The organism is Novosphingobium sp. (assembly GCF_036820275.1).
GTDB lineage: Bacteria > Pseudomonadota > Alphaproteobacteria > Sphingomonadales > Sphingomonadaceae > Novosphingobium.
In genome coordinates this window covers 1-57,671 of the sequence record NZ_DAISLT010000026.1, presented here as the reverse complement: position 1 = coordinate 57,671, position 57,671 = coordinate 1, and the positions used below count along the sequence as shown (strand labels likewise).

Genomic DNA, 57,671 nt, shown 5'->3' with positions numbered 1-57,671 from the left:
TCGTTGGGGTGCTTGCCGCCGCGCAGCTGGCGAAATTCTCCACGATCGCACCGCTGCTGCGCGCCCGCTTCGCACTGACCCTGCCTGAAACCGGCCTGCTGATCTCGTTGCTCGAAGTGGGCGGCGCGACGCTGGGGTTCGTGGCGGGGCTGACATTGGGCTGGATCAGTTTCCGCCGGTCGCTGATCGGCGGCATGGCGATATTGGCCGCGATGAGTCTGCTGGAAGCCGTGACGACCGATCCCACCCTGCTGTTCGTCGCACGGGCGGCAGAAGGTATCGGCTATCTGCTCGTCGTCATTGCCGCGCCCACCGCGATCGCCGCCGTCGCCGACGATCGCAGCCGTCCCCGCGCGCTGGCCTTGTGGAGCACCTTCGTTCCCGTTGGCATCGCGATCGGCAGCGCCGTGACCGGAAGCGGCGCGGCATTTCTGGGTCTCGGAGGCATCCTGATGCTCTGGGCCGTCCTGCTGTCCCTGGCCATCGCGCCCGCCTCGCGTCTCCATCTCGGCCATGGCGGCACGCGGCAGATCGTCCTGCCCGCCCCAGCCGCCTGGATCTCGACTTTCGCCTTCGGAATTTACACCTTGTTCCTCTGTGCGCTGACCATGCTCCTGCCCAGCTTCCTGACCGAAATCCACGGCGCGACGCTGGGCGAGGCCGGACTTGTCGCATCGCTGGCCTCGCTCTCCGCCCTGCCCGCTTCGGGGCTGGCCGTCCTCCTGATCCGAAACGGCAGCCTTGAAGCCCGGCGGCTCCTCCTCATCGCCGCTCCCGCACTGGCGGTGACCGCTTTGCTGGTCCCGCCTGCCTTCGCCGCCTCGACCGGGCTTGCCGCAACGAGCGCGGTCGTGGTTGCCGCCGTACTCGTCAGCGGCCTCGTCCCGCCGCTGATGTTCGCCCGGCTGCCGGTCCTCGCCGGTGCGGCAAGTCCACACGATCCGCGCATCGCGACAGCCAACGGCCTGCTGACCCAGTTCGGTGCCGGAGGCGCGCTGCTCGGCCCGCCGCTGGGCGGCCTGATTGTCGAAGGCTGGGGTTGGACGGCACTCGGCGGCGCAATCGCCTTGCTGGCACTGCTGATGCTCGCATTGCTCGGCTTCGCGGAAGGGGCAGCGAAAAGTTGGCCACCGAAATAGGCCGTGCACATATTGTTTCGGTTTGGCATCGGAACTGCCGGTCACCCGCTCTATTCGGCCATGCCACTGTAGATAAATCAAGAAAAACTGGCACAAAAGTATTGCACCGTGAGGATTACGGTGTTTGTTATCTGTTCGGGTAGGCACTCAAAAACAGGCGGGTAACACATCGATATGCCACAAGAAGCGCTTCTGGAACTCACCACCGATATCGTTACGGCTCATGTCGGCAACAATGCCGTCTCGACGGAACAGCTCCCGCAACTGATCGCTTCGGTATATGCCTCGCTCGCAGGCCTGGGCGAGGCGCCGGAGGTCATCGAAGAGCAGATTTCACCTGCCGTTTCGATCCGTTCTTCGGTCAAGCCGGATGCCATTACTTGCCTGGAATGCGGCACCAAGCTGAAATCGCTGAAACGCCATCTTCTGACCACGCATGGCCTTACTCCGGAAGACTATCGCGCACGCTGGAACCTGAAGCCGGACTATCCGATGGTCTGCAGCGACTATGCCGCCAAGCGCCAGGCCCTTGCCATGGAAATCGGTCTCGGCAAGAAGGGCGGCCGCAAGCCGAAGGCCGCGCCTCAAGCAGAAGTCGCAGCCGAGAAGCCCAAGCCAAAGGGGCGCCGCAAGCTCGGCATCGCGGCCAACTGATTTCATCGCTAACGGCAAGTCATCGCCAGTAAAAAGGGGCGTTTCCGCACTTAGCGGAAACGCCCCTTTTTACGCCTGCCGGATTTCTCAGAACAGACCGTCGTCGAAGTCGTCATCATCGAAGTCGAACGGGTCGGAACTCGGCGCGGCTTCGGCGCCGGGCTGGAATGCGCGATGCACTTCGCGTTCGCGCGCCATCGTATAGCGCGCCGCGACCGATCCCAGCAAAGCGCCGAAGGCAGCTTCGCCCGCTTCCGGAATTTCCTCAGCCTCGCGGCCGAGGCCGGAAAGCCGTTCGGCAATCGCCGCCAGCGGACCGCCCACATCGTCCTCGCAGTCGATCGCGCCGGTGGTCTCTTCCAGGATCGCAGTTACGGAAACCGCGCCTTCGTCGAGGTCCGACAGGCCGGAACGCATGCGTTCGCCGCCCTCGCGGATGCAGCCCAGCGATTCCGTCAGCGCCGCGCCGGCATCGGCGGGAGCGTCCTCCTCCGAACCGCGAATGACGGCGGCGGCGGCGGTCAGCCCGTCGAATGACTGGGCAATGCCCGAAGCGATCGTTGCCAGAGTGGCTGCGAAACCGCGAATTTCGGACGCGACCACGGCCAGCCCGCGCCCTTCGGGACCCATGCGATAACAGCGCAGGTCGGTGTTCCAGGCCATTTGCTGCACGTCGCTGGTGATGCGGTGAACCGTCGCCAGTCGCTGCGTCAGATTTTCGGCGGTCGTCGAAGCAAGCCCGCTCAGGCGGTTCGAGCGTGCATCGGCCTCCCGCAAGCGTTCGGTGACGCTCGCCACGTCAGCCACGCTCCGCTCCAGCCGGTGGAGGAACACGCCGTCCCCCTCCCCGTCCCCGCCTTCCCGCAATTCGAGCAGGCTGGCCGCACTCGGGCCGATGCCGCGCAAGCTGCCCGTGAGCAACCGCGATTCCCGCTGGAACGTCTCCAGGGTGTCCGCCGCCTGCGCCGAAATCAGCGCCACGGCATGGTCTGCGATTACCGCCGCGACATCCGCCGAAAGGTCGCCGGGAGCGGCAATGAAGGCCTCGATATCGACCAGTCCGTCGGCCAGATGCTCCAGGCGCTGCCGCGTACTGTCGCCGACCTGGAGCGCGCCGAGCGCGGTGCCGACTTGTGCGCGGATATGGCGAGCGACTTCGGCGATCCGCAAGGCGCGCTCGGCCAGATCGATCTGGTGCCGCTGCAAGGCCACCGCATCGTCAGACAGCTTGCGCGGGATATGCGGGATCACCAGAGCGCATTCCCCGGCGAGTTGGCGCTCAACCTCGAACATGGCGGGCACGGCTTCGGCCAGCCAGGCGATCTCGCGCGAGAGGCCCTCCATTTCGGTTTCGCCGAGGTCCAGCTTGACGAACATAGTATCGGCAAAGCCGGAGAAGTCGCCCGACCCGGCCGCCGCCACCTTGATGTTGAGGCCGCAGATCCGCAGGAAGCTGAGCGTGCGGTTGACTTGGTCGATCTGGTGCGAAAGCGCCCCACTGGCCTGCTCGATCGAGACGAGCGCGGCTTTGCGCGTCGCCTGGATCTCGGGCAACTGCATCAGCCGGTCGGCCGTGCCGCGCATATTGCCCACGGCGGCATCGGCGGCGTCGCGCTCGAAGGCGTTGGTCACGTTCTCGAGCGCCCCGATCAGGCCCTCGACGATCTCGTAGGCCCGCGCCAGCGCCGTGCCCGCCGCCACGAAGCGCGCGTCGAGACCCGCCGCGATGGCGGCGATGGCCTCGCTCAGTTCCGCGAGCGAAGGTCCGGTGGCGGATGCCAGCACAGGTTCGGGGGCATAGGCGATATCGGTCATCGGAAATCTCTGTTCTGGGCCATGTTCTGGCATCGTCATTATCGGTTGGTCGCCGCCAGCAGTTCACGGGCGATGGAACCGAGCGGGATCACCCGGTCCGCCGCGCCGCGGGCGATGGCTTCCCTGGGCATGCCGAAGACGATCGAGGTCGCCTCGTCCTGCGCGAAAGTGCGGGCACCGGCCTGCTTCATTTCCAGCAGGCCCCGCGCGCCGTCGTCGCCCATACCGGTCATGATGACGCCCACTGCGTTCGAGCCCGCCGAACGCGCGGCCGAGCGGAACAGCACGTCCACCGAAGGACGATGGCGCGAGACCAACGGACCATCCTTGACCGAAACGTGATAGCGCGCGCCCTGGCGTTCGAGCATCAGGTGCTTGCCGCCCGGCGCGATCAGCACATGGCCGCGCAGCACCGGATCACCGTCGACGGCTTCCTTCACGTCGACTTCGCAGAGGCCGTTCAGGCGCTTGGCGAAGGCGCGGGTGAAGTTCTCGGGCATGTGCTGCACCACGACGACGCCCGGCGCATTGGCGGGCAGCGCTTCCAGCACTTCGCGCAAGGCTTCGGTGCCGCCGGTCGAGGCACCGAGGCAGACCACCATCTCGGTGGTGCGGCTCATTGCCCGTCCGCTCGGCGGCGGCAGCACGGCATCGGCGGTGAGCTTCTTGGCCGGACCTTCCGGCTTTGCCTCGCGCACCGCGGGCCGTCCGCGCACGCGGGCGCGGGAAGCGCCCTTCACCACGTCGCGGATCTGGAGATTGTGCTCGGCGAGATGGTCGGCCACGCCGATGCGCGGCTTCAGGATCACGTCCACCGCGCCCGCTTCCATCGCCTGGAGCAGCGTTTCGGAGCCTTCCTCGGTCAGCGAGGAGCACATGACCACCGGCACCGGGCACTGCGACATCAGCTTGCGCAGGAAAGTAATGCCGTCCATGCGCGGCATCTCGACGTCGAGGGTGATGACATCGGGCACTTCCTCCTGGATGCGGCGCGCCGCGCTGAACGGATCGGACGCGGAGCCGATCACCTCGATCTCCGGGTCTTCCTGGAGGATCGCGGTCATCGTCTGGCGCACGCTGGCGGAATCGTCGATCACGAGGACGCGGATCTTCTTGTTCGCGAGCATCGCCTCAGCCCTTCCGGAACACGGTGTTGGCCACTTGCGTCAGCGGCAGGTCGTGTCCGGTGATCGATTCCGAATGGCCGAGGAACAGGTGGCCGCCCGGCTTGAGGCAATCGACGAGCCGCGAAACCACCTGCTTCTGGGTCGGCTTGTCGAAATAGATCAGCACGTTGCGGCAGAAGACCAGATGCATCGGCTCGCCCACCGGATAGCGATCGTCCATCAGGTTGAGCCGGGCGAAGCCGATCGCGCTGCGCAGCGCCGGCACCATGCGCACGTCGCGCCGCGCCGCATCGCGCGGGAACATCACGTATTTGCGCTGGAGAGCATCGGGCACCGGATCGACCAGCTCGCGTGGATAGATGCCGGTGCGCGCGGTTTCGAGCACGTCCGTATCGAGGTCGGTGGCGAGGATGCCGTAAGCCGGGCCGCCCTGCGTCTCGGCATGATCGTCCAGCACCATGGCCAGGGTATAGGGTTCCGGCCCGGTCGAGCAGGCCGCACTCCAGGCACGGATCGTGCGGACGCCGCGCGCGGTCATCTCCGGCAGGATCACCTTGCTCAGGTAATCGAAATGACCCGGCTCGCGGAAGAAATCGGTCTTGTTGGTAGTGACCGCATTGATCAGCGACAGCCCCTCCTCCGCGAGATTTTCCGTGGCGAAGATATAGTCGCAGTAGTCGTCGAGGGTCTGCGCGCCGGTCGCGCGCTGGCGGCGGCGCAGGCGGCCTTCGAGCATGGTCTTCTTGCTCTCGGGCATCTTGATGCCGGAATATTCGTAGATGTAGGCCGCCAGCCGCGCGAAGTTGCGCTTGCTCATCGGGTCGCTGGCATGCGGGTTCCCGGCGGGCGAACTGCGAGTGGCTAAGGCGGCTGCGGTCATCTGTGCGGCTCCGGAATCAAGGGGTTCGTCAGGCAGCGGCGGCGGAGAGGCGCGAGGCTTCCTCCGCCGAGAAGATGCGCGCCATGTCCACCAGCACGGTGAAGCCTTCTTCGCGCTTCACCACGCCGCCGATATATTCGGAAGGCCAGCGCACCCCGACGTCGGGCGCGCCGCCGATCTGGTCGCCGCGGAAGCTGGTGACCTCGATCACGCGGTCCACCACCAGCCCGAGCGTGAGCACGCGGTCTTCCAGCGGAATGTCCACCACCAGGATGCGCGTCGCCGGGGTCGGCTCCGCCGGCGGCAATCCAAGCCGCAGGCGGAAGTCGATCGTCGTCACGCCCTCGCCGCGCATGTCGGTAAGGCCGAGCAGGTAGTCCGGGCCGCCCGGAATGCGGAAGGCTTCGCGGTGGTCGAGGATCTCGCGGACCAGCGCCACCGGCACCGCGAAGATCTCCGCCCCCAGACCGAACGTGACCGCCTGGATTTCCTGCTCCCGGCTCATGCCGCGTGCATCCCGAATGCGTCGTCGTGGTCGTCCGGACCGCCCATGGCGAGGTCCAGCGCGAAGCCGTTGGTCTTGCCCTGACCGTTGGCGGCGGAAGGACGCTTCACCGGTGCCTTGCCAGCTGCCTTGATCGGGGTCTTGATCGGGGCCGGCTTGCGCACATTGGCGGCAGCGCGGGGTGCCCGGCCGGCATCCTCGACGCGGAAGTAGGCGATCGAGGCCTGAAGCTCCTCGGCCTGCGCCGCCAGTTCCTCGGAGGTCGAGGAGATCTGCTCGGAAGCCCCGGCGTTCTGCTGCGTCACCTGGTCGAGTTGCTGGATCGCCTGGTTGATCTGGCCCGCACCGATGTCCTGCTCGCGGCAGGCGGCGCTGATTTCCGAGATCAACTCGGCGGTGCGGCGAATGTCGGGCACCAGCTTGGAGAGCATCTCGCCCGCCTCGGTCGCCGCGTCCACGGTGTTGGACGAAACCGCACTGATCTCGGCTGCCGCGCCCTGGCTGCGCTCGGCCAGCTTGCGCACTTCCGAAGCGACCACCGCGAAGCCCCGGCCATGCTCACCGGCGCGCGCGGCCTCGACGGCGGCGTTGAGCGCGAGCAGGTCGGTCTGGCGGGCGATTTCCTGGACGATGCCGATCTTCTCGGCGATCGTGCGCATGGCGCCCACGGCACGGTCCACCGCCACGCCGCTGGCTTCCGCGTCCTGCGCGGACTGGCGGGCGATCTTTTCGGTCTGCACCGCGTTCTCGGCGTTCTGCTTGATGTTGGCCGACATCTCTTCCATCGAGGCCGAAGCCTGCTCGGCGGCAGCGGCCTGCTCGGTCGCACCCTGCGAGACCTGCTCGGAGGTCGAGGAGAGTTCCTGGCTGCCGCTGGCGACATTGTTGGCGGCCACGGTGGCATCGCCGACCACGCCGCGCAGGCGCTCGATCATCCGGACCAGCGCATGGCCCAGCGTATCCTGCTCGGACAACGGCTTGTGGGTGACGGTCAGGTCGCCGTCGGCGATCTTGTCGGCCAGGGCCGCGCTGAGGCGCAAGTTGGCGGTCATCCGGTTGACGGTATCGACGAGGTCCTTGATCTCGTCGTTCGAGGTCACTTCCACGTCGTTGTCGAGGTCGCCGATGGCCACCGCGTTGATCGCATTGCCCACCCGGCCGAGACCGCGCGAGACGATCAGCGAGATCCACACCGCACCGGCCAGCGCGCCGATGATGGCGACGGCGGCGACGGTCAGCAGCGTGGCCCGCGCCGAGGAATAGAGCGCGTTGGTCTCGTCATCGACCTGCCCCATGTCCTCGCGGGCGCGCTCAACCAGAGCATCGGTCTGCTTGCTGACCCGGTCGAGCACTTCGCGGGCACTGCCAAGCGCGAGCACGGCCGCCTCGTCGTTCTGATTGGCGCGCGCCATGCCGCGAATGCGGGCATCCAGCGGCTTGAAGCTCTCGAACGAAGTCCGCATCTCGCGCCAGGTCTGCTTGGTTTCAGGCACTGCACTCGCTTCGCCCTCACCCAGCAGTCGTTCGAATTCGGACAGCGACTGCGTTGCCTTGTCGTCGAACTCCTTCACTTGCGCGGGATCGTTGGTCATCGTCATGCTGCGCTCGTTGCGCGCCAGCGTGCCGAACACGACCTGGACCTGCTGCGCACGGTCGAGGCGGGCGGCGGGGCCGTTGATGAGATCAGTGATCGCGGTGTTGAGCGTGCTCAACCGCGTCAGGCTGACGCCGACGACGACCGCAAGCAGGATCAGGATAATGGCGAAGGTGACGCCCAGCTTCATTTTTATTGTTGCGCGCATGGCAATGGGAACCCTGAAAAAGGGATGGGGGGAAAGTCGGTAATCGGGATCGAATGGTGCGGGCGGAAGCCTCAGGCCGCGTGGGTGCTGAACGCGTCATCCTCGCTGTCGGGACCGCCGGTCGAAAGATCGAGCGCGAAGCCGCGGGCGCGCGCCTGCTGGTCGGCGACCGAAAGCGCACGCGGATTGCGCGCCGGGGCCGGAGCCGCCTTGCGCGGTGCCGGAACCGGCTTGCGGATCGGCGCGGGCGCCACGGCGCGGCGGCTGCCGCTTTCCGAGGTGCGGAAGTAGGCGATCGAAGCCTGAAGTTCCTCCGCCTGCGCAGCGAGTTCTTCCGACGTCGTCGAGATCTGCTCCGAGGCTCCGGCGTTCTGCTGGGTCACCTGGTCGAGTTGCTGGATCGCCTCATTGATCTGCGAAGCGCCGATATCCTGTTCGCGGCAGGCCACGCTGATCTCGGAGACCAGTTCGGCGGTGCGGCGGATGTCGGGCACCAGCTTGGAGAGCATCTCGCCCGCCTGGGCGGCGGCCTGCACGGTCTCGGTCGAGACCGCGCCGATCTCGGCGGCGGCGTGCTGGCTGCGTTCGGCCAGCTTGCGCACTTCCGAGGCGACGACCGCGAAACCGCGACCATGTTCCCCGGCACGCGCCGCCTCGACGGCCGCGTTCAGCGCGAGCAGGTCGGTCTGGCGAGCGATCTCCTGGACGATGCCGATCTTCTCCGCGATCGTGCGCATCGCGCCGACCGCGCGCTCGACGGCGACGCCGCTCGATTCCGCATCCTTCGAGGACTGGCGGGCGATCTTCTCGGTCTGCGCCGCGTTGTCGGCGTTCTGCTTGATGTTGGCGGCCATCTCTTCCATCGAGGCCGAAGCCTGTTCGGCGGCGGCGGCCTGCTCGGTCGCGCCTTGCGAGACCTGCTCCGAATTGGCCGAAAGCTCCTGGCTGCCCGCCGAGACGTTCTCGGCCGCCACGCCCGCATCGCCGACCACGCCGCGCAGGCGCTCGATCATCGTGTTCACATGGCCGAGCAGGTCGCCGATCTCGTCGTTGGAGGTCACCTCGACCGTGCGAGTCAGGTCGCCCTCGGCCACCTGCCGCATGGCGTCCCCGGCCGCCTTCAGGCCGCGCGCGATCAGCAGCGCGAGATAGGCGGCGGCGATCAGGGTAATGAGCACGGCCGCCACGCCCATGCCGATCATCAGCGACCGCGCCGATCCGTAAGTCACTTCGGTATCGTCATCGGCCTGGGTCATCTTGCGCTGCTGGGCCTGGACCAGGGTCTCGACGGTCTTGGTCACGGCCTGGGCGCGTTCGCGGGATTCTCCCATCGTCAGCGTGGCGGCGGCGGCCTTGTCGCGGCCGCTGAGTTCGCTGACCTGCTGGTTCACCGGCTTGAACGCATTCCACTGCTCGCGCAGTTGCGCCCAGGTTGCGCGGGTGTCGTCCGAGGCAACCGCATTGGCCTGCTCGACGTCCTGCTCGACCCGGTCGCGCCAGGTGGTGATGCGCGTTTCCAGCTCGCGGCGCTCCACCGGGTCCTCGGTGAGGACAAGGTTCTTTTCCGAGCGGACCATCATGCTCACGCCGCTGTCGATCGCGCGGGCGCGGTCGAGTTGCTTGGCGGGGCCCGTCACGATCTCGCCGATGGCGTCATTGAGCGTGGTGAGGCGGGAAATGCCGACCAGAATGGTCGCGGTGAGGATGATCAGCAGGAGCCCGAAGGTCCCCCAGAGCTTCAGCTTGATGGTTGCGCGCATGGTGGCCCCCCGGCTCAGTGCAGTGTGGATGGCTGGCCGGCAGCGGAATCGCTTCCCCCGGTCAGCGAACGAAAGATCGCGGCAAGGTCGGGCAGGACGACGACGCCGTCCTGCCTGCGGACCAGTTCGCGGACGAAATCGCGGCGCCAGCGCATGCCGACGGCAGGCGGCTCCTCGCTGGCGTCACGTTGGAGCGTGGCCACTTCGTGGACCTTGTCGGTGCGGATGCCGATCTGGAAGGTTTCGCCTTCCGCTTCGGTCTCGATCACGACGATGCGGCTGTCGACGGTCGCTTCGGCCGCCGGCATGGCGAAGGCCAGGCGGAGGTCGGCGATCGGGATGATCTTGCCGCGAAAGTTGACGACGCTGCCCAGCAGCGGTGCCGCGCCGGGCACACGGGTTTCGGGCAGCAGGTCCAGAATCTCGCGGACCAGCGTGGCCTCCAGCGCGAAAGTCTCCTCGCCGAGGTTGAAAGTCAGCACTTCGAGACGGCCTTCGCCGTCCCACTGCGTGGAAGTCGGTTCGGGCATAAGCTTATCCGGCGGCGCGCAGCCGCTCCTCCTGGTTCTGGCCGAGCAGGACGAGCTGCGCGACATCGAGGATCAGGGCGACGCCGCCGTCACCCAGGATCGTGGCGCCCGCAAAGGTCGCAACGTCGCGGTGCAGCGGAGACATCGACTTGATGACCGTCTGGTGGCTGCCGATGATCTGGTCCACCACCAGCCCGACGCGTTCGCTGCCGGTGGCGATGACGACGATCTTCTGGTGCGGATCGGGCCGCGTGCCGGTGTCGAAGATCTCACGCAGGCGCAGGAACGGCACCAGCCGGTCGCGCAAGGTGATGAAGCTGCGTCCGCGCGAACGCAGGTCTTCCTCAAGGCTGAGTTCGAGGCATTCCTCCACCGCGCCGAGCGGGATCACGTAGCGCCCCTCGCCCACGCGCACGAGCAGCCCGTCGATGATCGCCAGGGTCAGCGGAATGCGCAGCACCACGGTGGAGCCTTCGCCCGGCGCCGAGGTGATGTCGATGGCCCCGCGCAGGCTCTCGATCGTGCGCTTCACCACGTCCATGCCGACGCCGCGGCCGGACAGGTTGGTGACCTGCGCCGCCGTGGAGAAGCCCGGATGGAAGATCATCTGGAGCAGATCGTGGTCGGAAATCGACTGGCCGGGCTGGATCAGCCCCTGCGATTCCGCCTTGGCGCGCACGCGGGCACGGTCGATGCCGCGCCCGTCGTCGCGGATGGTGATGAGCACCTCGCCGCCCGCCTGATGGGCCGAGAGATGGACCTGCCCCGCTGCGGGCTTGCCGGCTGCCAGCCGGTCCTCGGGCGTTTCCAGCCCATGGTCGCAGGCATTGCGGATCAGGTGGACCATGGGATCGGCCAGACGCTCGATCATGGTCTTGTCGACTTCGGTGGTCTCGCCCTCGGTGGAGAGTTCGATGGTCTTGCCGGTCTCGCGCGCCAGATCGTGGACCAGACGGCGGAAACGGCTGAACAGGCTGGCGACGGGCACCATGCGCAGCACCATCATGGTGTCGCGCAGCTCGCCCGCAAGCCGCTCGATTTCCTCGGAGATCGAGCGCAGCGCCAGTTCGTTGCCGACCGCGGCGCCATGGCCGCTCGCAAGCTGAGAGAGGCGGCTCTGGACGATCACCAGTTCGCCCACGCGGTCCATCAGTTCGTCGAGACGTTCCGCAGGCACGCGCACGCTTTCCCCGGCGGGCTTGGCAGGCGTGCGGCTAGCAGGACCGTCCTGCGCCGCCGTCGGCACATCGACTGCGGGCGCAGCCGCTGCTTCGACGGGCACTTCCGCCGGTACGTCGATGCCCGCCCCGACCTCCAGTGGTTCGACGGTCAGTTCCATGTCGTCCATCACGAAGATGAACACGTCGTCGATGTCGTCGCGCGAGATGTCGCCGCGCAGTTCGACGTCCCAGCCGATGTGGCATTCGGTCGGCACCAGTTCCGCCAGCGGCGGAATGGTGTCGGTGCGCGCGACGATCCGGCATTCGCCGAGATCGCGCAGCTCGTCGAGCAGCATCAGCGGGTTGGTGCCGTTGGCCATGGCCTCGGCGGGCAGGCGGAAGAACAGGCGCCAGCCCTTCGGCGCAGCGGCAACAGCAGGGGCGGGAACGGCGGGAACAGACTCGCTGCCCGAAGCACCGTCGATGGCGGCCTGAAGCTGCGTGAGGATCGCCGCACCCGCGCTTTCCAGGCCCGCTCCATCACCCTCGATCAGCGCGCGCATGTGGTCGCGGGCCGAGAGGATCACCGCCACCAGTTCCTGCGTCGCCGGGGCCAGCCCCTTGCGCACGCGGTCGAAGGCGGTTTCGCAGTGGTGGGTGAACTCGGCCAGCGCATTGAAGCCGAACATCGCGCCCGAGCCCTTGAGCGTGTGCAGCCCCCGGAACACTTCGTCGATCAGGCCGCGATCGTCGAGCCGATGGCCGAGATCGAGCAGGCCCTGCTCGATCTGGTCGAGCAGGTCGCCCGCCTCGACGCGGAACGCCGCGATCGGGTCCTGCGTGCTCACCGGCCCAGGACCTTGCGCGAGACCTTGATGAGCTGTTCGGGCACGAAGGGCTTGACCAGCCAGCCGGTCGCTCCGGCGGCCTTGGCCTGCTGCTTCATCGCGTCATCGCTCTCGGTGGTGAGGAAGATGATCGGAATGCCCGCCTGCTCCGGCGCCTTGCGCAGTTCGCGGATCATCGTCAGCCCGTCCATGTTGGGCATATTGAGATCGGTGATGATCAGGTCGAACCGCTTGCCGCCTGCCGCGGCCAGCCCCTCGACGCCGTCGCCCGCTTCGGTGACGTCATAGCCCGCGCCGGTCAGCGCGATGCGGATCGCCATGCGCAGGCTGGGGGAATCGTCGACGGTAAGGATAGAGGCAGTCATTGCGGCAGTTCTCCGTGGAACCAGAATTCGAGATCCTGAGGGGTGAGGTCCGTGAGGAAGCCCGCGCGTTCGAGCAGCCGGACGACCGCGCCCCCGGCAGGATGCGTCAGGCGCAAGTCGCGCCCCGCCCGCGTCCACTGATCGCGGGCAGCGTAGAGGATCTCCACAAAGGCAAGATCGACTTCGTTCAGCGCAGACAAGTCAAGATCTAGATCCCTCTCCGTATCGTACTCGGCGGAGAGAATACCAGCGAATTGGCGAGCGGAACGCACCGTCACCGAATCCGGTACTACCAAGGACTGGCGCATTACTTCCTCTGGAATTTCGCCGACGGAAGAAATCGCGTCGGCGCGAACGGGGGGATGTTCTGATTCTAGAGGAATTCCGGGAGACACGGACTTTCAAACCGTATTTTTTCGCCCCGTGCCGCGTGTTCGCCCCTACCGCCGGGAGGACGTCCGGCACCTGCCCGCAGTCGTTTCGGCTTCGAGCAGGGCTTTCAGGATCGCTTCGGAACGGCGCTGGCCATAGCCTTTACCATAAGCCGAAGAGGTAACGGCAATGACGAGACGGCAGGCGGGAACGACGTAGATCTTGTTGCCCCCGTTCCCCGAGGCGAAGGAAACGTCGATGGCGGCTCCATCGACGCGATGGGTCTTGCCGTACCAGAAGTATCCGTAGGTGTCGGCGTAGGCATCGTCGGCAGCGATTGTCACGTGGGGCGCGGTCATGTCCGCTATCCACCGCGCGCTGACCACCTGCCGGCCCCGATAGCGCCCGCGATTGCGCACCGTCTCGCCCAGCACGGCAAGGTCACGGACAGTGAGCCGGAGATTGCCCTGCCCCTTGGTCATGCCCGCGGCATCGGCGTCCCAGTGCCACCGCGCGATCCCCAGCGGCGCGAACAGATGCTGTCCCGCGAATTCCGCCATCGTCGATCCCGTCGCGCCGGCGACGGCCAGTCCCGCGACATAGGCGGTAACCGAATTGTAGCGATAGCGCGTGCCCGGCGAGTCCGCCCGAGGCACGCCGCGCACGAAGGCCGCAGGATCGGGCGCGGCGTCCATCCGGTCCTCATTGCCGGGGGAGGCGGGGTCCTCGTCGAAGGCGGCGAGGCCCGAGCGCATCGTCAGCACGTCGCGCAGCGGCACCGGGCCGATCGCACTGCCTGCCGAGGCAGGCCAGTAGCGCGACACCGGATCGCCGAGCGAGTGGATCGCGCCCCGATCGACCGCGATCCCCGTGACGAGCGCCGTCACGCTCTTTCCGGCGGAGCGGATGTCGTGCAGTTCATCGGGCACAGCGCCGTTGTAGTAGCGTTCCGCGATCCGCCTGCCCCCGCGCAGCACGACCACGCCGCGCAAGTCGGGATGATCGTCGCGGTCCCAGCGTTCCAGGACCGCCGCCACCTCATCAGGCGTCGCTGCCCCGGCAGGCGTCACGGACGCGCAGACCGCGACCGCAGCTATCAGAACGATGCCACCGCTGCCGTGCATTCGCCTTGCTCCCCCTCGACCGACTCGCGGACCGGGAGGATAGCATCCCTTCGATGGTTTGGGATGGCGGAGAAGGCAGCCCCTCCCCGCCATCGCAGATCCGCGTCAGGCCTTGATGAAGGCCAGGATCTCCGGATTGAGCACGTCCGCATGGATCGTCAGCATGCCGTGCGGATAGCCGGGGTAGGTCTTGAGCACGCCGCGCTTCAGCAGCTTGATTGACAGCAGCGCCGCGTCGGCGATCGGCACGACCTGATCCGCCTCGCCGTGCATGACGAGGGTGGGGACTTCGATCGCCTTCAGGTCTTCGGTGAAGTCGGTTTCGGAGAACACCGCGATGCAGTCGTAATGGGCCTTGGCGCCGCCTGCCATGCCCTGGCGCCACCAGTTATGGACGGTCGCCTCGATGACCTTGGCGTCGGGAAGGTTGAAGCCGTAGAAGGGTCCGCTCGCGACATCGCTGTAGAACTGCGCGCGGTTGGCGGCGAGAGCGGCGCGGAAACCGTCGAACACGGCAAGCGGTGTGCCGCCCGGATTCTCGTCCGACTGGACCATGATCGGCGGCACGGCTCCGGCCAGGACCGCCTTGGCGACGCGGCCCGGCTTGGCACGGGCGACGTAGCGCGCAGCTTCGCCGCCGCCGGTCGAATGACCGATGTGCACGGCGTTCCGGAGGTCGAGATAATCGGTGAGTTCGATCACGTCGGCGACATAAGTATCCATGTCGTTGCCGGTGTCGGTCTGGGTCGAACGGCCGTGGCCGCGGCGATCATGGGCGATCACGCGGAAGCCTTCGCCCAGGAAGTAGAGCATCTGGGCGTCCCAATCGTCCGACGAGAGCGGCCAGCCATGGTGGAACACGATCGGCTGCGCGTCCTTCGGACCCCAGTCCTTGTAGAAGATTTCGGTGCCGTCGGCGACTGTGATGGTGGGCATATCGAAGCTGTCCTTGGCTCTTGGTTGACGATCGGCGCAAACCGACACGCTTCCATATGAGCCGGATATTCCCTTCGGCGAGCCATGCGCGAGCATCACCGGGACTGGACTTTCGTATAGCCGCACCGCTCTCAGAGCGTCTCGCGCGGGCCGATCTTGCCCCGGAAAACCCAGTAGCTGTAAGTCATATAGGCCAGGATGACCGGGACGATCACGATCACCGCGCCTGCTACGATGGCCTGGGTGCGCGGCGAGGAGACGCCTTGCCGGATCGTCATCACCCCGGGAATGGCATCGGGCCAGATGCTCGCCCCGATCCCGGCGAGGGAGACGACGAACAGCACGATACTCGCTGTGAACGGCAACCATTGCCGCTCGCCCCACAGCCCGCGCCAGGCGGCAAGCCAAGCGATGACGGCCGCGATCGGCAGGGGAGCCAGCAGCAGGGCGGACGGCCACGCAAACCAGCGCGCCGCGACATGGGGGAACATGATCGGGGTCCAGATGCTGACCAGCGCGATGGCCGCGCCGGTGGCCAGCAGCGCCGGACGGGCGATCTCGCGCGCGAAGATCCGGGTATTACCTTCGGTGCGCCAGATCAGCCAGCCCGCGCCCAGCAGCGCATAACCGGCGACGACGCCGAGGCCCGTCAGGCAGGAGAACAGGCTCAGCCAGTCGAACGGTCCTCCCGAGAATTGCCTGTCCGTCACCTGGATATCGCCGCCGATGAAGGCGCCGAGTACGGCACCCTGGCAAAACGCCGCCAGCACGGAACCGGCGGTGAAGGCGATCGACCAGGTCAGTTCGAGGAAACCTTCCTGCGCGCGGAACTCGAAAGCGACGCCGCGCAGGACCAGTCCCAGAAGCATCAGCGCCAGCGGCACGTAGAACGCCGGGAGCAGGATCGAGAAGGCGACGGGAAAGCCTGCCAGCAGGACCATGCCGCCCAGCACCAGCCATGTCTCGTTACCGTCCCACATGGGGGCGAGCGAGCGCATCATCACGTCGCGGTCGCTCGTGCGCGGCGCGAATGGGAAAAGAATGCCGACGCCGAGGTCGAAGCCGTCCAGCGTGACGTAGAGCGCGATCACCACGCCTGCCGCGCAGGCGAAGAATGTCGGAAAATCGATCCAGCTCATCGGTCGGCATCCTTCCGGGGCGAAGTCAGGCCGATCGCCCCGGCCTTGCGCCCCACGAGAGCGACCGGGCCGGGACTGGCCGGTCCCTTGAACACCATGCGCCCGGCGTAGAGGAAGAAGCCCAGCAGCAGCAGGTTGTAGAGCACCAGCGCAATGCCCAGCGATGTGGCGACGGCGCCGCCTGCCACCGGCGAAACCGCGTCGGAAGTCCGCAGGAAGCCGTAGACCACGTAAGGCTGCCTTCCGATTTCGGTGACCATCCAGCCCGCGATCGTGGCGATGAAGCCCAGCGGCACACCCGCCATGCAGATCAGCAGGAAGCGCCGCGAGGCGAAGAGACGCCGCCGCACCCTCAGGACCAGCCCGGTCACGGCAATCGCCAGCATCGCCATGCCGCAGCCGACCATCACGCGAAAGGCGAAGAACACCGGCAGCACCGGCGGCTGCTCGTCGGGCGGCACTTCCTTCAGGCCCTTGATCGTGCCGTCCAGCGAATGGGTGAGGATGATGCTGCCGAGCAGCGGCACTTCGAGAGCGAAGTCGTTCTTCTGCGCCTTCTGATCCGGCCAGGCAACGAGGTTGATCGGCGCGCGCGACATCGTTTCCCAGCGTCCCTCGATCGCGGCCAGCTTCATCGGCTGGTACTGCCGCGTATTGAGGCCCTGCTGATCGCCAAGGACCATCTGGAGCGGCACCAGCACGACCGCCAGCCACAGCGCGAGCGAAAAACAGGCCCGCGCCGCGTTCTGCTCTTCCTTCCGCCCGCGCCAGAGCCAGAATGCGGACACGCCGGCGACGACGAACGATCCCGTCACGAAGCTGGCAGTCAGCATATGCGCCAGCCGGAACGGCATCGACGGATTGAACACGACGCCCCAGAAGCTGGTGGCGACGAAGCGGCCGTCCGGCGCGATCGTGAAGGCGGTGGGGGTCTGCATCCAGCTGTTGGCACTGATGATCCAGAATGCCGAGATCACCGTGCCGGTCGCGACGATGGCACAGGCAGCAAGATGGAACCTGTCGCCGACCCTACCCTGCCCGAACAGCATGACGCCGACGAAGCCCGCTTCGAGGAAGAAGGCGGTCAGCACTTCCAGCACGAAGAGCGGGCCGATCACGTCGGCCGTCATTCTCGCGTAGTTCGACCAGTTGAGACCGAGCTGGTAGGAAATCACCACCCCGGTCACCACCCCCATGCCGAAAGCCAGCGAGAAGATGCGGATCCAGAAGCGCTGGAGCTGGCGATAGGCCGGATCGCCGGTGCGCAGCCAGGCGATGCCGAGGAAGACGATGAACCATGCCAGGCCGATGGTGAAAGCGGGCCAGAGGATATGGTATCCCATGGTGAAGCCGAACTGGAGGCGCGAGAGGATCAGGGCGGACATCGAGCGGCTCCTCTATGCGGCGGCGTTGGAGGCGCGCCCCACGAGGCCCTCGCGCACGACCGTGCTGCGTGCCGCGTCTTCCGGTCCGGCGCGGCGCAGGCGCACCGGCATCGACTTGTAGGACGGCGTCAGGCAGTCGGGATCGTGATGCTCCAGCGCGATCAGCGGCTGGGTTTCGGGATAATAGGCTCCGCAGCAGCCGTCGGGCAGGTCGTAGCGCACGACCGTCAGCGCGCGGACGATGCGGTCCGGGCGCGCAAAGGCCAGCGCCGCCTCGACATTGACCAGATCGCCTTCCGCAAAGCCCAGCCGCGCCATGTCGCGTTCATTGAGGAACAGCACGTCGCGCCGCCCAAAAACGCCGCGATAGCGGTCGTCGAGGCTGTAGATCGTCGTGTTGTACTGGTCGTGCGAACGCATGCTGGCAAGCCGCAGGACATCGTGATCCGCGGCCGCCAGGTCTTCCTCCAGATGGTCGAAGAGCAGGAAATTGGCCTTGCCGGTCGGCGTCTTCCAGATCCGCATCGCTGCCGAATTGACCAGCTGGAACCCGCCGGGCTGCCGGATCCGGGCATTGTAGCCCGCGAAGTCCGGGAACACGCCCTCGATCTTGTCGCGGATCAGGGCATAGTCGCCGATCAGCGCTTCCCAGTCGACCGGCACCCGGTCGCCCAGCGTGGCCTGGGCGAGCTTGCGGATGATCCAAGGTTCCGAGCGCAGTTCGCCCGAAGGCGGGTTCAGGAACCCGCGCGATGCATGGACCATCGACATCGAATCCTCGACGGTGATCGACTGGATTCCGGTCGCCTGGATATCGGCATCGCTGCGTCCGAGAACCGGCAGGATATAGGTCGCGCTTCCCGCTCTCCGGCCTGTCAGTAGGTGCGTGCGGTTGAGCTTGGTCGCCATCGATACGGCCAGATCGAGATTGCGGAACGCCGTATAGCAGGCCTGCGGGTCCGGCGCGGCCACGGCCAGATTGCCGCCCAGGCAGATGATCGCCTTCGAGGCGCCGTCGCGCATGGCCGCGATCGCATGGACCACCGAATGGCCGTCGTTCGCGGGCGGCTCGAAGCCGAACGTGCGCCGGATGCCCTCCAGCAGGGCCGGAGACGGCAGTTCGGTGATGCCGACCGTCCGGTTGCCCTGGACGTTGGAATGGCCGCGCAGCGGGCAGATTCCCGCGCCGACCCGCCCCATGTTGCCGCGCAGGAGCAGGAGGTTGGCGATCTGCTGCACGTTCGCGGTGCCGGTGCGGTGCTGGGTGATGCCCATGCCGTAGCAGACGATCGCCGCACTCGAGCGCGCATAGGCCCGCGCGACGCTTTCCAGATCGGCGCGGGACAGTCCGCTCGATGCCACGATATCCTTCCAGAGCGCGGCGTCGAGGTCGCGCACGAATGCCTCGAACCCGGCGGTGTGCCCGGCGATGAAATCGTGGTCGAGCACCCGCGCGCCGTCCTCGGCCACTTCCTCGCGGTCCATCGCGACCAGCGCCTTGCAGATGCCCTTGAGCGCCGCCGCATCGCCGCCGACCTTGACCTGGAAGTAGGTCGAGGCGATCGGCGTGGATGTCATCGTCGCCATTTCGAGCGGCTCCTGCGGCGCCTGGAAGCGCTGCAAGGCCCGTTCCTTGAACGGATTCATCACCACGATCGTCGCCCCCCGCCGCGACGCCGCGTGCAACGAAGTCATCATGCGCGGGTGATTGGTGCCCGGATTGTGCCCGATCGAGAGGATGAAATCGCAGTGGTCGAAGTCTTCGAGGGTGACGGTGCCCTTGCCGATCCCGATCGAGCGCGGCAGGCCCACCGAGGTCGGCTCGTGGCACATGTTCGAGCAGTCCGGGAAATTGTTGGTTCCGAACCCGCGCGCGAAAAGCTGGAACAGGAAGGCCGCCTCGTTCGACGCGCGGCCGGAGGTGTAGAACTCGGCCTGGCCCGGATGGTCCAGCGCGTTCAGGCGCGTGGCGATATCCGCGATCGCCTCGTCCCATTCGACCGCCTCGTAATGGTCCGTTTCGGCGTTGTAGCGGATCGGGTGGGTGAGGCGCCCCTGCCCTTCCAGCCAGTGATCCGGCCGTTCCCATAGCTGCGAGACGCTGTGCTCGGCGAAGAATTCGGGCGGAACGCGCTTGGCGGTCGATTCCCAGGTGACGGCCTTGGCGCCGTTTTCGCAGAATTCGAAGGCCGAGGTATGCTTCGGGTCAGGCCAGGCACAGCCGGGACAGTCGAACCCGGCAGGCTGATTGTTCTTCAGCAGCGTACGGGTTCCCTGGGCGACGATCTGCTCCCGCTTCAGCGCAATCGCGACAGCCTTGAGAGCGTCCCAACCACCTGCGGGTTCGTCGTACTCGCGAATTCCATCGGGGCGTTTCTTGTCCATTCATGACAAGTTGGGCGGCGACCTTGGCATCGCTTGTAGATAAGCGGCATCTTGTCACGGAACCGATGGAGAATTAGGCTGCGACCGGAACTGCCCATTGCAGGACGATCGGCGGTCATTCGAAGCGCAGGGCGGCGAGATCCGGGTCTCGACTTCGCAAGGCCCGGGCACGCAGGTCAGCTTCACGCTGCCGGTGCACCGGTGTTCGAAAACCTATTCGTAGACCTGATGGAGATGCGCGGCCGACCGGCCGCGCACCCTTACCCAGAGAATTCGGAATGAAGCCTTAGAGCCAGCGAACCCGGCCCGTCGCAAGCTCATAGACCGCGCCGACGACCTTCAACTCACCGCGCGCCTGCGGATCGATCAGCATCGGTTCGGAATAGGTCTGCAAGCGTTCGACCATACGCCGAACGTTCTCTTCGATGGCCGCATCGACCAGCTCTTCTTCCCCGGCATTGCGCTGCGCCGCGAGGACGGCCGGAATGATCGGCTCGACCATGCGGCCGATGCTGCCGGGAAAGCGAACGTCCTTCCTCACCACATCCGCTGCCGCTGCGACAGCGCCGCACTTTTCATGACCGAGCACGACGATCAGCGGCACGTTCAGGACGGCCACGGAATACTCGATGGACCCCATCCCCGCCGCATCCACGTTGTTGCCAGCGGTTCGCACGATGAACAGTTCACCCAATCCAGCGCCGAACAATTGTTCGGGGCCGACACGCGAATCAGAGCAACCCACCAGCGTCGCGAAGGGCTGCTGCCCTTCCGCAAGCGCCAGGCGGCGCTCACGCGATATGTCGGAATCCGCAGGCCGGTCAGCTACGAAAGATTCGTTGCCGTCGATCAGCCGCTGCAGCGCCTCGTCCGGTGTCGGCTGAGCAGGAAGCGTACCGCTTGACGTCGCCATGAGAATTCTCCTCGTTGATTTGCAAGAACGGACCGGGAGATGGTCATCTTCGATCACAAGCGATTGGCTCGTTTGTGACGATTGATGTCCGACAACCCCGCCATCGCGCCAGCTTCGGTCCAGCAGCCTGCCCGCCCATTCCGGCGAACGCAAGGCGTTTGCCGTCATGTGGACGGACGGGCCGCGTCACCCGTTCGCGCGACATTCGCGCGCCGAACACAGCGAACTCGTGCATCAAAAGGGAGGCGCAGTACCCGAGCTATCCCAATCCGCGCGAACGCGCTTTCTCCAGCCCGTGGCATTCACTGATAGCGAAGCTTGTTCTCGAACCCTTCATTGGCTTTGGTCATCTTGGCAATCTTCCGGAGGGTTCCGCGGACATGTCGTTCGACGCGGCGATCATCGTGGATGCCGGTGATCCGATAGTCCTCCTGATCGAGCAGTTGCTTGATCCGAAGCGCAAACGCGGCCTGTTCGCTCTCGCGCGCGGCGGCTCTCAAGCTTCGGCACACCCACTCTTCGGCGGCCGCCTTGTCATAGTCGTCCTCGGCCCCATACCCTTGCCTGTCGGCCGTCGCCTGATCGCGGGCCGCCGCCTCGATGCGCGCTTCCAGCCACATCGAGACCAACTCGCTGTCCCACGGTTTGGACGAAGCGCTCATCGATCTCTTCCGATCCGGCAGATCGTCATGATTCAGTTGCCCTCCGCATCGACGGAAAAGACCATGGGCTTGCCGCGAGAGGCGGGCTCCCACCCTGCTTGCAACGCAGCCCGGATACCGCGTGACACGAGCGCGTCGCTGATCTGGAGCCGCCCTCGCGGCAGACCTTTCACCAAACGCTTGGGAGCGGGGAACTCCAGCACGGCTTCGCGCTGGGTTTGCTTGCGGAGCAGCGCAACGGTCATGCCCCTCCAGCCTTCAGCATCCCCCCACTGCGGTTCACTGCGAAGCTCCCATTCGTATTGGAGCCCATCCACCTCGACGATACCGGCTGTCTTGTTTGTCATAGCGGTCGCCTAGCAGGTCTGCGCGCGCGAACCACCCTTCGATTTTCAGGAAGGAACATATCGTCGCCGGACAGAGGGGGCCTTCGAGCGGCTTGCTGACGGCCCCCACACTCCGTTCTTGTTCAAATCACCAGGTCAACCCGGCTCGCACATACAGATAGCGCCCGTTGAAGCCGAAAGGCGAATAATACGGGAAAGCCGTCACGCCCGAGCTGTTCAGCGAGGCGGGAGTCTTGCGCGGGTAGACGTCGAACAGGTTGCTGGCACCCAACGCCAGGTTCAGGGCGGAATCGCGCGGCTGGTAGCGCAGTTCGAGGTCGGTGATTGCGCGCTTGCCGGTATTGAGGTCGCTCGTGGCAACGGTGCCCGGTTGCAGGACGTTGCCATAGTAAGTGACACGGGCCGTCGCACCGAGATTGCTGCCGGTCCAGACGACCGTGCCCGAAACCTTCTCGCCCGGCGTGCCGTCCTCGATGGTCAGGATGCGGCTGCGGGTGAACAGGGTCGACAGGGGACTGGTCGGCACCTTGGTGACCTTCACGTCGTTGACGTTGCCGGCGACGGTCAGGTCGAAAGTGCCCGCGCCCTCGGTGACGAGCTTGTAGTTGGCCACCGCGTCGATGCCCTTGGTGGTCGTGGCCAGGCCGTTGAGGAAGAAGCGGGCCGCCGAAACGTCCGAGATACCTGTGACGGGAATGTTTTCGGAGAGGCCGATCTGGTTGCGAACGTGGATGCGATAGCCGTCCACGGTCAGCGAGAAGCCGCCGGTACGCACCACGAAACCGGCCGAGAGGTTCGTCGACTTCTCCGGCTCCAGCGCCTTGCCGCCCAGCGACACCGCCTCGTCCGACGTGGACGGATAGGTGCCGGTGTTGAGCGGATTGCCGTTCTGCACGACCGTCGTGATCGAGGTATAGTACTGCTGGATCAGGCTGGGCGCGCGGAAGCCCGTGGACGCCGTGCCGCGGATGGCGAAGGCGGGCGCGAAGTCGTAGCGCAGCGAGAGCTTGCCGGTGCCGGTCGTGCCGAAGTCCGAATAGTCCTCACCGCGACCGGCGAGGCCGATCAGCAGCTTGTCGGTCACTTGCGCTTCGAGGTCGAGATAGACCGAGCCGTTCTGGCGGTGCCGGTCGACTGCGTTCTTCGGTCCGAAACCGGGGAAGCCCTGCGCGCCGGGCGGTGCCGCGCGGAAGACCGTGCCATAGCCGTAGGAGGCCTCTTCGCCCGCCTTGATCTGGTAGCTTTCGCGGCGGCCCTCGACGCCCCATGCCACGTTCAGCGACTTGAAGACGTTGAACTGCCTGGAGAAGTCCACGCCGCCGACCCACTGGTCGTAGATCGAGGCGCCGTCGTAGAAGTCGGTCTGGCTGGTCGCACCATAGGTATAGTTGGCGGAATCGCGGGTCCAGTAATCGATGCGGTTGCGGCCGTAGCTGACGTTGACGTCGGTTTTCCAGCCCGCGATCTCGCCGCGCAAGCCGCCGGTGACCGTCAGGTCCTTCGAATGGGTGTTGATCTTCGGCAGGAAACCTTCGAGACCATAGGCGCCTGCTCCGGTGGCGCCCTCCGTCAAGCGCGGGAAGGCGGCCGAACTGGTATCGCGGTACTGGTAGCCGCCGAATGCGTAGACTTCCCAGGTATCGTTCAGCGGCTTGGCCGAATTGACGTAGACCGAATAGCTGTCGACCTTGGGATCGCCGAAGCGGTTGTCCACGACCGGGGTGGCCAGACGCGGATCGACATCGCCGCGGCTGGTCGGATTGCGATGGGTATATTCGCCCGAGACCGTTAGGAAGCCGTCCTGCCCCAGCTTGATGCCCTGCCACCCGGCGGCGGTGACGACGCTTTCGCCGGTGACGTGGCGGCTGTCGCGCGCGGTGTCGACCTGCGTATCGTAGAAACCGTAAGTGACGGTAGCGCCGCCGCCGTGATCGGCCTCGCGCAGGCGCAAGTTGACGACGCCGGCGATGGCGTCGGAACCGTACTGCGCCGAGGCGCCGTCCCGCAGCACTTCAATGGAACTGAGCGCGGTGGAGGGGATCGTGTTGAGATCGACCGCCGCCGAACCGCGTCCGACGACGCCGTTGACGTTGAGCGAGGCCGAAGTATGGGCCCGCACGCCGTTGATGAGCACCAGCGTCTGGTCCGGGCTCATGCCGCGCAGGATCGCCGGACGGATCGCGTCGGTCCCGTCGTTGGCGGCCGGGCGCGGGAAGGAGATCGAGGGAACGGAATTGGCCAGCGCCGTCGCCAGTTCGGTCGTGCCCTGCTGCTTCAGTTCTTGCACCGTCACCACGTCCACCGGCGAGGCGCTGTCGAGCTTGGAACGCCCCTCGGTGCGGGTTCCGGTCACGACGATCTCGTCGTTTCCGGTCGTTTCGGCGGGGGCCTGCTGGGCGTGGGCGGTGCCGCCCTGAACCAGGGCCAGGCCGGAAACGGCGGCCAGCAACAGCGCACTTCTGAACGTCATCGTAATCTCCTCGCGCGGGAAGACCGGGCGGTCCGCTCGCGACATGTCCTGAACCTCTATTGCCGCTGTCTCCCGCAGCCGGTGCGCCTTGCGCGGCGGGCTGCGGTGCCCTCGCGGTGGCTTTCTGTTCCGGGGTGGATGGCATGGAAGGGGCGAATGTGTCTGTTTAGTTTTTGAAATATGACACAAAGTTCTTCTTGCAGAGAAGATAGCCCGTCATTCGGCAAAAGCGCTCGGCCGATTGCGCTCGGTCACCTCGAAGACGAGGTGGCAACGGATATCCGGTTCCTCCCCTTCAAACTCGCCCCGTCGATGCAATCGGACGGCGCGAACCTGGCAAACCCTATCGCGCAGCAGTACGGATTCGGCTTGTACTGCGCAGGAGGTTTTTGATCCATTCCATTAGCCCGGCGCGCTGGGTAGCCTGCCAGTCCGCGCAATCGCGAACGTCGCGTGCACTGAAGAAGTCTGTACGCCAGCGGTGCAGCGAGCAGCCGAGCCGAGCCGAGCCGAGCCGAGCCGAGCCGGTCCTGCACGGCGGCATCATCGAGGAATGCCCCGGATTTTTCCGCTCGCCGTCCGGGCTTCTTTTCCATTTTTACGAACGCGACGGACAGGATTATTCAGGTTCATCGCGAGGTTCGACTGCCATAGACAGGAAGCACACCCAACCTGACCCAACGATCGGAATACGAAATGATCCCTCCTCACCCCGTCGGCTCCGCTTTCGGCGTTTCCATCGAAGTCGCGGCATGGGATGCCGTCGGCGCCGAGGTGGACTTGTCCTGCGCCGGCATGTTTACCCGCGAAGTTGGAGCGGAATTGTCCGGCGGGCTGGCCCATCTCGATGCGGCACTGGAAGGGCGGCTGCTGGAACTGCGTCGCAGCGGCAGCTTTACCGGCCGTCTAGGCGAATGCCTGTTGCTGGACAGCCCTCCTGCCGCCATTCGTGCCCGCGCCGTCCTGCTGGTCGGTCTCGGTGAGCCGGAGGGCTGGTCCACTGCCAGCCTGCGAGAAGCCCTGCGCGCGGCGGGCGCCTTTGCGCTGGCCCTCGGCGTGCGCAGCGCCGCTTTTGCGCCGGGAATGCTGGACAGCGGTCTTGCGCCGGATCAGACCCTCGGCGCGCCCACCGAAATGACCGGCGGGCTTGCAGCGGCGCTGAAAGCCCGCGACGTTCTGGTGAAGATGGGTCTGGCCGAGGCGCCCCGCCTAGAACGCTGGGTTTTCGATGTCGGCGAAGCACGGCTGACATCGGCCACAGAGCAGTTCCGCAAGGCCCTTGCGGCCACTTGAAAGGGCGCGATCGACGGCAGGAACCATCGATCGCACCGCTCGCAATCAGAAGCTCAGTCGACGAAGCGCCACCGGAGCGTCTCGCCCGCATGGAACGGCACGATGCGCAGGTCGCCCTCGGCGATCACGTCCGGAACCGTCACGTCCTCGCGCTTCAGGGTCACGGTGCCCTCGTTCAGGGGCAGGCCGTAGAAGCGGGGACCATGTTCGGAAGCGAAGCCTTCCAGCCGGTCGAGAACGCCTTCCTCGTCGAACACCTTGGCATAGCTTTCCAGCGCGAAGGGCGCGTTGAAGATACCCGCGCAGCCGCAGGCGGCTTCCTTGCGGCCGATCGCATGGGGCGCGCTGTCGGTGCCGAGGAAGAACTTGGGCGAACCCGAAACCGCCGCCTTGCGCACCGCCAGACGATGGCGCTCGCGCTTGGCGACGGGCAGGCAATAGGCGTGGGGCCGAATGCCGCCGTCGAAGATCGCATTGCGGTTGATGATGAGGTGCTGCGCCGTGATCGTGGCGCCGATCAGCGGGCCGTTCGCTTCCACGAACTCGGCCGCCTCGGCCGTGGTGATGTGCTCGAGCACGATCTTGAGGCCGGGATAGTCGCGGACCAGCGGGGCCAGGACCTGCTCGATGAACACCGCCTCGCGATCGAAGATGTCGATGTCGCGGTCGGTCACTTCGCCGTGGATCAGCAGCGGCATCCCGATCCGCTGCATGGTCTCCAGCAGGCCGGTGAGCTTGCGGATGTCGGTGACGCCGTGCGCCGAATTGGTGGTGGCGTGGGCGGGGTAGAGCTTGCAGGCCGCAAAGACGCCCTGCTCGTAGCCGCGCGCGATCTCTTCCGGATCGGCATCGTCGGTCAGATAGGCCACCATCAGCGGGGTGAAGTCCGATCCGGCCGGCAGCGAATCGAGGATCCGCTGGCGATAGGCCTCGCCCGCCGCCACGGTGACGACCGGCGGGGTCAGGTTCGGCATGACGATGGCGCGCGCGAACTGGCGCGCGGTGTAGCCGACGACCGCTTTCAGCATCTCGCCATCGCGAAGATGCACATGCCAGTCGTCGGGGCGGCGGATGGTGATCTGTGAGGTCATACGCCCCGCTCTAGCCATCTCGGCGCGGGCCGTCGAGACCGCTGCGTCAGCCCGGCAGGCTTGCCGTCTGGCGCAAGGCCTCGCCGAGGGCGAGAGCGGCCGAACTCGCCAGGTTCATCGAGCGCACCTCAGGGCGCATGGGGATGCGCACGCGTTCATGGCAGGCCTCGGAAACCGCCTCGGGAACGCCTGCGCTTTCCTTTCCGAACAGCAGGATATCGTCGGGCCTGTAGCAGAGATCGTAGGACGACTGCCGGGTCTTGGTGGTGAACAGCACCAGCCGCTGCGACCCGATGGTGGCCCTGAACGCGTCGAAATCGGCATGGCGCCGGACGACGACATGATCGATATAGTCCATCGCCGTGCGGCGCACCCGGCGATCGTCCCATTCGAACCCGAGGGGTTCGATGAGATCCACGGCCGCCCCCATGCAGGCGCCGAGACGCAGCACAGCACCGACGTTTCCAGCGATTTCCGGTTCGAAAAGAGCAATACGCATCCCGGCTCCTTGGCGTCGCCGGGCGAACCATGCAAGGTGTCTGTTCAGAGACCCAGTGCGGCGGCATTGCCCGAGGCAGCGGCCAGATCGGCGCTCGATGCCAGCCGTTTCAACCGGCCGTCGAGCAGCCCCAGCGCGACGCTGGCCGCGGTTTCCTCGCGGGTGTTGACGAGGAACAGGTCGCTGGCGCCCATCTCGAACCGGCGCCGCTCGGCCACCGCCATCGTGTCGGCGCGCTGCTTTTCCTGCTCGGACAGGGCGATCAGCTGCGTGGCGGCATCGAAGGCGATGACGATCCCGTCCACTTCGGCGCGAATCTGCTCGTCTAGCCAGCGCGCGCGGGTCTGGTTGGCATCGAGTTCAGCCTGCGTCTGCATCAGCTTGCCGCGCGCCGTGCGCTGTTCGAGCGGGACCGAGAACTTGACCCCGAAGCGCACGTCGTTGCCGCTGCGCGAGGCGCCGCCGGGACCGATATCGCCGATGTCGCGCGCCACTTCCATGTTGAGGTCGAGACGCGGCAGCAGGGCATTACGGTCGAGCGCGAGGCGATCCTGCACCAGCCGCGTCTTCAGTTCCGCGACCAACAGGTCCGGCCGCTGCACGTCCTGCGGCATCGCGGTGACGACCGGATCCGGCAGCGCCGCGGGCAACTGTTCGCGGCGCGGGATCGTCGGGTTGCCATCACTGTCACGCCAGTAGAGCGACAGGGCATTGGCAGCGGCGGCCATGGCCTGTTCGGACTGGACGACCATGGCCTCGCGGCGCAGCACCATCTGGTCGTTCTCGGTCAGGACGATGCGCGGGCGCAGCCCGGCCTGATAGGCGCGTTGCAGCCCGCGCTGCCGCTCCTCCGCCAGATCGAGGAGATGACGATAGACCTTGAGCCGCTCGCCACTCGCCACCCAGCTCAGATAGGCGTCGAGCGCCTTGCGCTGGACGCCGATGGCCACCATCTGCCGCTCGGCATCGGCCACGGCGCGATCCGCGTCCGCCGTCACCCGGCCGAAGCGGCGGTCGTCGATCATCCGGTCGCGCAGCAGGGAGAACACCGCGCCCGCGCGGATCTCGCCGAATTCGTTGGTGTAGTTCTTGTCCTCGTAGATCGGGAAACGACCGCTCGACGCGCGGTAGCCGCCGTAGATCTGGCCGCCCCAGTTCTCCAGCGGGCGCGCGATTTTCGCATCCGCATAAGTGCCGCCGTAATAGCCGACCAACCGCGATCCGCCCTCGGCGGAGAAGACCGTGTCGAAGGCGCCCTCTGCCGTCAGCCGCTTGGCATCGGCGGCGCGGGTGCGGGCCAGCGCCTCGATGATCTGCGGCGATTGGCGGGCGGAATTGGCGAGCAGGTCGTCCAGTTGCAGCACCGGCGCATCGACCGGCGCGGGCCGGGGCAGCGGTGCGATCTGCTGCGCCGCCGACGGTAGGGCGAAGGCGCAAAAACCGGCCGCCAGTACCCCGACAAACAATGGGCCATGGGGGCGTTTACTTGGCATTGCCGCCGTCCTTCCCGGCCGAACCACCCTTGCCGCCAGCCTCGTTCACGCTGCCTGCGTAAGTACCCGCGTCGAGGGCGCTCACCGGATATTGCAGCGGGAAGTCGTTGAGCAGGCGCCAGAGTTCATAGCCGCTCGATACGGTGTCCATCATCACCCAACCGCGCACTTTGGCGCCGAGGCGCACGAATGGCTCCTTCGGCCAGGGCCGCGCACCCGGCTTCTGCTCGACCAGCACGCGGAACAGTCCGTTCGCGGATGCCGAGACGTCGATCGCGCGCACCTGCCCGTCGAACATGCCGACCGCCACCGAGGGCCAGCCGCTGAACTGGATCGCGGGCCAGCCCTCGAACTCCATCCGCACCGGGCGGCCCGGATGGATCAGCGGCACGTCGCGTCCGTCCACGTAGAGTTCCACCACCCGCACCGCCTGCTCGGGCGCGAAAGTGGCGATCACGTCGCCTTCCTTGACCATCGTGGCGCTATCGCCGCCGAGGATGCGCAGGATACGCCCGTCGCGCGGGGCATGGACCATCTGCACCGACTGGCGGTTGATGTTGATGTCCAGCCGGTTGCGATCGGCCAGGCTCTTGGCGACTTTGGCATCATAGTCCGCCACCTTGATCTGCGCGAGTTCGAGATCGCGGCGCGGCGCCAGCCCTTCGCCGTACAGCTGCTGCATGCGGCCGACGTCGCGCTGGGCCACGCCCATCGCCTGACGCGTAGCCGCGATCTCGGCATCGACTTGCGCGCGTTCGGCCTGGAGGCGGGCGATCAGGTTGGGATCGTTGTCGGCGATGCGGGCGATCCGGTCGCCCTTCTTCACCAGTTCGCCGTCGGTCACATACCATTCCTCGACCCGGCCGGGGACGAGCGCGGTGAAGTTCTGCACGCGGTCGCGCGGGTCGAGCGCGATGACCGAGCCATTGCCGTTCGATGTCTGCTGCCAGGGCACCAGCAGCAGGAAGGCCAGGACAATGGCCATGGCGATCAGCAGCATCCAGGCGAGCACCCGCGCGGGGCGCGGCGGGCGCAGTCCCTGGAGCGTCCTGAAGTGAACGATATGGTCATCGCGGAAGGGCATGAAAACCTCCTTCTGCAGAGTTTCTGGCTTTCGCGGCGTTGCGGGCGGCGGCGAAAGCCGCGCGGTCCTGTGTCAGCAATTGGGAATCCCGTCCAAGCCAGAGCATGTGGTCGAACTCGAAAGCATCGGGGCGGCAGGTGAAGACGATGATCGTCGTCTCGCGGTCGTCGAGCTGCCGCAGCGCGGGGCGCAGTTCCTCCACCGGCACCATGTCGAACAGGCCCGAGAGGATGAGCACGCGCGGGCGGGCCAGCAGGGCTCCCGCCAGCTTGAGGCGCATCGTCTCGGCGCGGGTCAGCGGCCAGCCGCTGGAGGACAGCAGGCAGTCCATGCCGCCGTCGAGGCTGACGATCCGGTCGCCCAGCCCCACGAGCTCCAGCACGTCGAGCACTTGCGCCGGATCGGCCTGCGGATTGGCGAGGCGCAGATAGTCGCGGATCGTGCTCTCGACGATGTCCGGCCGGTCGAGCACGATCACGTCGCTGCGCAGGCGGTAGATATTGAGCGCGGCGATATCTGCGCCCCCCAGCGTGATGAGCCCTTCGTCGGGGCGGTAATGGCGCTTGAGCATCCGGCTGAACAGCCGGTCGATCCCCGGATCGCTCGCCGCCACCGCATGGGTTCCCGAGGGAACGTCGAGATCGAAGCGCGCGCGGTCACCCCCAGCGGCGATCGCCACCCGGCGCAGCGACAGGCCGCCGTCGCGGGGCCGGGCATCACCCTCGCTGCGCGGGGCCATGTCCTCGACCGGGATGGCATGGAACAGCGAGAGTTCCTCGACCGCCGCGACCAGATCGTAGAACGTGTCGAGATAAGGCCCGAGCTGCGCGGCGCCGTAGAACACGCTCGACAGGATCAGTTCCGCCGCGACGAGCTGGCCGATCGAGAGCTGCCCGCGAATGACCAGCCAGCCGCCCAACGCCAGCAGCGCCGCGCTGGCAAGCGCATAGAGCAGCAGCAGCGCCACGCTCTGCGGGAAGGTCGCGCGGAAATGCTCGCGGTGCGCGTCGACATAGGCCGCCGTGCGCATCTCCGACATGTCCATCGCATAGTCGAGATGGCGGCTCGACTTGTAGAAGCCGTTGGAGGCGCCCACGCTTTCCAGCCAGTGCGCGGTCTCGTACTTGCGGTGGCTCAGCGCCACGCCGCTTTCCATCGCGCTGCGCGCCCAGATCTTCCAGATGATCCAGACCGCCAGCACGAAGAGCAGGTTGAAGGCCAGGAATACCGGATGGTAGAACGAGGTGACGATGAAGCCGATCATCGCCTGGAAGAAGATCGTGAAGCCGCCGATTAGCAGCGAGGGCACGGCCTTCTGTACATTCGCCACTTCGAAGAAGCGGTTGAACAGGTCGCCCCGGCGCTCGTCCTGGAAGAACGGGTTCTGGGCGTGGACCGCCTGCAGGGTGATCTCCGCAACCGAGCGCGCGAAGAGGCGGCGACGGAAGATTTCCATCACATAGCTGCGCATCGCGCCGAGCAGCGACCACAGCGCCAGCAGGCCGAACAGCACCGCGGCCAGCGTGAACAGCGGCACCGGCAGGGCAGTATTGGCCACCGAGTTGATCAGCAGCTGCACGGAGATCGGCGTCGCCAGCGACAGCAGGCCGATCGCGGCGCCGTAGATCATCGCCATCGTCATGAAGGCACGGTCGGGCGCCAGCACGCCGCGCGCCCAGCCCATGAATGTGCCCCAGTCGATCCGCTGGGGGGAATGGCCGGCCATCGGTGATAGTCCCTTTTCACTGCCCGCCGCGTCATCGCAACCGGCGCAGGCGGGCGCGGCCTCTATCGGAGCGCTTGTGAAATTGGATGGACTGAGAGTTACATTTGGTTTCGCGAGGCGCTCTCGACCGAAAACGCCCGCTCTTCGCGCAGCGTTTCCAGCAAGGCGTCGGCCCGGCGAAGGTCGCCGGTGTCGAAACCTTCGGTAAAGGCCGCCCTGACCGCAGCCAGCCGCTCCAACGCTTCGTCACCGCGGCCTTGCGCGGCAAGCAAGGGCGCCAGGTCGAGCATGATCCACAGTTCCCAGGCGAGCGCGCCCTGGCGGCGACTCCATGCCAGGGCTTCCTCCAGCAGTGCGAGCGCCTGCCCGCATTCCGCCTGCCCGCATTCCGGCCGCCCGCCTTCCTTCTTCACCAGGATCGCGGCTTTGATCCGCAGCAGGTTCGGCGTGTAGATATGCTCGCCATTGGCCGCGCAGCGCGCAATAGTGGCGTCGATCCGCTCGAGCGCCTCGGCCCGCCGATCGCCTTGCATCAACGCCAGCGTCAGGGTGGAGGAGAAGGAGGTCGTCAGCAGATCGTAGCGCAAGGCCTGCAATTGCATCAGGCTGTCGCCCACCCCGTCCAGAGCCGCGCGCCAGTCGCCTTTGCGCAAGGCCTGGTTGCCGCGCAGACCGCCCACGGCAGCGACATAGGGCGCAAAGGCATTGCGCCGCGCCGCCGCCTCGAAACTGTCGAGCGTCGCTGCCGCACGCGCAAGGTCGCCCGTCGCGATATGGATCGGCAGCGCCCAGATCAGCGCAATGCAATGGGTCGTCGGATGGTCCAGCCGTTCCGCTTCCCGCACCGCCTCTTCCGCAAGTCTGCGTGCCCGGTCGGCATGGCCCAGCAGCCAGAACGTTCTCGCCAGGGCGATGATCGAACGGTTGCGATGATCGAAACCGTAGTGGATCGTCCGCCACCGCTCGGACGGCAGGGACAGCCGCACCGCCCGCTCCAGACGTTCGCGCGCCAGCTTCTGGTCGCCGCCGAGGTGATGGGAAATGCCCGAGAGCGATGCCGCCACCGCGCTCGCTTCCGGATCGTCCAGCGTCGCGGCCACCGCCAGCGCCATCTCCGCCCATTCGTGCGCCGCGGCATAGTCGCCGATGCGCTCGTGGAAGATGTGCAACCGGCCGAGCAACCGCAACTGCCGCCGTGCGTCGCCCAGCGATACCGCGATCTCGAGTGCCCGCCGCAGCGCCGCTTCCACGGCATCGCTGTTGCCGCGCGTGAACATGAGCGTGAGGCCCAGCGTGGCCTGAAGCTCATACTCTTCCGGAGTCCCGCCGCTCTCCTCCTCCAGCAGGGCGAGCGCGCGGGCGCACCAGTCCCGGCTCTCCGCCAGCAGCGACATTTCGAGGAAGATCGGCGCACTGACGGCACTGAGCCGCAAGGCCTGCTCCGGATCCTCGCCGTTGTCGAAACAGGTTGCCAGCGCGCTGCGGATATTGCCGATCTGGCCGACGATGCGAATGCGGCCGCGGGAATAGCTGCCGTCCTGCGCGCGAATGTCTTCCAGCAGCGCAAGGTAGAAGGCCGCATGACGGCGCGCGGCCGCGGCAGCCTCTACGGAGCCGCGCCCGCGCAGCTTTTCCTGCGCATGGGCGCGCGTCATTTCGAGCAGCCGATAGGCATTCGGCCCGCTGCCGCGATCGGCGGCGACCAGCGACTTGGCGATCAGCGCATCGAGCGCCATGGCCACTGCCGCGGCATCGAGATCGTCACCCGCCCCGACCGCCAGCGCCGCCTCCAGCGAGAACGGACCGAGGAACACCGAAAGGCGCTCGAACGTCCGCTGCTCTGTCTCGGACAGGAGATCGTAGCTCCAGTCGAGCGTCGCCTGAAGCGTCTGCTGCCGCGCGACCGCTGTGCGCCGGCCCGTCCAGCCGAGACTGAAACGCGCGCCCAGCATCCGCGCGGTCGCCTCCAGCCCGTGCACGGCGGCGCGCACGGCCGTCAGTTCGATCGGCAGCGCCATGCCGTCGAGCCGGGCGCACAGATCAGCGATTCCCCGCACTGCCTCCCGGTCGACACGGAACCCGCTGTTCGCCGCCATGGCCCGCTCGACGAACAGTTCAACGGCGGGAAAGGCGGCCAGTTCCTCCGCCTCCAAGGCATCCGCCCGGTCGCCCGGATAGGCCAGTGCGCCGAGCCAGTGAACCTGCTCGCCGACGATCCGCAGCGGCTCCCGACTGGTTGCGAGAATGCGCACCCCGGGCGCGGCCTCGCCGATCCGCTCCGCCGTGTCGGAAACCGCATCGATCAGGTGCTCGCAATTGTCGAGCACGAGCAGCAGCCGCTGGTCGCGCAAGTGCCCGAGCACGACGAGCAGCGGATCTTCCGCCTGCACGGGAATGCCCAGGGCGTCGGCGATTGCCGATGCCACGAGTTCGGCCCGGTCCAGCGCGCCGAGATCGACGAAGTGGACCCGGCCAGCAAATTTCCCGAGAACCCGGTGCCCCACTTCCACCGCGAGCGTCGTCTTGCCGACCCCCGCCGCGCCGACGATGGCGCAGAGCTTGTGTTCGCCGAGCGATGCGATCAGGAATGGCACATCGTCATCGCGCCCCAACAGGCGGCGCGACCGGCACGGCAGGGGAGGCGCGGATTGCCGGTACGTGATCGTCCCGGTGCGCGGATGCACCGTCACCTCCCGCTCCGTTCGAGGCGAGATCTTGGCAACGAAAGCATAGCCGACGCCGACCTGGGTACTGATGTAGCGTGCACCATCCACGCCTTCGCCGAGCGTCCTGCGCAGCGCCGCCATTTGAAACCGCAGGCTACCGTCCTCGACGACGACATCGGGCCAGACCCGGCGAAGCAGGTCGCGCTTGCCGACGACCGCCCCGGCCCGCTCGACGAGCGCCGTCAGCAGATCCAGCGAACGCCCCCCGATCTCGACCGGTACGCCGTCACGGGTCAGCAGACGCTCGCCCGCATGGAGGACGAAAGGCCCGAAGGCCGCGCGAAAAGATGAAGGTGAAGGCATGTCCTCCACAAATTGCCGCCTTTCCCCTGACATCCGCATCTTTTCGCCGAGCGCGCCGCGGCTTCCTATAATATTTCGGTATGTGTTGCGCGCTGCAGCGAAGCGGGCAGGAGCAGCCGCGCCCCGTTCCGCTCAGGCCTGGGGCCGCCCCAGCAGCAGAAGTTGGGCAACGACAGCGATCGCGATCACGTCGGGTTCCTTGCCCGCGACTCCGGGAATGCCGATCGGTGCGGTCAGGCGCGCCAGGGCCTCCGGCGAAATCCCGTCGGAAAGCAGACGCGAGCGGAAACGGGCGATCTTGGTCGAGGAACCGATGAGACCGACGAAAGCCAGCGGTGTCCGTTTCAGCGCCGCCAGCGTCAGGACATAATCGAGCGGGTGGTCATGGGTGAGGATGGCGAGCGCCGCATCCTCGGGCGCTTCCTCGATGCAGCGGGCGATCTCCGTTTCCGGCATTACCGTCACGCCGTCCACTCCCGCCATGTCCTCGCGCGTGTCAAACCAGGCGAGTTGCAGCGGCAGTCCGGTCAGGTGCCGGGCGATGGCCTGCCCGACATGGCCTGCGCCAAACAGGTAGAACGGCCGGGGCCGCTCGCCGACCGGCTCGACGATCCGCGTGCCGATCTCCGGCCGATCGCCCCGCGCCGACTGTCGCGTCGCCGTCTCGCGCGCAAAGACCGCGCGGTCGACCCGGTTCTCGCCCAGTGTCGTCGCCAGCATGCGGCCCGGTTCGGCTGCGGTCAGCCAATCGAGTCCGGCGAGGTCGAGGTGCTCGATCAGCAGGCGCACCCGCCCGCCGCAGCACTGGCCCAGCAGCGGCCCGAGCGGATAGTCCTGCACCCGCCAGGTCCCGGCCGGACGCTCCAGGATCGCGCGGGCCTGTTCGAGCGCGCGAAACTCCAGTTGCCCGCCGCCGATGGTGCCTTCCTGCCCCTGCCCCGTCACCAGCATGCGCGTCCCCGCCCCGCGCGGAGCGGAACCTTCGGTCGCCAGCACGGTCACGAGCGCCGCGCGCTCCTTCGGCAACGCGCGCAGCCATCGGAGCCACTGCGTCATCGCGCGGCAAACTCGGCGATGGCCTTCAGCACCCGCTCGGGCGTCGCCGGGGCGTCGAGCTGCGGCATTTCCCGGAGCTCCGGCGCGGTGGCCGCGATGGCGCGGTTGATCGCCGAAAAGACCGAGATCGCCAGCATGAACGGCGGCTCGCCCACGGCCTTGGAGCGGTTGATCGTCGGCTCGACATTCTCGCCGTCCCACAGGCTGACGGTGAAGTGCTTCGCCCGGTCGGAGGCGGTGGGAATCTTGTAAGTCGCCGGGCTGTGCGTGAGCAGGCGGCCCTTGTCGTCGAACACGAGGTCCTCGGTGGTCAGCCAGCCCTGCCCCTGCAAGAAGCCGCCCTCGACCTGCCCCTTGTCGACCATCGGATTGAGCGAACGGCCGACATCGTGGAGGATATCGACCGCCAACACCTTGTGCTCGCCGGTCAGGGTGTCGATCGCCACTTCCGACACCGCCGCACCATAGGCGAAGTAGTAGAACGGGCGACCCCGGTGCACCGCGCGGTCGTAGACGATGCCGGGCGTCGCGTAGAAGCCGGTCGAGGACAGCGAGACACGGGCCATGTAGGCCTTGCGAACGGCATCGGCGAAAGTCAGCCGCTGTCCGCCCGCCAGCACGGCCTCGTCCGTGAACAGGACTTCATGTTCGGCGCATTCGTGGAGGTCCGCAAGGAACGCGGCCAGCCGGTCGCGGATCGTCATCGCCGCATTGTGCGCGGCCATGCCGTTGAGGTCCGCGCCGGAACTGGCCGCCGTTGCCGACGTGTTGGGCACTTTGTCGGTGCGCGTGGCGGTGGTGCGGATGCGCGACAGCGGCACGCCGAACACGTCCGCCACGATCTGCGCCACTTTCACGTAGAGGCCCTGCCCCATTTCGGTGCCGCCGTGGTTCACCTGGATCGAACCGTCGGCATAGACGTGGACCAGCGCCCCCGCCTGGTTGAGGAACGTGGTGGTGAAGCTGATCCCGAACTTCACCGGGGTCAGCGCGATGCCTTTCTTGATGACCGGGCTGGCGGCATTGAACGCGGCGATCGCGGCGGCCCGCGCGTCATAGTCGGTGTCCTTGCGCAGACGCGCGATCAGCTGCGGCGCGATATTGTCGGCCACGGTCATGCCATAGGGCGTGACATCGCGGCCCGGCCCGTAGAAATTGGCGGCGCGGATCTCCAGCGGGTCCTTGCCGAGCGCCAAGGCGGCATGATCGACGACCCGCTCTATCGCCAGCATTCCCTGCGGACCGCCGAAACCGCGAAAGGCCGTGGCCGAGACCGTGTTGGTCTTCAGCCGCTCCGAGACGATCTCGACATCCGGCAGGAAATAGCAGTTGTCGACATGGAACATCGCCCGGTCGTTGATGGCCGGGGAAAGGTCCTGGCTGGCCCCGCAGCGCGAGGCGAGGTGCAGCGAAAGCGCAAGGATACGACCCGCCGCGTCGAAGCCGACCTCGTAGTCGACCTCGAATTCGTGGCGCTTGCCGGTGAGCACCATGTCGTCGTCGCGGTCGACGCGGAACTTGGCGGGACGGCCGGTCTTTGCCGCGACCAGCGCGGCGGCGGCCGCGAAGCTGGTCGCCTGCGTCTCCTTGCCGCCGAAGCCGCCGCCCATGCGGCGCACTTCCACGGTGACGTCGGCGGACGGCACTCCCAGCAAATGCGCGACCAGATGCTGGACCTCGCTGGGGTGCTGGGTGGAGCAGAGGATATGCATCTGCCCGTCCTCGCCCGGCGTCGCCACCGAGACCTGGCCTTCGAGGTAGAAGTGATCCTGCCCGCCCATGGCGAAGTGCCCGGAAATCCGCTGCGGCGCAGCGCCGAGCGCGGCGGCGGCATCGCCCCGCGCCATGCGCTGCGTCGGTTCGATCAGACTGCCCGCCGCGCGCGCCTCGGCGATGGAAACCGCAGCCGGGCGCGTCTCATAGTCCACCTTGCCGAGCCGCGCGGCCTTGCGCGCCGCGCGCTGGCTGGTAGCGGCGACGAGAAACAGCGGCTGGCCCGGAAACAGCACTTCGCCCTCCGCCAGCAGCCCTTCGTCGTGGCGGACCGGGCCGGTGTTGTTCTCGCCAGGAATGTCGGCGGCGGTATAGACGGCAACGACGCCCTTGGCAGCCAGTACGGCGGAAAGGTCCATAGAGATGATCCGCGCAGAGGTCTCGCTCGCCTGCCCGAAGGCGAGATGCAGCATGTCCACCGGCTCGGGCGCGTCGTCGGCATAGCGGGCAAGGCCGGTGACGTGGAGATGTGCGGAATCGTGCTGGTTGTCGGGCTTGGAGAGGACTTTCCAGGCGGGATCGCGCTCAGCCATGGGCCATCTCCGGATCGAGCACCGAGATACCCACGCCCTGTTCGCGCAGCCAGAGACGGCGCAGCAGGTTCGCGGCGGCTTGGCAGCGGTAGGCAGAGGAGCCGCGCACATCGCTCAGCGGGGTGAAGTCGGCGCGCAGAGCCTCGGCGGCTGCGATCATGGTCGCCTCGGCGAAGGGGCGGCCCAGCAGCGCCCGCTCGCAGGCCTTCGCGCGCCGGGGCGTGGCCGCCATGCCGCCGAACGCCGCGCGCGCGGCGGTTATCGTGCCATCGGTGACGGTGAGATGAAACGCCCCGCAGACCGCCGAGATATCGCTGTCGAACCGGCGCGAGAGCTTGGCGATGTGGATTACCGCATCGGGGCCGGGACGCGGGATATGCAGGCTCTCGACGAATTCGCCCGGGTGCCGGTCCTGCTTGCCGTAGTCGAGGAAATAGGCCTCCAGCGGCATCGTCCTGCGCCCGGCGGTGCTGCGCAGCGTCAGTTCCGCACCCAGCGCGATCAGGGCGGGCGGTCCGTCGCCGATCGGCGAGCCGTTGGCGATATTGCCGCCCACGGTTGCGGCGCTGCGGACTTGAAGCCCGCCGATCCGCCGAACCAGTTCACCGAGATCGGGATGGAGCCGGGCCATTGCCGCATGAGCCTCGGCATAGCGCACGGCGGCGCCGAGGGTGAGACCCTCGGCGTCCTCGTCCATGCGGCGAAGGTCGGCCACGTCGCCCAGAAAGACCACGTCGCCAAGATCGCGCAGGCCCTTGGTGACCCGGAGACCCACGTCGGTCGCGCCCGCAACCAGCCGCGCCTCGGGATATTCGGCCAGAACACCGGCAAGTTCCTCGGCGCTGCGCGGTGCGAACCACTTGCGGTCCCGCCATTCTCCCCCGGCGCTTTCGCTCGCGATGTCTTGCAGGCGTGCGGCGAGTTCGCGTTCGTCCGGCGCCAGCGTCGCCACCTGCTCGCCCGCCTCGATGATCGGGCCGTATCCGGTGCAGCGGCACAAGTTGCCCGCCAACACATCCGCCACCGGCAAGTCGCAGCCGAGCGCGCCGATCGCCTTGCCGTGCAGCGACATGACGAAACCCGGCGTGCAGAACCCGCACTGGGACGATCCATTGGCCGCCATGCAGGCTTGAACCGGATCGAGTTCGCCCTTTGCCGAAAGGCTCTCGACCGTCTTCAGCGCCTTGCCGTGCAGCATGGGCAGGAACTGGATGCAGGCATTGACCGCACGCCAGACGACATCGCGGCCCTGCGGCTCTCCGACAAGAACCGTGCAGGCCCCGCAGTCGCCCTCCGCACAGCCCTCCTTGGTTCCGGTGCGCCGCAGGCGGTAGCGCAGGAAATCGAGCAGCGTCGCAGCCGGATCGACCGCTTCGAGCAGGATCGGCTCGTCGTCGAGGAGGAAGCGCACCGTCATGTCAGCTTCCCCGATACGTCGAATAGCCGAAGGGCGAGACCAGCAGCGGCACGTGGTAATGGCCGCCTGCCTCGGCGATTCCGAAGTGGATCGGCACCCGGTCGATGAACGGCGGCTGCGGCAGTTCGGCGCCCTTGACGCGAAAGTATTCGGCCACGGCGAAAGTCAGCGCATAAGTGCCGGGATCGAGCGCCGGAATACCGGGGCAGCGGCCGTCGGCATTGGTCGTGCCAGTGAACAGCACCACGCCCGTAGCGTCGGTCAGTTCGAGCGCGACGCCTTCGGCCGGACAGCCGTGGGCGGTATCGAGAACGTGGGTCGACAGGCTGCTCATGCGGCCTCCTCCCCTCGGTCCATCGGCGGCCATGCACCGAGGAATTCATGCTCGTCGTAAGCCATGAAATCTCGCACCAGTTCCTCCCGGTCGTCAAGGAACAACTGGTCCGCGATGCCCCGGACAAGGCGCGGCAGGGCGTTCTGCAGGCCCGAGAGCGCGGAGGCCGAAAGGCCGAGGCTCACGAGCGCGGAATAGTTGAACGCGAACAGTCCGTGCAGCGGCGCCGGATTCGCGCCCTCGCGCGCCACGAACTCGAACGCCGGGCCGAGATAGGGATGCCCATCGATCAGCAAGTTACGCGGCCCGGCGGGCGATACCCGCTCTCCCCAGCGCAGGATTCCGTCCGCCACCGCGCCCAGTTCGGGACGCAGGCCAGGGTCGCTGACAAGGCCGGTGGAGACCACCACGAAGTCGAATTCATGGAGGCCGTGGGGCGTCGTCACCCGCACGCGGCCTTCGTGCTCGGCCGCGTCCAGCCACGGCGCGCCGAGATGCAGATGGAAGCCCGGAAATGCGGCGGCCCGCTCGAACGTGTCGTTGGTCGGCGGCTGGTTGTGGCCGAGGAAGCGGTCCATCGCCGCATATTTGGTGGCATCGTCGAGCGCCGGATAGCGCGCGGTGAAGCCCACGCGCTCCATGAAGCGGATCGGATTGACGCGCGGCAGGTCCTTGCGGCGGATGAAGACTTCCGCCGCCGCCACGCCTTGCGACAGGGCGTGATTGGCATTGTCGAAGGCCGAGGCCCCGCCGCCCAGAATGCCGATCCGCTTGCCGTGCAGCGCATCGAAATCGATAGGCTCGCTGGTGTGCGCCCAAAGCGACTTGGGCAAATTGTCGCGCACCATCGCCGGCGTGTGCCACTCACCGCCGCCCTGGATGCCGGTGGCCAGCACGACCTTGCGCGCCAGTTTCACCGCGCCGCCGGCGAAGTGCAGGCGGTGCAGGCCCTGTTCGGGCAGCGGCTCGATCTGCGCCAGCTTCGCGCCGTTCTCGACCGGCAGGTCCAGCACGCGGCGATACCAGCGCAGATAGTCCATCCAGTCGCCACGTGCGATCTTGTCCACCGCGTCCCAACCGGCAGCGCCGTGCTGCGCTTCCCACCAGGCGCGATAGGTGAGCGAGGGAATGCCGAAATCGATGGGGTTGAGGTGCTTGGGCGTACGCAGGGTGACCATGCGCGCGTAGGTTTCCCAAGGACCTTCGAACCCGGCCGCGTTCTCGTCGAAGATCATGACATTCGCCACGCCCTCGCGGCGCAGGCCGAAAGCGGCGGAAAGCCCGCACTGGCCGCCGCCGATCACGGCAACGTCGAGCACCCGCTCTCCCGCAAATTCGCCCTCGTGTAGACGGGGCCGCACCCATTCCGGGCGGACGAAACCGATCAGATCGATCTCGCGCGCAAGCCGCGCTTCCAGTGCGGGAAGGCCGACGGCGCCTGTAGACGTCATGGCATGTCCTCAAGACGCAGGCGAACGATCTCGCCGATCTGCTCCAGCGCCGCGGCCACTTCCGCATCGCGCCCGTTATCGAGCCGACGTTCCATGGCCGCCAGAATGCCCGCCTTGTCGGTCAGGCGCACGCAGACGATGAAAGGGAAGCCGAAACGGTCTCGATAGGCGGCGTTCAGCGCGTGGAAGCGTTCGAATTCCTGCGGGGTCAGCCGATCGAGCCCGGCGCTGGCCTGCTCGGCGGCGGAAGCATCGGTCAGCGTCCGGTCGATCGCCGCCTTGCCCGCCAGTTCCGGGTGCGCGCGGAACAGTGCAAGCTGTTCCTCGGCGCTCGCCTCTTGCATCACCGCCAGGAGGTCGGCGAGCCGGTCCCCCGAGGAAGCCCGCGCATCAGCGCGCTCCTCAACCCAGGGGCTATACTCGAACAGCGCCGTCATGCGGGGTGAACCTCCATCCAGTGGCGGGCGATGTCGATGCGGCGGGAAATCCATGCGTCACCGCTGGCCGTGACGTGATCGAGGAAGCGGGCGAGCGCGCGGGCGCGGCCGGGCTTGCCGGCGATGCGGCCATGAAGGCCGACACTCATCATCCGCCCGCCTTCCTCGCGAAGCTGGTCAAAAGTATCGCGCATATGGCGGAAGAACTGCTCGCCCTCGGTAAAGCCGTTGAGCGCGACGATCTTCATGTCGTTCACGTCCAGCGTGTAGGGCACGATCAACTGTGCCTTGCCGTGCTGGCGGTCCCAGTAAGGCAAGTCGTCGGCATAGCTGTCGGCATCGTAGAGGAAGCCCCCCTCTTCCGCGACCAGCCGCGCGGTATTGGGCGAGGTCCGGCCCTGATACCAGCCGAGCGGGCGGCTGCCGGTTAGCTTTTCGTGAAGCGCGATGGCCTCGGCGATGTGAGCGCGTTCGACCTCTTCGGGCACGTACTGATAGTCGATCCAGCGCAACCCGTGGCTGGCGATCTCCCAGTCCGCGTGCTGCATCGCGGCGACGGCTTCGGGGTTCATCTCCATGGCCTTGGCCACGCCGAACACCGTCACCGGCAAGCCGCGCTCGGTGAAGATCCGGTGGATCCGCCAGAAGCCGGCGCGGCTGCCGTATTCGTAAAGGCTCTCCATCGCCATCGCGCGGTCCGCATGACTGGCTGCGCCGACCATCTCGCTAAGGAAGGCCTCCGAACGTTCGTCGCCGTTGAGGACGGAGTTTTCGGCGCCTTCCTCGTAATTGATGACGAACTGCACCGCTACTCGCGCACCATCGGGCCACTGCGGATCGGGCGGCCTGCGGCCATAACCGACGAGATCGCGGGTCATTCCTCCCAGGCCTCCAGCGCCGCCGGAACCGCATCGCCCAGCGGCAGCCTGAAGCCCTCCATCCGAAGGCACGCTTCCAGCGCCGCCAAAGTCAGCAGCACCTTGTGTTTCATGGCGTTGTAGCCCATCGCGCCGATGCGCCAGATCCGGCCCTGAAGCGGGCCGAACGCCGTACCGATCTCGATCTCGAACTGCTCGCGCATGGCCATACGTACTGCCTCGCCGTCCACGCCCGCGGGGATGAAGACGCCGGTGACATTGGTCATCCGGTGGGCATCGTCGCCGAAGACCGTGAGGCCCATCGCGCGCAGCCCCGCCGTCATCGCCCGGCCCGCTGCGGCATGGCGGGCGTAACGCGCCTCCAGCCCCTCGCCCAACGCAATCCGCGCACATTCACGGGCGGCGTAGAGCATCGAGGTCGCCTCGGTATGGTGGTTGAGGCGCTTGTCCGACCAGTAGTCCATGACCATGGCGAGGTCGAAATAGTTGGAGCGGATGCGCGGCCCCTGCCCGTCCACGATATCATCGCGGCGGATGCCCTGCTCGACGTGACGGCGGCGCCCGATGTGCTCGGCCGCCTTGTCCGAGATCGTGATCGGCGCGGAACCGGAAGGTCCGCCCATGCACTTCTGCAAGCCGCCGGTGACGACATCCACACCCCACCGGTCCGCCGCCAGTTCCATGCCGCCGATGGTCGCGGTGGCATCGACATAGCTGAGCGCGCCTGCCTGACGGCAGAGTTCTCCGAACCCTTCCAGCGGCTGCGCCATGGTGGTCGAGGTGTCGCCGTGGATGGTGGCAACGACCTTGGGATGGCAGCGGGCGATGGCCTCGGCGATCCGCTCCAGCGGGACGACTTCGCCCCAAGGCGCGTCCACCGTCTCGATCACCGCGCCGATGCGGGTGAGGATTTCGGTCAGCAGCAGGCCGAAGCGGCCGAAGTTCACCACCAGCACCACATCGCCCGGCGCCACCATGGAGACCAGCGCCGCCTCGATACCGGCGCGCGCGGTGCCGTCCACCAGCATGGTCCACGGGTTCCGGGTGCCGAAGATCGGACGGTAGAGCGCCATGACCTGGTTCATGTAGCCGGTCATCTCCGGGTCGAACTGACCCAGCAGGTCCGCGCTCATCGCCCGCAGCACGCGGGGGTGCGCGTTGACCGGGCCGGGGCCCATGAGCAGGCGCTGGGGCGGGTCGATCTCGCCGAAGAGAAGCGGATCAAGGTCGGTCGGCAAAGCTGTCTCCCAATCTGTCTATAAAGCCCAGCATGACCCGCAGCGCCGCATCGGCATCGGCGGGTTCGACATGCTCGGCAGGGTTGTGGCTGACGCCGTCCTTGCAGCGGATGAACAGCATCGCGGTGGGGCAAAGCGCCGCCATCACCATCGCATCGTGTCCGGCGCCCGAGACGAGGCGGCGCACCGGCTGACCGGCCTCGACCATGGCGGCGTCCATCAGGTCCATCAGCGCGGGATCGCAAGGGCTGGCGGGCAAATCGTGGACCAGCGCCAGATCGAGCACGAGGCTGCGTTTCGAGGCGATCTGCTCCAACCGCGCGAGGATATCCTGCGCCGCCCGGTCGCGCCGGACCGCATCGCCAGAGCGCACGTCGATAGTGAAACGCACTTCGCCGGGGATCACATTGGCCGCGCCGGGTATGGCCTCCAGCTTGCCGACAGTGGCGACGAGGTCAGAGCCGTCCGCGCGCGCGATATCCTCGATGGTGAGCACCATTTCCGCCGCCCCCGCCAGCGCATCGCGGCGCAGCGGCATCGAGCTTGTGCCCGCGTGCCCCGCCATTCCGCGCACCGCAGCGGCATACCTTAGCTGTGTGGCAATGCCGGTGACGGTGCCGAGCGCGAGGCCTTCCGCCTCCAGCACCGGCCCCTGTTCGATATGGGCTTCGAGATAGGCGAGGATGTCTTCCGGCGCGCGGCGCGCGGCCCGGTAGGTCTGGGTGGAGAACGTGTTCGTGGGGGTCTTGGCCGTCACCACGTCGTAATCGGTCTTGAACGAGGCGAGCGCCACTTCCAGCGATACGCCCTCGGCATCGGCGATCCGGTCGAGATCGGCATCGAGCGTTCCGGCCACCGCGCGGCTGGTCAGCATGGCGGCGGGAAAGCGCGAGCCTTCCTCGTCCCCGAAACCGTAGACCTCGACGGCGAAAGGCAGGCGGCGGCCCTGCTCGTGCAGCGCGGCGACGCATTCGATGCCGAGCATGACGCCGAGCGGACCATCGTAGCAGCCGCCGTCGCGCACGGAATCGAGGTGGCTGCCGATCACCAGCGCCGGTGCGCCGGGCGCCGCACCCTCGTAGCGGCCGCGCAGATTGGCAGCGGGGTCGAGATCGACGCGCATGCCCGCCTCGACCATCCATGCGCCGACAAGATCGACCGTCGCGTGATAGGCGGGGCTGAGGTAGCCGCGATAGAGGCCCTGCTCGCTCTGGCTGTAAGGCGCGGTGCCCAGTGCATCGCAGCGGGTGACCGCGCGGATGCCGCTGGCCTCTACCATGCCGCCACGCCGCCATCGCTGCGCGGGTCCGTGGCGCCTTCGAACGAACCATCGGGCAGACGCACCAAGGCGCCCGCATGGCCCATCATCGCCGTCAGCGGCCCCACCCGCTCCACATCGTGCCCGGCCTTGGCCAAGGCCGCGTAAAGCGTCTCGTCGAAGCCGTCCTCCAGCTTGAGCGAGGTGGTAACGTCGCCCCAGGTCCGTCCCAGCAGCCAGCGCGGCGCAGAGATCGCCTGCTGGAGATCGACGCCGAAACGCGCATAGCGGCTGAACAGCGCGGCCTGCGTCTGCGGCTGCCCCTCGCCGCCCATGGTGCCATAGGCCATGACACGGCCGTCCTCGAACACCGCCAGCGCCGGGTTGAGCGTGTGAAACGGCTTGCGGCCGGGCTTCAGCGCATTCCAGCCCGTCCCGGCAAGGCGGAACGAACTGCCCCGGTTCTGCCAGACGATCCCGGTCTGCGGCAGCACGAGGCCCGAACCGAACTCGAAATAGGTCGACTGGATCGAGGAGACCACCCGCCCTTCCGCGTCCGCCGCGCCGAACCAGCAGGTATCGCCCCATTGCGGCGGCCGCGGCCATGCCAGCGCTTTCGCGGGATCGATCCGCGCTGCCATGGCATCGAGCGCTTCCGCATAGTCCAGCAGGCCCTGAAAGTCGTAGTCAGTATAGACCGGGTCGCCGACATGGGCATCGCGCAGCAGGAAGGCCTGCTTGGCCGCCTCGACCAATCCGTGGACATGGACGAAGCTGTCGGGCGCCTCGGCGGAGAGCCGGTCGAACAGCGCGAGGATAACCAGCGAGGCGAAGCCCTGCGTCGGCGGCGCGCTGTTATAGAGCCGTGCGCCCCGGATCGATACCGAGAGCGGTGCGGGCCGCGTGGCATGGTGCGCGGCAAGGTCCGCCGCCGATACCGGACTGCCGAGGGCAGCAAGGTCTTCAGCGATCAGCACCGCAAGATCGCCGCGATAGAAGCTGTCCAGCCCGTCTTCGGCCAATTTGCGCAAGGTCCGGGCAAGCGCCGGATTGCGCAGCACGTCACCCTCGGCCAGCGGACGGCCCTCCGGCTCGAACACCGCGGAATAGGCCCCCGGTCCCTTGCGCAGTTCATCGCCCTTGGCCGCAGCGATGGCCGCGCCGCCTGCGGTAACGGCAACGCCCTCTTCCGCATAACGGATCGCGTCGCGCAGCAGGCGTTCGAGCGGCAGCATGCTGCCTGCACTCTCCAGCGCCGCCGCCCAGCCCGAGATCGTCCCCGCCACGGTATTGGCCGCCAGCGGCCCTCGCGTCGGCACGGCGTCCAGCCCGGCGTAGAGCGACAAGTCGGCCCTGGCAGCCGCGCCGCCGCAGCCGTGGACCGCATGGACCCGTCCGCCACCGTCTTTGGCCGGCTCGCGGATCACCCAGAAGCCGTCGCCACCGATGGCGGTCATATGCGGATAGACCACTGCCAGCGTCGCAGCGACGGCAACGGTCGCCTCCACCGCATTGCCGCCATCCATCAGCACCGACCGTCCCGCTTCGGCGGCGAGATAGTGCGGGGCGGTGACGATACCGCGCGTGCCCTTGACGGCAAGGCTATCAACGACGCTCACGCGGCGACCAGCCCCTGCCAGGCGGGCGTCGCCATGCCGGTCGGCGGTGTGGTGCCGATCGCCCCTTCCCGCTCCAGTCGCGCGGCAAAGTGCATCAGGTCCGGCTCTCGGCCCGGTTTTCCGATGAGTTGCACGCCGATCGGCAACTGGCCCGCCCTGCGCAGGGGAACGCAGAGCGACGGCAGGCAGGCAAAGGTGATCGGCTGGGTATGAATGCCGAGATCCGCGCGCGCGGGTGAAAGTGCGCCATCTATCAGGATGCGCTGGTCCTCGATCGGCGGGGCAGTGCAAGGCGTCGCCGGTGCCAGCAACACATCGAAATCCTCCATGACCGCGCTGATTACGTCGAGGTAGGACGCCCTGAACGCCAGCGCTTCCTCGTAAAGACCACCGGGCAGCAAGGCGCCTGCCAGCAGCCGGTCGCGTGTCGCGGGATCGAAAGCCATGGCCCGCTCGGAGAGCGCCCTGCGGTGCAGCGCGCCGCCCTCGCAGGCCGTGATGAGAAATGCCGCCGACCGCGCGCGGGCAATATCGGGAAACTCCAGCAGCGGCGTAGCCGCGGCGATGGCGTCGATAGCGGCAAGCTGGCCCGGATCGGCGTTGTCGCGAAAACGCCCGCCAAGCCGTCCGAGCCGCAGTGAACGTCCGTCACACCCGGCCGTACGCCCGGAAAGAACCTCCCACACGAGCGCCATATCTGCGGCGCCGGTCGTGAACGGCCCGACATCGTCGAAGCTCTCGGCAAAGGGAAACACCCCGGCCAGCGGCAAGCCGCCATGCGTGGGTTTTAGCCCGTAGAGGCCGGTGAGACTGGCCGGAACGCGCACCGACCCATTGGTGTCGGACCCGAGCGAAAAGGGCAACAGACCTGCGGCGACGACGGCAGCGGAACCACCGGACGAGCCGCCCGCCAGCCGGGCAGGATCGTGCGGATTGCGCGTGGTGCCATGGCGCGCATTGATGGTCGCGAAGCCATAGGCGAACTCGTCCATGTTGAGCGTCGCCACGAGCACCGCGCCGGCAGCCCGGAGACGCGCGACCGCTTCCGCATCGGCGACGGCAGGAGGCGCATCGGCGTAGATCGCGGAGCCTGCCGTGGTCGGCAGGCCGGCCACGTCGAACAGGTCCTTCACGCCGTAAGGCACGCCCGCCAGCGGTCCGGGATCGCCTCCCGCAGCGATCAGGGCGTCGACTGCCCGCGCTTCGGTGCGGGCGCGCTCCGGCAAGAGGCGGGTGACGGCGACAAGCGGGTCCGCGCAGGGCTGCGGCAGGGCGGCAAGGCATCGTTCCACCACATCCAGGGCCGTGATGCGTTTCGAACGGACGGCGAGGGAAATCTCGTGAACGGAGTTCAAGGCTTTCGGTCCACCAGGCCTGAGCGCATCGTCCCGACGTGCGCGGAGATGAGGTGCATGTTCGCTCTCAATCCGTCCCGGCACGCCTCGGGAACGGACATGTTCCACAGCCTTGCAGCTTCCAGAATCTGCTCGTCGCTCAATGGTACCTGAGGCACGAAGACCTCTCGAACATCGCTTGGTATCTTGCCCATCCCCTTTGTCCGGCGGCGGCCGTATCATCGACGCCGCCAACAGGTCTTACAGGCGTAAGGCCTCGCCCCATCTAATCTATATCATAATCCTGCACGCACCGTTCCATAAATGTGGGCAGCCTGCCTCCGGTAAGGAGCCGAACAGACGGCCCCCGATAGGCAACCATGCCATGACCTGGCCGTTAAGGAGATGCCCGAGGCAACCGTAAAATAAGTGATAACCCGAGGTTTAGCGCCCATTAACTATGGTATTATACGGTAGTTTCAGTCCGGACAGCGATAGTCGGTTTCAGCAGGAGGATCGTATGTCCATGTCTGGAATGAAGCGTTACGCATTGCCGCTGGCCCTGGTGCTCATGCCGGCCGTACTGATGCCGACAACGGCTGCCTCCGCCTATGACGGGGCCTCCATCGCCGTGTCCGGCCGGGTGCCCACGGTCTGCCGCGTCACCATGGCCGCCGCGCCCGCCCATGCGATCCAGACCGGGGCCAACGACCTCGGCACCATGCACGAGCTTTGCAACAGCCTGGCGGGCTACACGGTCACGCTGAACCATCCGGCCGGGCTGATCAATGCCTGGGTCGAAGTGGGCGGCGTCCGCGTGCCGCTCGCCTCGGACCGGACCCATACCGTCATCGTCGACAACCGCGCGCCGGCCTTCCGCGAGCGGCAGCTGCGGCTGATCCTGAACCAGGCCCCGTCGGAAGAGATGAACCTCAGCCTCGAAGCCGAGCCCAAGGGCGAAGTGTTTTAAGGCCTGACCGAAGAACAGCCCTCGCCGCCCGAAAGTCCGAGGCGCGGCGAGAAAGTCAGTGTGATCACATCGGCATACTGCCCCGCCGGAAGGCGTTGCAGGTCCTTCCCCGCCAGTTCCACCTGTACGCCGTGGTTCCGCCCGCCGGGCGCGGGCGTCTGGCTGCAGGCGATCATCGACCGGTCGGACACCGGAAAACCCGAGATCTTGAGCGCATAGGGCAGCGCGGCCTCGTCGCCGTCGAAGCGCTTCAGAGCGCCGCGCTCTTCGGCCACGCGGATTTCGTAGGGCACCGTGGACTGCGCGGTCACCGTCAGCCCGCGCGTGAGATTGCCGCCCGAACCGTCGACATCGCCGAAATCGATGCGGCCGCGCTGAATGCCCGCCGATCCCACGAACGTGGCGATGCGCTCCGGCACGGTCAGGTCCACCGCGACCTGGCTGCCGAGCTGCATGCCGCGATCCAGTTCGTCCCGCCCCGCCAGGCACACGAAACGCAGTTCGAGCGGCTGGTAGTAGTTCCCGGCGACGATCCCCTGCCCGGCCGGAACCTGGATGCGGAACGTCTCGTTGACATTATCGCCCCCGGCCCCGGGGGAAAACTGGACGAGCGCGCCGTTGGTCGCATTCGGCTGCTCCGCGCCGGACACCAGCACCATGCGGCCGGTGTCGCGGATCCAGCGAATGTCGTAGCGGACCGAACTGTTGCGCCCGAGCGCCGCGCCGCGGTTGATCGCCCCCGGATTGGCGAGGACGAGGCGCACGGCCGTGACCCTGGGGTCCAGCCGCCGGACATGAATGGTGAAGGCACGCTCCACCTCCGCCCGGTTGAACGGATCGTAATCCAGCGTGAGTTCGCTGGCGGAAGCGCGGAAATCGGCGCAGTCGGCCCTGGCGACCTGCGGCAGGGCCAGGGCGACGACGCCGCAGGTCAGGAGCGTGGCGACGATCTTCATGGGGTTCCCTCCGGCTTCAGTGCACCGCCGCGCTGCAAGGCGGCCTGCGTTGTCGTCACGTCGATCAGGTAGACGAGCTTGCCCGCATCGGTCGGCATTTCGATGCGCCACCTGCCCGCGCGCAGGCCCTGCACGGCGAAGTGACCGGAGCGGTTGGTGAACATCTGCACCGGCGCATGATCGGGAACCGCCACTTCGAAGGCGCTGCCGCCGACGAGTTCGAGCGGGGCACCGTCCGGCTTCAGCAACTGCCCGGTATAAGTGACGAAGTAATCGGAGCCGATCGTGACCAGATAGCCCGCACGGTAGGGCGGCCTTACCTGGACGATGCCGCTGCCGATATCGTAGCCCGACGGCGCCTCGGGCACGTCGTAAGTCAGCAGGCGCGGCGAATAGGATGTCAGCTGCGGCATCACCGCGCCGCCGAACAGGCCCGACTTCGCCATGTATTCGTTCTTGCGCGGATCGATGTAGACCGCCTTGCCGTCCAGCGAGGCATGTGTCTTCAGGATCGCGAAACTGTCGTAGATCGGGCGCGACAGCGCGAGACTGCCGCCGGCATAGGCGAGCGAGAAGGCCGCCCGCAGCGAGGTGCGCTGGTCGATGATCGCGCCGCCGTTCGAGAACGCGGTATTGTGCGCCGCGCCCAGTTCCGCGCGGTTCGTCAGCACGTTGACGGCGGCGTTGACGCCCACCGAATCCTCGACGCGATCGACGTTGGCCGAGGCGTTGTACGATCCCACTCCGGTGCCGCTGGAGCGCTGGTAACTGACTCTGGCGCGCTCGCGCTGCGTGTCGAGATCGGTGGTGACGCTGGAACTGCGGTCGAAGCGGTAGATCAGCGAGATCCGCGCGCCGGGTCCGGAATTGCGCTCGCTGCGCCGATAGGAGGCTTCCGCCGTCAGCAGCAGCCGCGGATTGGGCCGCCATCCGTACGTGGCACGCGCGGTGGACTGGTCCCGCCTGCCGCCGCGCCCGATCGAATGGAACCCGTCGAGGCTGAAGTAGTGGTCCGCGCCGAGCGACTGGGAATAGGTCGCGCCGATGTCCAGCACGTAGGGATTGCTGGCGGACAGACTGTCCGGCAGCGCGAAGTTGCGGCTCGTCGCCTGGATCGAGGCGGTCAGCGAGCGCGCGTTGCTGCCCGTGCCCACGCGCGAAAGTTCATAGCCGATGTTCACGGCATAGCCCTGCCCGGCATCGATATTGTGCGATCCGGCGAGGTTGAAGGCCAGCGTGCCGACCGGCGAGGCCCATACTACTTCCGCGCCGCCTACGCCGCCACGGCGCTGGGCCTGAAAGTTGGCGCCGACCGTCAGTTCCTCGGTCAGGCCGCGGCGATAGAAACCCGATGCGACAGGCGCGCCGCTGTAATGCCGACCGCCGGTGCGGAACGGCGCCTTGACGCCGCCGTAGACCCCGAACTCGCTCAGTCCGGCCGCCAGCAGCGTGCGGTCGAAATTGATCGAGAAGGCGATCACGTTCTCCCGCCCGCTGTCGTCGCGCACGACCAGCCGCACGTCGTTGGCGCCCTGCGCGAAGGGAAAATCGCCGATGTCGTAAGTGCCGGGATTGAGCCGCGTGACCTGCACCGACTGGCCGTTGACGATGGTTTCGACCGTCGAGGCACGGGTCAGCGTGAAGGAGCGCTGCCCGCGCGGCTGGATATTGCGCTGCGGATCGAGGTCGGCATAGACGCGCGAAAGCGAGAGGCCCGCCATCGGGCTCGATCCGGAAAACCCGCGCGAGACCGGTTCCAGATCACCGGCAGTATAGCGGGCGGTGCGGCGTTCGTCGTCGTAGACGATGCGCGTGCCCTCGCGCCGGAACCTGTCCTGGATGCTGCCCTCGTTCTCCAGCACCAGTCCCCGCAGCCGCACCGCGCTGTCGAAGACCACGTTCGGCGTGACGAAGCCGGTGCTGGTCCCCTTATGCACGTAGTCGCTGTTGACGAAGGCCGTCAGATAGGCGGACAGGCCCGCCGGCGTCTGGACCGGCCCCGCGACGGGATCGTAACCGCCCATGACCCGGATCGACTGGCGCTGGCGCAAGGCGGGGTCCAGTGTCATCGACAGGCCGAGGCTGGCCTGATCGTAAGCCAGCGTCACGCCCAGCGCCGCAAGCTCGGTGGTGGCGATATCGGACCTGCCCTCCACCGCTTCGGCGATCCGCGACCAGGCCTCGGCGGACAGAACACCGCGCAGCAGGGCCAGGAATTCCCCGGTATCGACCAGGATACGGTCGTCGGCCGCCAGTGTGTAGGACACTTCGCCGAGCACGAAACCATTGTCGGTGAGCGGGCCGCCCATCGGAATGTCGCGCCCAGTGCTGTTTAGACCGGCCTGCGGAGGCGCGGGCGCCGTGGGCGGTGTCTCCCACGCGGGCGTCGGCATCACGTCCCACACCGGCACCGGCAAGACCGCCGCAGTCATGCCGCGAAACGGCGCGGTATGCGTCACCAGACGCGCAGGCACGGTCGTCCGCGCGTGCGCGGTCGGCGAGCCGAGCGGCGTCAGTCCCGGCGCAAGCCCTGCCAGGCCGAGAAGATAGAGGGCGCGGCGATCCGGCACGGCGTCATTTGCTTCCGGCCGAATTCAGCTCGACCGACAGCGTACCGGAGGGTTCCGGAAGTTCGACATTGATCGGGAAAATCCGGCTGGCCTTCGAGGGCACGAGGCCGAGACCCATGCTTTCGCGGATTTCCTCCGGCTCGAAAGTCTTGCGATAGGCCTCGGAACCGTCGCTCCGGCGCTCGATCACGGTCATGCGGTTGGTGGCGACGTAGCCGTAGCTGGTGCCTTCGTTGGAGACGGTCAGGACCGGCTGCGGCTTTCCGGCGGCATCGGTGCCGACCTTGGCCTCGACCACTTTCAGCGCAGGCGCATCGCCGTTGGTGCCGACGCTGACGAGGACCTTGAAGCGGTGCAGGACCTGAATCGCATTCTGGCTTTCCGGCATGGCGACCGGAAGCTGGGCGATGGTCACGTAGAAATGGCGGCTCTCGCCTTCCAGCGGCTGGCCGATCCATTGCACGCGGAATGCCTGCGACTGGTTGCCCGCAAGCGTGGCCTGGCTGGGGAACACGAGGACATCGTCGCTTTCCACGTCCTCCGCCTCGCGCAGTTCGCCGTCCACGACGCGCACGGGATGGACCGTCACTTCCACCGGCACGGTGTCCGGGAAAGTGTTCTGCAGGGTGACGACGGCCGAAGTGCGGCGCCCCGCCGTTTGCAGGTCGACCACGACGGGCTGGACGTTCAGCGCCAGACTGGGACCGGTGGTTGCCAGCAGGGCAAGCAGCGACAGCAGCGGACGCAGGATGCGCCGGGCAGGATGCGGGATCATGGAAATCACTCGAAAAGCCGGATCGGGAGAAGCCGGAGGCGGGCGACAAGCCCGCCTCCGGACGACATCAGGCAGCCGGGGTCAGCTCGATCGAGACGTAACCCGAGTAGGTGCCGGCAGCCAGCCTACGGTCGGTCAGCGACGACCAGTTGGTGGCGGTGCGGTTGGAACCGTTCGAGGTGGCGACGGCGGCGCCCTGGCTGGCGGCCTTCACGAACTGGACGCGCGTGGCAGCCGAGCTCAGGCTGTCGTGGCCGCCGAAGCGCTGGGCAACGGTCGAACCGCCGTCGGTCGAGGTCGAGTCAAGCGCCAGACCGTTGATCGAGGTGTCGAGGTTGTAGCGGATGAACTGGGCGAAATCGCCCTGGGCCAGGCCGTTGCCGCTCGCGCCCTGAAGGGCGAGAACCGCACGCTCGACCTTCACGTTGCTGCCACCGTTGTTGCAGAAGGCGACGACGCGGGCGTCGGTCAGCTTCTGGGCGATTTCCTCGGTGACGGTCGAACGGATCTTGGCATTGGCGTCGGTCAGGTCACCGAGCGAGATCGACGAGGCCTGCGACGAGATGCCGCACTTGCTGTCGACCTGGGCATTGATGTCGATGCTGGTGGTGGCGGCCTGGGCCGAACCGGCTGCAAGGGCGAAAACGGCTGCCGCGCTGGCGGCGAGGATCGAACGCTTCATATTCAGCTCCTAGGGTACTTTGGCGCAGGAACGCGCCGGAGGATTGAAGACCGCTTTCGCGGGTCTTGCGACTTGCACCGGCTACCGGGACAGGCAGCCGGTGATTGAGCGACGCGCCGACCCAACGCCCCGCCCTTCGTGCTGGAGGACTGCAATTATGCGCGTGGTCCAACCACCAGAATGAGAGTATCCTTGTAATGCCCCGCAGCGAGGCGGGGCTGCGCGGCGGCCTGCGCCGCCCAGTCGATCGAGATCACGGCATTGCGGCCCACGCTGATCCCCGCGCCGGAGCGAAGGCCCCGGCCGGGCATCAGCGTGGCAAAGGCACAGCGGCCACCGTCGGCCATCTCGTCGGAAATGCAGGGTGCGCTGCGGACGATGCCCTGGTCGGTATCGAGCGCCAGCGAGACCCGGTAACGCTTGCTGAACGAAAAGCCGGAGCCGTCGTCGGCGGCATCCAGGTTCGTCAGCGCGCCGCGCTGCGAGGTGACGCCGAGGGCATAGGGCGTGTTGCAGTCGAGACCGATCGCAAGGGAGAAGTTCGCGGCACTTTCCAGATCGCGCGGTGCCGCAATGCCGGCATTGACGCCGGAAGCGAAACCGCAGCGTTCCCGGATCCGGGCGACGACATCGATCGCCACCGAATCCGTGGCGGCCTGAACCGGGCCTGCTCCAGACAGGAACATCGCCCATGGAAGGGCCAGCAGCAAGGCGCTGCGGGCACTGAAGACGGCATGCGACAGCCGCCGCAAACGATCGAACATCATTAAGCCCCCCGCTTAATGCATGACCGGCGCGATCAGCCCCCTGCCGCTCGCCACTGGACGCCCCGCACCGGGCGCGGTCGAGGACTTAGGAAGGGAGAATTGGTGAAGCAATCACAAAATATTCACTAACGGTTAGTGTGCCCATTTTGGGACATTTTCAAAGCCGTCGATATCATTCATCATTTATTACAATCGATTAGATTCGTCGAAAATCCGGGATTCTTGCGATTTATTGAACTTCATGCACCTTCGCACATTCGATCCGATTTCGAGCAGATTATGGTTAGCTAACTCCGCAATCCAACCGATCGACTCTCATTTCGCCCTTCCCGCGCCGAATTCGAACCGGTTCGATTCGCAGTTTTCACCCTCGCCGACGACACGGCCGCCGACCGGACGGCCCGCGCCGTCGCCGCGGAGCGCCCCCAACCAGCGTATAGTTCCGCCGCAGCACGATACCCGGCATAAGCGTCGATAGTGTCGGCCATGAACGTTTCCGCTCGCATGCGGTGCGATCGCAGGTCCGGCACCGCTCAAAGGATGCGGCACTCTTGCCGAGGCATCGATGGATCTGGTCGGGTGCGTTTTGTCAGGATCACAGGGAAGGTGAGAGGTGGGCCGCTCATGCGATCGGATCGATCGACCTGTCTGGCCGCGGTGATTTCCGGTCTGGTCGTCCTTGCTCTCGACATCTTCAGCCCATTGCAAGGCGCCGTGGCGGTTCTCTACACCTCGACCGTCCTGATCGCTTCCTGGTCGAACAGACGCGGCGCCACGGTCATGGCCGGGATTGCGTGCAGCGTCCTGACGTTCATCGGCTTCCTGTACAGCCATTGGGCCGCGCCCTTCGGATCGCCGGCCATGCGGCTGGGCGTCTCGCTGTTCGCCATCTGCATGATAACGATGCTGTCGGTCCGCCACCGCTCGGCACGCGATACGTTGGCGGAACAGGCCAGAATGCTCGAACTGACCCACGATACCGTCGTGATGCGAGGGCCAGACGACACCATCCAGTACTGGAACGAAGGCGCGGAGCGGCTCTACGGCTGGACGCGCGCGGAAGCCCTGGGCCAATCCGCGCAGCAGCTCCTGCAAACCCAGGCCACCGGCGATCCCCAGACCGTGATCGACATGGTGGGATGCTGGTCGGGCGAGATCAGCCGGGTCCGCAAGGACGGCCGCCGCATCCTCCTCGAAAGCCGCTGGCTTGCGCGCCTCGACCATCTCGGCCGCGCGACCGGGACTTTCGAGACCAGCGCGGATGTCACCCAGCAGCGCGCCGAGGTTGCCGCACGGCTCCAGTCCGAAGAGCGCTACCACACGATTTTCCACGCAGCCGGTCTGCCCATCCTGGAAATCGACCTCTCCGCCGCCAGGGCGACGATGGAGCGGACCGAGAAAGTCGATGTCGAGGTCATCAACCGGGTCGCGGCCAAGGCCGCCGTCAGGGATGCCAACGAGGCTGCCGTGCAGTTGTTCGGGGTCGCCGGCGCGCAAGACCTGATCGGTCGCTCGCTCCTGCGCTTCCACACTCCGTCGGCCGAGCAGTCCCTCGGTCGCCTGCTCGACGCGCTGGCCGCAGGACAGCGCGACATCGAGGAAGAAGCGCAGTTCCTGACCGAGTCCGGCACGCTCGTCGATGTCGTGCTTCGGCTCACCCTGCTGGAGGAAGACGACAGCTGGAGCCGCCTGCTGATGCTCGCGGTCAACGTCACCGAACGCAATCGCCTGCACCGCCGCATGGCGCAGGCCCAGAGCGAGCTGACCGAAGTCAATCGCGCCACCACGCTCGGCCAGGTCGCGGCTTTCATCGCCCATGAGATCAACCAGCCGCTGACCGCGATCACCGCCTTTGCCAGTTCCGGCAAGCGCTGGCTTGCGCGGGAGGCACCCGATGCCGTCGAAGTGGCGGACTGCCTGAACAAGATCGCGCTGAGCGGCACCCGCGCGGCGGATGTCGTGGCAAGGGTCCGCCGGCTGTTCCGCAAGGGCGAATCCGAGCAGACCGAACTCGACGTGCAGACCCTGATCCGCGAGACCGCCGGCCTGCTGGACCTGGAACTGCGCGAAAGCGCGGTCACGCTCCACCTCAGCGCCGCGCCCGATCTTCCCCGCATCATGGGCGACCGCATCCTGTTGCAGCAAGTGCTGGTCAACCTGATCCTGAATGCGCGCAAGGCCATCGCCCAGGCACCCGGCAGCCCCCGCGACTTGTGGATCGACGCCTTCCGCCAGGGCGACATGATCACGGTGGAAGTCGCCGACAGCGGAACCGGACTGCTCAGCGATCCGCGCGAGATATTCGAACCGTTCTTCAGCGGCCGGGAAGACGGCATGGGGATCGGCCTGGCGATCAGCCGGTCCATCGTCGAGCAGCACGGGGGTGCCATCCAGGCCGCGAACCGGGCGGAAGGAGGTGCGTGTTTCCGCTTTTCGATCCCGGCCGCAGCCTGACCCCGCCCCGGCCACCATGTTCAGACAATCTCACTGCTTATTCGGGACAATGCCCTTGCACCTGACAACACCTCGAAAGATCGGGAGCGCATCGTGTCCGGGACGTGCCTGATCGCCATCGTCGACGATGACCCGCTGGTCCGCGACTCCATCGACAGCCTCGTCCGCTCCGAGGGGCTGGCCACCGCCATGTTCGCCGGTGGACGCGAGCTTCTGGGGTTCGACCGGACGGACGAAATCGGCTGCGTCGTGACGGACCTCAACATGCCCGGCATGACCGGTCTGGAACTGCAGGGCGAAGTCGTGAGGAAAGGCTGGCAAGTGCCGATCATCTTCATGACCGCATTTCCGACGCCCGAAGCCCAGGCCCAGGCCATGGCCGCCGGAGCCATGCGATTTCTCACCAAGCCGGTCGATCCGGACGAACTTCTTGACGCGATCGCACAGGCGATCGCGCGATGACCAGTCAATTCGGGGAACCATCCATGAGCAGAGATTCATTAGAAACCGCCCCTTGTTCGGAGACATCGTCATGAGCGAGCGCGGCACTTCGGCAGAGGACGAGGTCGGTCTGGTCATCATCCTCGATGACGATGCCCTCGTGCGCGATGCGATCGACAGCCTGCTGCGCTCGGT

Annotated in this window: 47 protein-coding genes (1 of these 47 running past the window's edge); 6 read left to right on the top strand and 41 right to left on the bottom strand. The window is 66.9% G+C overall.

Features of this window, described 5'->3' with window-relative positions; all coding sequences use genetic code 11:
* Both V7066_RS18905 and V7066_RS18900 read left to right on the top strand, forming a co-directional pair.
* On the top strand, window positions 1–1,139 hold the 3' portion of the coding sequence (locus V7066_RS18905; RefSeq protein WP_334184533.1) for an MFS transporter. The gene continues 37 nt to the left of window position 1, outside the view; the window shows 1,139 of its 1,176 coding nt (coding positions 38–1,176); its start codon lies beyond the left edge, outside the window; its stop codon occupies window positions 1,137–1,139.
* Window positions 1,140–1,313: 174 nt separating this feature from the next.
* Window positions 1,314–1,793: a MucR family transcriptional regulator gene (locus V7066_RS18900; RefSeq protein ID WP_334184532.1), complete on the top strand. Its 480-nt coding sequence runs from the start codon at window positions 1,314–1,316 to the stop codon at window positions 1,791–1,793.
* Between the two features lie 87 nt (window positions 1,794–1,880).
* Here the strand turns inward: V7066_RS18900 and V7066_RS18895 are convergent, their stop codons facing one another.
* The 19 genes from V7066_RS18895 to V7066_RS18805 all read right to left on the bottom strand — a co-directional run bounded on the left by V7066_RS18895 (window position 1,881) and on the right by V7066_RS18805 (window position 24,318).
* Entirely contained in the window at window positions 1,881–3,608 is a 1,728-nt protein-coding gene (locus V7066_RS18895; protein WP_334184531.1) for a hypothetical protein, read from the bottom strand.
* 38 nt (window positions 3,609–3,646) lie between these two features.
* Window positions 3,647–4,735 carry a protein-glutamate methylesterase/protein-glutamine glutaminase gene (locus tag V7066_RS18890; RefSeq protein ID WP_334184530.1) on the bottom strand — a complete coding sequence of 363 codons (1,089 nt, stop codon included), beginning with the start codon at window positions 4,733–4,735 and terminating at the stop codon, window positions 3,647–3,649.
* Between the two features lie 4 nt (window positions 4,736–4,739).
* On the bottom strand, window positions 4,740–5,552 hold the full coding sequence (locus tag V7066_RS18885) for a CheR family methyltransferase (protein WP_334184563.1): 813 nt from the start codon (window positions 5,550–5,552) through the stop codon (window positions 4,740–4,742).
* Window positions 5,553–5,643: 91 nt separating this feature from the next.
* The gene (locus V7066_RS18880; protein ID WP_334184529.1) at window positions 5,644–6,120 is read right to left on the bottom strand and encodes a chemotaxis protein CheW; all 477 of its coding nucleotides are present in this window, start codon (window positions 6,118–6,120) and stop codon (window positions 5,644–5,646) included.
* Window positions 6,117–7,922: a methyl-accepting chemotaxis protein gene (locus V7066_RS18875; protein ID WP_334184528.1), complete on the bottom strand. Its 1,806-nt coding sequence runs from the start codon at window positions 7,920–7,922 to the stop codon at window positions 6,117–6,119. Before V7066_RS18875 ends, V7066_RS18880 begins: the two co-directional genes overlap by 4 nt.
* 71 nt (window positions 7,923–7,993) lie before the next feature.
* A complete protein-coding gene (locus tag V7066_RS18870; protein ID WP_334184527.1) occupies window positions 7,994–9,682 on the bottom strand; it encodes a methyl-accepting chemotaxis protein in 1,689 nt (562 codons plus the stop codon).
* 14 nt (window positions 9,683–9,696) lie between these two features.
* Entirely contained in the window at window positions 9,697–10,212 is a 516-nt protein-coding gene (locus V7066_RS18865; protein ID WP_334184526.1) for a chemotaxis protein CheW, read from the bottom strand.
* 4 nt (window positions 10,213–10,216) lie between these two features.
* Window positions 10,217–12,220, bottom strand: coding sequence for a chemotaxis protein CheA (locus tag V7066_RS18860; RefSeq protein WP_334184525.1), 2,004 nt, complete (start codon window positions 12,218–12,220; stop codon window positions 10,217–10,219).
* Window positions 12,217–12,585 carry a response regulator gene (locus V7066_RS18855; RefSeq protein WP_334184524.1) on the bottom strand — a complete coding sequence of 123 codons (369 nt, stop codon included), beginning with the start codon at window positions 12,583–12,585 and terminating at the stop codon, window positions 12,217–12,219. Before V7066_RS18855 ends, V7066_RS18860 begins: the two co-directional genes overlap by 4 nt.
* Window positions 12,582–12,893, bottom strand: coding sequence for an STAS domain-containing protein (locus tag V7066_RS18850; protein WP_334184523.1), 312 nt, complete (start codon window positions 12,891–12,893; stop codon window positions 12,582–12,584). Before V7066_RS18850 ends, V7066_RS18855 begins: the two co-directional genes overlap by 4 nt.
* Window positions 12,894–13,025: 132 nt before the next feature.
* The gene (locus V7066_RS18845) at window positions 13,026–14,081 is read right to left on the bottom strand and encodes a serine hydrolase domain-containing protein (RefSeq protein WP_334184522.1); all 1,056 of its coding nucleotides are present in this window, start codon (window positions 14,079–14,081) and stop codon (window positions 13,026–13,028) included.
* Window positions 14,082–14,186: 105 nt separating this feature from the next.
* The gene (locus V7066_RS18840; RefSeq protein ID WP_334184521.1) at window positions 14,187–15,017 is read right to left on the bottom strand and encodes an alpha/beta fold hydrolase; all 831 of its coding nucleotides are present in this window, start codon (window positions 15,015–15,017) and stop codon (window positions 14,187–14,189) included.
* A 131-nt stretch (window positions 15,018–15,148) separates the two neighbouring features.
* Window positions 15,149–16,156, bottom strand: a complete 1,008-nt coding sequence (locus V7066_RS18835) for a cytochrome d ubiquinol oxidase subunit II (RefSeq protein ID WP_334184520.1) — start codon at window positions 16,154–16,156, stop codon at window positions 15,149–15,151.
* Window positions 16,153–17,541, bottom strand: coding sequence for a cytochrome ubiquinol oxidase subunit I (locus tag V7066_RS18830; RefSeq protein ID WP_334184519.1), 1,389 nt, complete (start codon window positions 17,539–17,541; stop codon window positions 16,153–16,155). Before V7066_RS18830 ends, V7066_RS18835 begins: the two co-directional genes overlap by 4 nt.
* Window positions 17,542–17,553: 12 nt before the next feature.
* On the bottom strand, window positions 17,554–19,926 hold the full coding sequence (locus V7066_RS18825; RefSeq protein WP_334184518.1) for an FdhF/YdeP family oxidoreductase: 2,373 nt from the start codon (window positions 19,924–19,926) through the stop codon (window positions 17,554–17,556).
* A 286-nt stretch (window positions 19,927–20,212) separates the two neighbouring features.
* The gene (locus V7066_RS18820) at window positions 20,213–21,007 is read right to left on the bottom strand and encodes a carbonic anhydrase (protein ID WP_334184517.1); all 795 of its coding nucleotides are present in this window, start codon (window positions 21,005–21,007) and stop codon (window positions 20,213–20,215) included.
* A 134-nt stretch (window positions 21,008–21,141) separates the two neighbouring features.
* Window positions 21,142–21,501 carry a hypothetical protein gene (locus V7066_RS18815; RefSeq protein ID WP_334184516.1) on the bottom strand — a complete coding sequence of 120 codons (360 nt, stop codon included), beginning with the start codon at window positions 21,499–21,501 and terminating at the stop codon, window positions 21,142–21,144.
* Between the two features lie 32 nt (window positions 21,502–21,533).
* Window positions 21,534–21,848, bottom strand: a complete 315-nt coding sequence (locus V7066_RS18810; RefSeq protein WP_334184515.1) for a hypothetical protein — start codon at window positions 21,846–21,848, stop codon at window positions 21,534–21,536.
* A 127-nt stretch (window positions 21,849–21,975) separates the two neighbouring features.
* Window positions 21,976–24,318: a TonB-dependent receptor plug domain-containing protein gene (locus V7066_RS18805; protein WP_334184514.1), complete on the bottom strand. Its 2,343-nt coding sequence runs from the start codon at window positions 24,316–24,318 to the stop codon at window positions 21,976–21,978.
* Window positions 24,319–25,014: 696 nt separating this feature from the next.
* Between V7066_RS18805 and V7066_RS18800 the strand changes: the two genes are divergently transcribed.
* Window positions 25,015–25,611 carry a M17 family peptidase N-terminal domain-containing protein gene (locus V7066_RS18800; protein ID WP_334184513.1) on the top strand — a complete coding sequence of 199 codons (597 nt, stop codon included), beginning with the start codon at window positions 25,015–25,017 and terminating at the stop codon, window positions 25,609–25,611.
* Between the two features lie 53 nt (window positions 25,612–25,664).
* On the opposite strand, the gene pyrC is transcribed toward V7066_RS18800, so the two are convergent.
* The 17 genes from pyrC to V7066_RS18715 form a co-directional block, all read right to left on the bottom strand.
* Window positions 25,665–26,702: a dihydroorotase gene (pyrC, locus tag V7066_RS18795; RefSeq protein WP_334184512.1), complete on the bottom strand. Its 1,038-nt coding sequence runs from the start codon at window positions 26,700–26,702 to the stop codon at window positions 25,665–25,667.
* Window positions 26,703–26,748: 46 nt separating this feature from the next.
* A complete protein-coding gene (locus tag V7066_RS18790) occupies window positions 26,749–27,201 on the bottom strand; it encodes a tRNA (cytidine(34)-2'-O)-methyltransferase (RefSeq protein WP_334184511.1) in 453 nt (150 codons plus the stop codon).
* A gap of 44 nt (window positions 27,202–27,245) precedes the next feature.
* A complete protein-coding gene (locus V7066_RS18785; protein ID WP_334184510.1) occupies window positions 27,246–28,694 on the bottom strand; it encodes a TolC family protein in 1,449 nt (482 codons plus the stop codon).
* Window positions 28,684–29,778 carry an HlyD family secretion protein gene (locus V7066_RS18780; protein WP_334184509.1) on the bottom strand — a complete coding sequence of 365 codons (1,095 nt, stop codon included), beginning with the start codon at window positions 29,776–29,778 and terminating at the stop codon, window positions 28,684–28,686. The genes V7066_RS18785 and V7066_RS18780 overlap by 11 nt, the downstream gene beginning before the upstream one ends.
* Window positions 29,762–31,504 carry an ABC transporter transmembrane domain-containing protein gene (locus V7066_RS18775; RefSeq protein ID WP_334184508.1) on the bottom strand — a complete coding sequence of 581 codons (1,743 nt, stop codon included), beginning with the start codon at window positions 31,502–31,504 and terminating at the stop codon, window positions 29,762–29,764. The genes V7066_RS18780 and V7066_RS18775 overlap by 17 nt, the downstream gene beginning before the upstream one ends.
* Window positions 31,505–31,602: 98 nt before the next feature.
* Window positions 31,603–34,533 carry an ATP-binding protein gene (locus V7066_RS18770; protein ID WP_334184507.1) on the bottom strand — a complete coding sequence of 977 codons (2,931 nt, stop codon included), beginning with the start codon at window positions 34,531–34,533 and terminating at the stop codon, window positions 31,603–31,605.
* Window positions 34,534–34,665: 132 nt separating this feature from the next.
* On the bottom strand, window positions 34,666–35,589 hold the full coding sequence (gene xdhC, locus V7066_RS18765; RefSeq protein WP_334184506.1) for a xanthine dehydrogenase accessory protein XdhC: 924 nt from the start codon (window positions 35,587–35,589) through the stop codon (window positions 34,666–34,668).
* Window positions 35,586–37,895, bottom strand: coding sequence for a xanthine dehydrogenase molybdopterin binding subunit (gene xdhB, locus V7066_RS18760; protein WP_334184505.1), 2,310 nt, complete (start codon window positions 37,893–37,895; stop codon window positions 35,586–35,588). Before xdhB ends, xdhC begins: the two co-directional genes overlap by 4 nt.
* On the bottom strand, window positions 37,888–39,312 hold the full coding sequence (xdhA, locus tag V7066_RS18755) for a xanthine dehydrogenase small subunit (protein WP_334184504.1): 1,425 nt from the start codon (window positions 39,310–39,312) through the stop codon (window positions 37,888–37,890). Before xdhA ends, xdhB begins: the two co-directional genes overlap by 8 nt.
* A 1-nt stretch (window position 39,313) precedes the next feature.
* Window positions 39,314–39,646 carry a hydroxyisourate hydrolase gene (gene uraH / locus V7066_RS18750; RefSeq protein ID WP_334184503.1) on the bottom strand — a complete coding sequence of 111 codons (333 nt, stop codon included), beginning with the start codon at window positions 39,644–39,646 and terminating at the stop codon, window positions 39,314–39,316.
* A complete protein-coding gene (locus V7066_RS18745; RefSeq protein ID WP_334184502.1) occupies window positions 39,643–41,097 on the bottom strand; it encodes an NAD(P)/FAD-dependent oxidoreductase in 1,455 nt (484 codons plus the stop codon). Before V7066_RS18745 ends, uraH begins: the two co-directional genes overlap by 4 nt.
* Window positions 41,094–41,534: a 2-oxo-4-hydroxy-4-carboxy-5-ureidoimidazoline decarboxylase gene (uraD, locus tag V7066_RS18740; protein ID WP_334184501.1), complete on the bottom strand. Its 441-nt coding sequence runs from the start codon at window positions 41,532–41,534 to the stop codon at window positions 41,094–41,096. Before uraD ends, V7066_RS18745 begins: the two co-directional genes overlap by 4 nt.
* Window positions 41,531–42,412 (bottom strand): allantoinase PuuE, encoded by an 882-nt coding sequence (gene puuE, locus V7066_RS18735; protein ID WP_334184500.1) that lies wholly within the window; start codon window positions 42,410–42,412, stop codon window positions 41,531–41,533. The genes uraD and puuE overlap by 4 nt, the downstream gene beginning before the upstream one ends.
* The gene (locus tag V7066_RS18730; RefSeq protein ID WP_334184562.1) at window positions 42,409–43,590 is read right to left on the bottom strand and encodes a pyridoxal-phosphate-dependent aminotransferase family protein; all 1,182 of its coding nucleotides are present in this window, start codon (window positions 43,588–43,590) and stop codon (window positions 42,409–42,411) included. Before V7066_RS18730 ends, puuE begins: the two co-directional genes overlap by 4 nt.
* A 43-nt stretch (window positions 43,591–43,633) precedes the next feature.
* On the bottom strand, window positions 43,634–44,929 hold the full coding sequence (locus V7066_RS18725) for an allantoate amidohydrolase (RefSeq protein WP_334184499.1): 1,296 nt from the start codon (window positions 44,927–44,929) through the stop codon (window positions 43,634–43,636).
* Complete coding sequence (locus tag V7066_RS18720) at window positions 44,923–46,527, bottom strand: gamma-glutamyltransferase family protein (protein ID WP_334184498.1); 1,605 nt, start codon at window positions 46,525–46,527, stop codon at window positions 44,923–44,925. Before V7066_RS18720 ends, V7066_RS18725 begins: the two co-directional genes overlap by 7 nt.
* Window positions 46,524–47,882, bottom strand: a complete 1,359-nt coding sequence (locus tag V7066_RS18715; protein WP_334184497.1) for an AtzE family amidohydrolase — start codon at window positions 47,880–47,882, stop codon at window positions 46,524–46,526. Before V7066_RS18715 ends, V7066_RS18720 begins: the two co-directional genes overlap by 4 nt.
* 499 nt (window positions 47,883–48,381) lie before the next feature.
* On the opposite strand from V7066_RS18715, the gene V7066_RS18710 reads away from it, so the two are divergent.
* A complete protein-coding gene (locus tag V7066_RS18710) occupies window positions 48,382–48,831 on the top strand; it encodes a hypothetical protein (protein WP_334184496.1) in 450 nt (149 codons plus the stop codon).
* On the opposite strand, the gene V7066_RS18705 is transcribed toward V7066_RS18710, so the two are convergent.
* The 5 genes from V7066_RS18705 to V7066_RS18685 form a co-directional block, all read right to left on the bottom strand.
* On the bottom strand, window positions 48,828–49,787 hold the full coding sequence (locus V7066_RS18705; protein ID WP_334184495.1) for a hypothetical protein: 960 nt from the start codon (window positions 49,785–49,787) through the stop codon (window positions 48,828–48,830). The two genes, V7066_RS18710 and V7066_RS18705, sit on opposite strands and share 4 nt — an antisense overlap.
* Window positions 49,784–52,357, bottom strand: a complete 2,574-nt coding sequence (locus tag V7066_RS18700) for a fimbria/pilus outer membrane usher protein (protein WP_334184494.1) — start codon at window positions 52,355–52,357, stop codon at window positions 49,784–49,786. The genes V7066_RS18705 and V7066_RS18700 overlap by 4 nt, the downstream gene beginning before the upstream one ends.
* 4 nt (window positions 52,358–52,361) lie before the next feature.
* Window positions 52,362–53,132 (bottom strand): molecular chaperone, encoded by a 771-nt coding sequence (locus V7066_RS18695; protein ID WP_334184493.1) that lies wholly within the window; start codon window positions 53,130–53,132, stop codon window positions 52,362–52,364.
* A gap of 67 nt (window positions 53,133–53,199) precedes the next feature.
* On the bottom strand, window positions 53,200–53,814 hold the full coding sequence (locus V7066_RS18690; protein WP_334184492.1) for a hypothetical protein: 615 nt from the start codon (window positions 53,812–53,814) through the stop codon (window positions 53,200–53,202).
* A 155-nt stretch (window positions 53,815–53,969) separates the two neighbouring features.
* On the bottom strand, window positions 53,970–54,581 hold the full coding sequence (locus V7066_RS18685; RefSeq protein WP_334184491.1) for a hypothetical protein: 612 nt from the start codon (window positions 54,579–54,581) through the stop codon (window positions 53,970–53,972).
* Window positions 54,582–55,205: 624 nt separating this feature from the next.
* Here V7066_RS18685 and V7066_RS18680 point away from each other — a divergent pair.
* The gene (locus V7066_RS18680; RefSeq protein WP_334184490.1) at window positions 55,206–57,035 is read left to right on the top strand and encodes a PAS domain-containing sensor histidine kinase; all 1,830 of its coding nucleotides are present in this window, start codon (window positions 55,206–55,208) and stop codon (window positions 57,033–57,035) included.
* A 93-nt stretch (window positions 57,036–57,128) separates the two neighbouring features.
* A complete protein-coding gene (locus tag V7066_RS18675) occupies window positions 57,129–57,497 on the top strand; it encodes a response regulator transcription factor (protein WP_334184489.1) in 369 nt (122 codons plus the stop codon).
* The last annotated feature ends 174 nt before the right edge of the window (window positions 57,498–57,671 follow it).

Bases quoted from the DNA above. Each gene is read 5' to 3' on its own strand.
- V7066_RS18900 (WP_334184532.1), top strand. From the start codon at position 1,314: ATGCCACAAGAAGCGCTTCTGGAACTCACCACCGATATCGTTACGGCT.
- V7066_RS18895 (WP_334184531.1), bottom strand. From the start codon at position 3,608: ATGACCGATATCGCCTATGCCCCCGAACCTGTGCTGGCATCCGCCACC.
- V7066_RS18890 (WP_334184530.1), bottom strand. From the start codon at position 4,735: ATGCTCGCGAACAAGAAGATCCGCGTCCTCGTGATCGACGATTCCGCC.
- V7066_RS18885 (WP_334184563.1), bottom strand. From the start codon at position 5,552: ATGAGCAAGCGCAACTTCGCGCGGCTGGCGGCCTACATCTACGAATAT.
- V7066_RS18880 (WP_334184529.1), bottom strand. From the start codon at position 6,120: ATGAGCCGGGAGCAGGAAATCCAGGCGGTCACGTTCGGTCTGGGGGCG.
- V7066_RS18875 (WP_334184528.1), bottom strand. From the start codon at position 7,922: ATGCGCGCAACAATAAAAATGAAGCTGGGCGTCACCTTCGCCATTATC.
- V7066_RS18870 (WP_334184527.1), bottom strand. From the start codon at position 9,682: ATGCGCGCAACCATCAAGCTGAAGCTCTGGGGGACCTTCGGGCTCCTG.
- V7066_RS18865 (WP_334184526.1), bottom strand. From the start codon at position 10,212: ATGCCCGAACCGACTTCCACGCAGTGGGACGGCGAAGGCCGTCTCGAA.
- V7066_RS18855 (WP_334184524.1), bottom strand. From the start codon at position 12,585: ATGACTGCCTCTATCCTTACCGTCGACGATTCCCCCAGCCTGCGCATG.
- V7066_RS18850 (WP_334184523.1), bottom strand. From the start codon at position 12,893: ATGCGCCAGTCCTTGGTAGTACCGGATTCGGTGACGGTGCGTTCCGCT.
- V7066_RS18845 (WP_334184522.1), bottom strand. From the start codon at position 14,081: ATGCACGGCAGCGGTGGCATCGTTCTGATAGCTGCGGTCGCGGTCTGC.
- V7066_RS18840 (WP_334184521.1), bottom strand. From the start codon at position 15,017: ATGCCCACCATCACAGTCGCCGACGGCACCGAAATCTTCTACAAGGAC.
- V7066_RS18835 (WP_334184520.1), bottom strand. From the start codon at position 16,156: ATGAGCTGGATCGATTTTCCGACATTCTTCGCCTGCGCGGCAGGCGTG.
- V7066_RS18830 (WP_334184519.1), bottom strand. From the start codon at position 17,541: ATGTCCGCCCTGATCCTCTCGCGCCTCCAGTTCGGCTTCACCATGGGA.
- V7066_RS18825 (WP_334184518.1), bottom strand. From the start codon at position 19,926: ATGGACAAGAAACGCCCCGATGGAATTCGCGAGTACGACGAACCCGCA.
- V7066_RS18820 (WP_334184517.1), bottom strand. From the start codon at position 21,007: ATGACGGCAAACGCCTTGCGTTCGCCGGAATGGGCGGGCAGGCTGCTG.
- V7066_RS18815 (WP_334184516.1), bottom strand. From the start codon at position 21,501: ATGAGCGCTTCGTCCAAACCGTGGGACAGCGAGTTGGTCTCGATGTGG.
- V7066_RS18810 (WP_334184515.1), bottom strand. From the start codon at position 21,848: ATGACAAACAAGACAGCCGGTATCGTCGAGGTGGATGGGCTCCAATAC.
- V7066_RS18805 (WP_334184514.1), bottom strand. From the start codon at position 24,318: ATGACGTTCAGAAGTGCGCTGTTGCTGGCCGCCGTTTCCGGCCTGGCC.
- V7066_RS18800 (WP_334184513.1), top strand. From the start codon at position 25,015: ATGATCCCTCCTCACCCCGTCGGCTCCGCTTTCGGCGTTTCCATCGAA.
- pyrC (WP_334184512.1), bottom strand. From the start codon at position 26,702: ATGACCTCACAGATCACCATCCGCCGCCCCGACGACTGGCATGTGCAT.
- V7066_RS18790 (WP_334184511.1), bottom strand. From the start codon at position 27,201: ATGCGTATTGCTCTTTTCGAACCGGAAATCGCTGGAAACGTCGGTGCT.
- V7066_RS18785 (WP_334184510.1), bottom strand. From the start codon at position 28,694: ATGCCAAGTAAACGCCCCCATGGCCCATTGTTTGTCGGGGTACTGGCG.
- V7066_RS18780 (WP_334184509.1), bottom strand. From the start codon at position 29,778: ATGCCCTTCCGCGATGACCATATCGTTCACTTCAGGACGCTCCAGGGA.
- V7066_RS18775 (WP_334184508.1), bottom strand. From the start codon at position 31,504: ATGGCCGGCCATTCCCCCCAGCGGATCGACTGGGGCACATTCATGGGC.
- V7066_RS18770 (WP_334184507.1), bottom strand. From the start codon at position 34,533: ATGCCTTCACCTTCATCTTTTCGCGCGGCCTTCGGGCCTTTCGTCCTC.
- xdhC (WP_334184506.1), bottom strand. From the start codon at position 35,589: ATGACGCAGTGGCTCCGATGGCTGCGCGCGTTGCCGAAGGAGCGCGCG.
- xdhB (WP_334184505.1), bottom strand. From the start codon at position 37,895: ATGGCTGAGCGCGATCCCGCCTGGAAAGTCCTCTCCAAGCCCGACAAC.
- xdhA (WP_334184504.1), bottom strand. From the start codon at position 39,312: ATGACGGTGCGCTTCCTCCTCGACGACGAGCCGATCCTGCTCGAAGCG.
- uraH (WP_334184503.1), bottom strand. From the start codon at position 39,646: ATGAGCAGCCTGTCGACCCACGTTCTCGATACCGCCCACGGCTGTCCG.
- V7066_RS18745 (WP_334184502.1), bottom strand. From the start codon at position 41,097: ATGACGTCTACAGGCGCCGTCGGCCTTCCCGCACTGGAAGCGCGGCTT.
- uraD (WP_334184501.1), bottom strand. From the start codon at position 41,534: ATGACGGCGCTGTTCGAGTATAGCCCCTGGGTTGAGGAGCGCGCTGAT.
- puuE (WP_334184500.1), bottom strand. From the start codon at position 42,412: ATGACCCGCGATCTCGTCGGTTATGGCCGCAGGCCGCCCGATCCGCAG.
- V7066_RS18730 (WP_334184562.1), bottom strand. From the start codon at position 43,590: ATGGGCCCCGGCCCGGTCAACGCGCACCCCCGCGTGCTGCGGGCGATG.
- V7066_RS18725 (WP_334184499.1), bottom strand. From the start codon at position 44,929: ATGGTAGAGGCCAGCGGCATCCGCGCGGTCACCCGCTGCGATGCACTG.
- V7066_RS18710 (WP_334184496.1), top strand. From the start codon at position 48,382: ATGTCCATGTCTGGAATGAAGCGTTACGCATTGCCGCTGGCCCTGGTG.
- V7066_RS18705 (WP_334184495.1), bottom strand. From the start codon at position 49,787: ATGAAGATCGTCGCCACGCTCCTGACCTGCGGCGTCGTCGCCCTGGCC.
- V7066_RS18695 (WP_334184493.1), bottom strand. From the start codon at position 53,132: ATGATCCCGCATCCTGCCCGGCGCATCCTGCGTCCGCTGCTGTCGCTG.
- V7066_RS18690 (WP_334184492.1), bottom strand. From the start codon at position 53,814: ATGAAGCGTTCGATCCTCGCCGCCAGCGCGGCAGCCGTTTTCGCCCTT.
- V7066_RS18685 (WP_334184491.1), bottom strand. From the start codon at position 54,581: ATGATGTTCGATCGTTTGCGGCGGCTGTCGCATGCCGTCTTCAGTGCC.
- V7066_RS18680 (WP_334184490.1), top strand. From the start codon at position 55,206: ATGCGATCGGATCGATCGACCTGTCTGGCCGCGGTGATTTCCGGTCTG.